This is a genomic window from Streptomyces sp. NPDC025273, assembly GCF_040638585.1.
Taxonomy (GTDB): Bacteria; Actinomycetota; Actinomycetes; order Streptomycetales; family Streptomycetaceae; genus Streptomyces; species Streptomyces cinereorectus.
Genome location: NZ_JBEZYP010000021.1, coordinates 57,672 through 104,122, shown reverse-complemented (window position 1 = coordinate 104,122; position 46,451 = coordinate 57,672). Strand labels below are relative to the sequence as shown.

General features: G+C 72.5%; 26 protein-coding genes and 1 pseudogene (1 of these 27 only partly in view). 18 read left to right on the top strand and 9 right to left on the bottom strand.

The genetic code is table 11. The features are described 5' to 3' along the window. Positions 1 to 151: 151 nt before the first annotated feature. The 5 genes and pseudogenes from AB0F38_RS27450 to eccCa all read right to left on the bottom strand — a co-directional run bounded on the left by AB0F38_RS27450 (position 152) and on the right by eccCa (position 9,569). Positions 152 to 1,270: a PASTA domain-containing protein gene (locus AB0F38_RS27450; RefSeq protein ID WP_361898754.1), complete on the bottom strand. Its 1,119-nt coding sequence runs from the start codon at positions 1,268 to 1,270 to the stop codon at positions 152 to 154. Positions 1,271 to 1,346: 76 nt separating this feature from the next. After that, positions 1,347 to 2,243, bottom strand: a complete 897-nt coding sequence (locus tag AB0F38_RS27445; protein ID WP_361898751.1) for a hypothetical protein — start codon at positions 2,241 to 2,243, stop codon at positions 1,347 to 1,349. A gap of 13 nt (positions 2,244 to 2,256) precedes the next feature. Further along, positions 2,257 to 2,849 (bottom strand): annotated as a pseudogene (locus AB0F38_RS27440) (DEAD/DEAH box helicase); the annotation flags it as partial. Positions 2,850 to 3,219: 370 nt separating this feature from the next. Beyond that, complete coding sequence (locus AB0F38_RS27435) at positions 3,220 to 5,562, bottom strand: hypothetical protein (protein WP_361898748.1); 2,343 nt, start codon at positions 5,560 to 5,562, stop codon at positions 3,220 to 3,222. Next, positions 5,559 to 9,569 carry a type VII secretion protein EccCa gene (gene eccCa, locus AB0F38_RS27430; RefSeq protein WP_361898763.1) on the bottom strand — a complete coding sequence of 1,337 codons (4,011 nt, stop codon included), beginning with the start codon at positions 9,567 to 9,569 and terminating at the stop codon, positions 5,559 to 5,561. The genes AB0F38_RS27435 and eccCa overlap by 4 nt, the downstream gene beginning before the upstream one ends. Before the next feature lie 330 nt (positions 9,570 to 9,899). On the opposite strand from eccCa, the gene AB0F38_RS27425 reads away from it, so the two are divergent. The 18 genes from AB0F38_RS27425 to AB0F38_RS27340 all read left to right on the top strand — a co-directional run bounded on the left by AB0F38_RS27425 (position 9,900) and on the right by AB0F38_RS27340 (position 43,198). Then, positions 9,900 to 10,280, top strand: coding sequence for a hypothetical protein (locus AB0F38_RS27425; RefSeq protein WP_361898745.1), 381 nt, complete (start codon positions 9,900 to 9,902; stop codon positions 10,278 to 10,280). A gap of 82 nt (positions 10,281 to 10,362) precedes the next feature. Next, the gene (gene eccD, locus AB0F38_RS27420; RefSeq protein ID WP_361898742.1) at positions 10,363 to 11,742 is read left to right on the top strand and encodes a type VII secretion integral membrane protein EccD; all 1,380 of its coding nucleotides are present in this window, start codon (positions 10,363 to 10,365) and stop codon (positions 11,740 to 11,742) included. Between the two features lie 57 nt (positions 11,743 to 11,799). Next, positions 11,800 to 13,320 carry a type VII secretion protein EccB gene (gene eccB / locus AB0F38_RS27415; protein WP_361898740.1) on the top strand — a complete coding sequence of 507 codons (1,521 nt, stop codon included), beginning with the start codon at positions 11,800 to 11,802 and terminating at the stop codon, positions 13,318 to 13,320. 54 nt (positions 13,321 to 13,374) lie between these two features. Then, positions 13,375 to 13,713 (top strand): hypothetical protein, encoded by a 339-nt coding sequence (locus AB0F38_RS27410; protein ID WP_361898737.1) that lies wholly within the window; start codon positions 13,375 to 13,377, stop codon positions 13,711 to 13,713. A gap of 62 nt (positions 13,714 to 13,775) precedes the next feature. Then, complete coding sequence (locus AB0F38_RS27405) at positions 13,776 to 14,072, top strand: WXG100 family type VII secretion target (protein WP_361898734.1); 297 nt, start codon at positions 13,776 to 13,778, stop codon at positions 14,070 to 14,072. A 149-nt stretch (positions 14,073 to 14,221) separates the two neighbouring features. After that, positions 14,222 to 14,659 carry a hypothetical protein gene (locus tag AB0F38_RS27400; protein ID WP_361898731.1) on the top strand — a complete coding sequence of 146 codons (438 nt, stop codon included), beginning with the start codon at positions 14,222 to 14,224 and terminating at the stop codon, positions 14,657 to 14,659. A gap of 33 nt (positions 14,660 to 14,692) precedes the next feature. Then, complete coding sequence (locus AB0F38_RS27395) at positions 14,693 to 16,960, top strand: hypothetical protein (protein WP_361898728.1); 2,268 nt, start codon at positions 14,693 to 14,695, stop codon at positions 16,958 to 16,960. 53 nt (positions 16,961 to 17,013) lie between these two features. After that, positions 17,014 to 17,580: a YbaB/EbfC family nucleoid-associated protein gene (locus AB0F38_RS27390; protein ID WP_361898725.1), complete on the top strand. Its 567-nt coding sequence runs from the start codon at positions 17,014 to 17,016 to the stop codon at positions 17,578 to 17,580. After that, entirely contained in the window at positions 17,573 to 17,881 is a 309-nt protein-coding gene (locus tag AB0F38_RS27385) for a hypothetical protein (protein WP_361898722.1), read from the top strand. Before AB0F38_RS27390 ends, AB0F38_RS27385 begins: the two co-directional genes overlap by 8 nt. A gap of 137 nt (positions 17,882 to 18,018) precedes the next feature. Beyond that, a complete protein-coding gene (locus tag AB0F38_RS27380) occupies positions 18,019 to 32,001 on the top strand; it encodes a hypothetical protein (protein ID WP_361898719.1) in 13,983 nt (4,660 codons plus the stop codon). 103 nt (positions 32,002 to 32,104) lie between these two features. Then, a complete protein-coding gene (locus AB0F38_RS27375) occupies positions 32,105 to 32,539 on the top strand; it encodes a hypothetical protein (protein WP_361898716.1) in 435 nt (144 codons plus the stop codon). 82 nt (positions 32,540 to 32,621) lie between these two features. Beyond that, positions 32,622 to 33,968 (top strand): hypothetical protein, encoded by a 1,347-nt coding sequence (locus AB0F38_RS27370; RefSeq protein WP_361898713.1) that lies wholly within the window; start codon positions 32,622 to 32,624, stop codon positions 33,966 to 33,968. A gap of 93 nt (positions 33,969 to 34,061) precedes the next feature. Next, the gene (locus AB0F38_RS27365; RefSeq protein WP_361898710.1) at positions 34,062 to 37,475 is read left to right on the top strand and encodes a right-handed parallel beta-helix repeat-containing protein; all 3,414 of its coding nucleotides are present in this window, start codon (positions 34,062 to 34,064) and stop codon (positions 37,473 to 37,475) included. Further along, positions 37,472 to 38,803 carry a S8 family serine peptidase gene (locus tag AB0F38_RS27360; RefSeq protein WP_361898707.1) on the top strand — a complete coding sequence of 444 codons (1,332 nt, stop codon included), beginning with the start codon at positions 37,472 to 37,474 and terminating at the stop codon, positions 38,801 to 38,803. Before AB0F38_RS27365 ends, AB0F38_RS27360 begins: the two co-directional genes overlap by 4 nt. A 427-nt stretch (positions 38,804 to 39,230) precedes the next feature. Next, positions 39,231 to 39,827 carry a sigma-70 family RNA polymerase sigma factor gene (locus AB0F38_RS27355; protein WP_361898704.1) on the top strand — a complete coding sequence of 199 codons (597 nt, stop codon included), beginning with the start codon at positions 39,231 to 39,233 and terminating at the stop codon, positions 39,825 to 39,827. 76 nt (positions 39,828 to 39,903) lie between these two features. Beyond that, on the top strand, positions 39,904 to 41,109 hold the full coding sequence (locus AB0F38_RS27350) for a MinD/ParA family protein (RefSeq protein ID WP_361898702.1): 1,206 nt from the start codon (positions 39,904 to 39,906) through the stop codon (positions 41,107 to 41,109). A 45-nt stretch (positions 41,110 to 41,154) separates the two neighbouring features. Further along, positions 41,155 to 41,691 (top strand): hypothetical protein, encoded by a 537-nt coding sequence (locus tag AB0F38_RS27345; protein ID WP_361898699.1) that lies wholly within the window; start codon positions 41,155 to 41,157, stop codon positions 41,689 to 41,691. A gap of 202 nt (positions 41,692 to 41,893) precedes the next feature. Next, complete coding sequence (locus AB0F38_RS27340; RefSeq protein WP_361898696.1) at positions 41,894 to 43,198, top strand: YncE family protein; 1,305 nt, start codon at positions 41,894 to 41,896, stop codon at positions 43,196 to 43,198. A 188-nt stretch (positions 43,199 to 43,386) separates the two neighbouring features. On the opposite strand, the gene rocD is transcribed toward AB0F38_RS27340, so the two are convergent. From rocD to AB0F38_RS27320, 4 genes are all read right to left on the bottom strand, one after another. Then, complete coding sequence (gene rocD / locus AB0F38_RS27335; protein WP_361898693.1) at positions 43,387 to 44,640, bottom strand: ornithine--oxo-acid transaminase; 1,254 nt, start codon at positions 44,638 to 44,640, stop codon at positions 43,387 to 43,389. Next, positions 44,637 to 45,431, bottom strand: a complete 795-nt coding sequence (ddaH, locus tag AB0F38_RS27330; protein ID WP_361898760.1) for a dimethylargininase — start codon at positions 45,429 to 45,431, stop codon at positions 44,637 to 44,639. The genes rocD and ddaH overlap by 4 nt, the downstream gene beginning before the upstream one ends. 173 nt (positions 45,432 to 45,604) lie before the next feature. Next, positions 45,605 to 46,132, bottom strand: a complete 528-nt coding sequence (locus tag AB0F38_RS27325) for an Lrp/AsnC family transcriptional regulator (RefSeq protein WP_361898690.1) — start codon at positions 46,130 to 46,132, stop codon at positions 45,605 to 45,607. Positions 46,133 to 46,329: 197 nt separating this feature from the next. Beyond that, a protein-coding gene (locus tag AB0F38_RS27320; RefSeq protein WP_361898687.1) for an ATP-binding protein crosses the window boundary here: on the bottom strand, positions 46,330 to 46,451 show its final stretch. Its footprint extends 253 nt past the window's final position; 122 of the gene's 375 nt are visible here — the last part of the coding sequence; the start codon falls outside the window, past its right edge; its stop codon occupies positions 46,330 to 46,332.

Below are 46,451 nucleotides of genomic sequence, written 5' to 3'. Positions count from 1 at the left end.
GACGGTTTGTGTGCGGGCCGCCCCCCCCCCCCCCGCGCCCCCCCCCCCCCCCACCGCATGTATACCCATGCTCGCCCAGTGCCCCCGGGCGGTGAGGGGTTCTGCCGTGCACGGCACGCAGACCCGTGAGGACGAGCCTGGTCTGTACGGGTCAGGAGCTGTGCCAGCGGTTGTGGCCGTCGGAGCCAGGGCCGCAGACCATGGGGGTGCCGGCCTTGGTGACGCCGGTCGCTCCGGGCGGGGAGCAGAACGAGCCGGGATGGACCGTGCCGACGCTGCCGCCGGAGGAACCGCCGGAGGAGGACGAACCGCCACCGCCGGAGGTGGAAGAACTGCCGCCGGTCGAACCGCCGTCTCCCGTAGTGCCGTTGTCGTCCTCGTAGTCGGGGTCGTTGGCGGGGATTATGTAGGTCGTGTCCTTCGCCGACGGGCAGCGCTGCACGAGGTCGGCTTCGGTCCACCGGCCCAGGTCGAGACGGACAGTGGTGGTGGAGGTGACCTTGTTTCCTTCGTCCGGGGACTGGAAGCACACCCGCCAGTCGTCGCCGTCCTCGGCGGCTTCCTCTGCGGTCGGAGTGTCGACGTCGAGGTAGACGTCGTCGAGCTCGACGCGGTCCAGGTCGATACCCGCTTGTTCCAGGTCCTCGACGGCCGTGTCGTAGGTTGCGCCGACGACATCCGGCATCTTCGGCCACGGGAGCGGGGCGCCATCCTTTTGGGGGCATGGCTCGTCCTGCCTGACGGCTGCGAAGTCAACGGTCATCGCAGTCGTATCGGCCTTCTGGAGGCACACAGTCCAACCGGACCGCACGATGATCGCGCGCTCCTCGTCGGCCGCGTCGTGGTGGCCTGTGGTGTAGCCGTCGGAGCGCGCTTTCTCCTCCGCGTCGTTCAGCAGTTGACCGGTGTAGTCAGCGGCCTTGATGGCCTTGGAGACGGTCGGGGACGGCGAGGTGGCTGCGGGGCTTGCGCTGGCCTTGCTCCCTGGTTTGGCGTCGGTCTTTCCTGTCCCGCTGTTGTCGAGCTGTCCGCCCAGGCCCGCGCCGATCGTCAGCAGTATCAAGGCTCCGAACGTCGCACCGAGCTTGGTGAACCAGCGCCATGGAGGTAACGCCCACACGGCCGCGATGGCGGCGATCATCACGAGGAATCCCAGGCCGAAGCTGAACGCGCCGAGCAGGGCGACCAGTGCGAGGGCGCCGAGCGCGGCTGGTGTCGTCTTCCACCACGGTCGGGGTGGGGTGAGGCGTGGCGCGTTGTACGGGTTCACGTGGCGCTTAACTCCTGGAGCGAGGATTCGGGTACGGGTGGTCCACTCGGGACCTCGGCCGGGCCGGAACGGCTTGTCAGGCGGAATGCCTGGAGCCCTGGCCCGGGGGCGGGGTGAGGGTGGAGCGGTAGGTGCCGGACTCGTCCTCGGTGAGCGGGGTCTCCAGGGTCAGGCCGGCTGCGGCCATGCGGTCGTACTCAGCGAGGATGAGGCGTTTGGTGCGGTACTCACCGTGCGCCTTGGTGTCGTTGTCGCGGGTGACGTTGAAGGTGTCGAGGATGTATGCGGTGTCGTCGCGGGTGATGCCGTAGAGGTGGAAGAAGAGAGCGTCCAGTTCGGCACGTATGACGGCACGGCGGTCGGGGTCCCAGCGGAAGGGGGCACCGGAGTCGCCGAGGTCGAGGGCGAAGGGGCGCATGTCGTGGGTGGGGTACGTGAGTTGGAGGAGTCGAGGAAGGGCCATGCCCGAGTGAGGGGTGAGCTGTTCTGGCGATGGCATTGGGAGCTGCCGAACGATGAAGTAGCTCATCGAGGTGCCGCCTACGGACTGGCGAGTGGCGTAGTCCATGACAAATGATGACCACGCTGCCCCCATTAGGGCCGCCTGCGAGGACAGCGCTAGCAGGAACTTGTGGCCAAATCCGTGGGCCGGAGCGGCTGCCGCGATCATTGTCCGTTCGTCGCTTGCTCGGCAGATGTCACGCCAGCCGAAGACCCACTGCCGATCCCAGCCCTTCGCCGCCAAGCGACTGCGGACGCCGGACTCCATGATGGGCTGGCCGTTCTTGTCCACTTCTCCGGTAGGAACGTCCTGTTCCGGCACCCAGTAGCGCGGCAGCGGCATGGCGGAGGCATCCTGATGCTGGTCCACGGTGAGGCGAGGGAGTGTGCCCACGGCGAGTTGCTTCTCCGTGGCGTCCTCGTACGTGGAGAAGCGATGGTCGTAGTGGTGCAGCATCTTCGCCTCAAACAACGGCAGCAGGCGCCCGACGCTGCTCGTCGGACTCCTGACCGGTGTAGCGGGCGAAGGTGACCGGCTCGCCCCCGTCCCGAACCCGTGGCGCAGGTACTTCTCCAGCTCCCCCAGCTGCGAGTTGGCCAGGGCGTTCATCGGGTAGACCACGATCGCGCGGACCCGACCGCCCCCGCCGGCGCCGGCTGCCTGACGTTCCTTCAGGACGCGGTCCACGATCGGGACGATGTACGCCAGGGACTTACCGGAACCGGTGCCGGTGGTCAGGACGTAGGAGTCGTCCACCTGTGCGGCCTCGATCGCCTGCCGCTGATGGAGGTGGAAGGTCAGCGGACGGCCGTCCGGGCGCCGCGCGTTCTCCTTCTTTCCCGCCTGGAAGATCTCCGCACACCGGGGGTGCAGCAGGCCGTCCCGCACCAGGTCGGTGACCTGGCCGCCGTCGGCGAAGAACGGGTTCAGCGACAGCCACGGGTCGGGCCACTGCGACTTCGCCGCCAGGTCGCCGGCGACGAAGCCTTCGATCCGGGCGTCCCGGATCACCGTCGCGCTCTTGGTGAAGTCCTCGTACTCCTTGATCAGATCGGCGTGGATGCCGAAGACGTCCATCGTCTCGGGCAGGCGCGGCTCCCTGCGCGGCGCGGGCGCGGCCGGTGTGCGCTCGGGGAGCAGGGAACGCAGCCGCGCCACCGGGTCCATCACCCGCCAGTGCGGGGCCAGCAGGGCAGCGGTGTCGTCCGGCGCGAGCGCGAGCGGGACCAGGGCGGCGTCCCTGTAGCCTGTTTACAATGTCAACGGAGTGGTGCGCTGTAAATCACTTGAAGGGTCGAGTCTATGGCCACACCCGCGAACGTCCAGATCAGAAAGGACGACTCGGCCGCCTGGGCCGCGTTGGCCGAGCGTGTGGAGATCGTCGGCACAAAGGACGGCACCGTCGATGTCGATCACGCAGGCCGGCTGGTCGGTCGGGGCCGCGGGTTCAGTCCAGGCCCGCTCCCGGGGCCACGTGGAAGCGCGTCGCGTCCGGGAGGGGGCGGCGGTCGTGGGGTTCCAGCATGTCCCTGCGCTCGAACCACTCGGTCAGGCGGGTACGGGCCTGCTCGTCGCGTTTCCGGAAGCGGTCGTCCGCCACGTCGGTCTCCGCGGGGGAGATCTCGCGGAGCAGGACGCGGATCGGCGCCGCGTCGTCCTCCGACAGACGGAGGGCCAGGACGGAGAAGGCCGTGCCCGGGGGGAACACCACCTCCGGTTCGTCGTCCGTCCCGAGGAAGACGGACGTCCGGCGGCCGATGGTGGACCAGATCCCGAACTCGACCGCGCCCTCCAGCTCCGCGTCGCACGCCGGGACGGTCGCCACCGCCGCGGGCTCGACGAGGACCGTGCCCGGCACGTACCGGTCCAGCGGCACCCGCTCCGCCGGAGCCGCGAGCATGACCGCCCCGTAGTGCCCCGGCAGGCGGCGCAGGCCCGATTCCAGGCAGCGCAGCAGCGGGGTGAAGGGGCCGGGGGCGGCGGCACGCGCGGCCTCGGCCAGTCCCGCGCGGGATCCCAGGTCGGGGGCGTTTGCCTGGTACAGCGCGATGGCGACCATGTCGGGCTTGAGGCCGTCCTGGGCCAGGGACCGCAGCGACGGCAGCCGGGAGGCCAGCAGCTCCGCCTTGCTGGCGAGGATGTGGTATTTCTCGCCCAGGAGTTCCCGGAGGGCCGCGCGTTCGTCCGGGTTGCTGCGGCCGCCCGGTGCCGGCGAGAGATGGGGCATCGGTGGGGTGGCGGGAGCCTCCCGTACCGGGGGCTCCGGTTCCTCTGGAGCCGGAGCCGGAGCCGGAGCCGGAGCCTGAGCCGAAGTCGGGGGCGGGATCGGGGCCGGGGCCGAAGCCGTGTCGGTCGGTTCGCTCGCGGTCGGGGGCGGGACCGGTCCGGTACGGGGTTCGGGGGAGGGCTCGGGCGTCGGCGCCGGGTGGGGGTTCGTGGAGCCCAGCCAGTGCAGGTTCAGCTCCTCCGCCCAGGAACGGGGCTGCTCCTCGTCGTACGCGTCGCCGTGGAGCAGCAGTCCGTAGGGTTCCGTCGCGCCCAGGTCCGGCAGCGCGGCTAGCACCCCGGGCAGCGCCCGCCGGACCTCGGGGCCGACGGGCCGTTCCCCGTCGCCCACCATCAGGACCGGGCGGGCCGGGTCGGGGCGCACCGTACGGGGGCGGGCGTCCGGCACCCGGTCCGCCGGGCGTAGCCAGAGCCCCGCCGGGACGAGTTCGAGGACCCAGCCCTCCGGGTCCGCGCAGGCGTACACGGCCGGGGCCGTCGCCTCCGGGCCGGACGGCCGCAGCCACGCGGACGGCACCACGCGGTGGTGTCCGGGCGAGGCGGCGAGTTCCAGCAGGAGGGGCTGCCAGGTGGGCGCGCCCCGTCCGTCGAGAAACGTGGTGGCGTGGTCGTCCGCCGTCCGTACGGGGAGGCCGATCGCCGCCCGTACCGTACGGTCGAAGCGGTCCGCCAGGGCCCCCGCCATGGTCACGAGGTCGGACGGGTCGGCCCACGGCGCGGTCAGCAGGAGGTGCCGCGCGTCCGCCGCGTCCTCCGGCACCCGGTCCAGGAGCTCGGCGGCGGGCAGCGTGGGGCGGGCCGGTGATCCGACGCCCAGGAGGAAGGTCTCCGGGCCGACGCCGATCAGCGGATCGACCGCCTCGGGCGGTCCTCCGAGCCAGACTCCGCCCGGAACGGTACGGATGTCCTTCGCCGACTCCTCCGCCGGCGTCGCTCCGTATGTGTGCGCGCCGCCCTGGGACTCCGCCACTACGGGGACGGGCGGCGCGGGGGGCGGGAGCGGTTCCTCCGCCTCCGGTTCCTCTTCTGCCCGCTCCTCCGGCTCCTCCCGCGCCTGTGGTTCCTCCGGGGGCCACCCCGGGCCCAGTTCGTACGGCTCCTCCCCTGGTTCCGCCAGCCACCAGGTGCCCGGTTCCGCGAGTCGCAGCGTGCCGTCCGGTTCGACGCTGACCGTGCCGTCCGGGGCGACCACCGTGAAGTCCGCCGTCGTGGCGACCGCCTGCAGTGGGCGGCCGCCGCCGGGGCCCTGTGCGGCGAGGCCCGAGGCGGCGAGGACCAGGCGGGTCGCGCCGCGCTCCCCGGCGAGGGCCACCAGGTCCGGCAGTGCGCGGCGGAGGACCGGTGCCGCGTCCGGCGCCGCGGCCAGCACCAGAAGCGCGCCGGGCAGCGGGGGCAGCCCGCTCAGGACGGGCGTCAGGGTGGCGGCCGTCTCCTCGGAGGCGATCACCAGGTGCGGGCCGACGGGGTGCGTGCCCGATCCGGTGGCGGGGGCGCGGAAGGTCATCCAGGGTGTCCGTTCTGCGGGGTCCGGCCGTCGGGGTCGAGCAGCGGGGTCTGGAGCTGCACCGTGCGGCGGCGGGTGATGTGCAGCGCGCGTCCGGTGGGCAGCACCTTCGGCTTCGTGCCGCCGAAGAGGTAGCCCTCGGTGGACGGGCAGGAGAGCAGCACGGCAGGGGTGTTGACGTCCTGGAGCTTGCGCAGGAGCGGGTCGGACAGACCGCGGCCGGCGCCGTTGGCGGAGCGGGCGACGACGATGTGCAGGCCGATCTCCGCGCCCTGGGCGAGATGGTCGAGGACGGCGCCGAAGGGGTGGGCCTGCATCGAGCCGTTGACCAGGTCGTAGTCGTCGACGAGCACGAAGAGCTCCGGGCCGCTCCACCAGTCGCGCAGCCGCAGCCGGTCCGGGGTGATGTCGGCGGCCGGGACGCGGTTGGCGATCGCCTTGCCCGCGCCGGTGATCATCTGGCGCAGAGGGTCCGCGGAGACCGCGTAGCCGAGGCGGTACTCCTCGGGCACGGTCTCGTACATCTCGCGGCGGAAGTCGACCAGCATCAGGCGGCCCTGGTCGGGGGTGTAGGCGCGCATGATCTGGGCGGCGATGTGCTTGAGCAGGTTGCTCTTGCCGGTCTCGCTGTCGCCGACGACGATCAGGTGCGGGTCCTGGGAGAAGTCGTGCCACAGCGGCTGGACGTCGTTCTCCTCCAGACCGAGCGGGATCCGCAGGGAGCCGTGGGGCTCGGGGAGGTCGGCGGCGTCGAGGACGAGGGGAAGCATGCGGACCTCGGGCGCGCGCGGGCCGGTCCAGTGGTCGGCGACGATGTCGACCAGGTCGGCGACGCCCTCGCTGAGATCGTGGACGGTGCCGATGCCGTCCATGCGGGGCAGCGCGCACAGAAAGTGCATCTGGTCGGCGGTGAGTCCGCGGCCGGGGATCTTGGGGACCTTGGCCGCTGCCCGCATGTTGACGACCGAGTCGACGGCATCGCCCAGGCGCAGTTCGAAGCGGGTCTGGAGCTGGTCGCGGAGGGCGCCGGTGATCTCGCCCCAGCGGGTGGTGCCGACGAGCAGGTGGACGCCGTAGCCGAGACCGCGCTGGGAGATGAGGGTGAGGGGCTGGACCAGGTCCATGAACTCCTGGCGCAGGGTGTTCCAGCCGTCGATGACCAGGAACACGTCTCCGTGCGGGTCCTCGGGGAGTTCGCCTGCCGCCTTCCTGCGGCGGAAGGCGGCGACGGAGTCGATGCCGAGTTCGGCGAAGTACTTCTCGCGGCGGGTGATGACCGCGTTGACCTCGGCGACGGTCCGGACGACCCGGTCGGGGTCGTGCCTGCCGGTGACCCCGCCGACGTGCGGCAGACCACGCAGGCTCGACAGGGCGCCGCCGCCGAAGTCCAGACAGTAGAACTGCACTTCGGCCGGGGTGTGGGTGAGGGCGAGGGAGGTCATCAGGGTGCGGATGAGGGTCGACTTGCCGGACTGCGGGGCGCCGGCGACGCCGATGTGGCCGTCGGCACCGCCCAGGTCGGCCACGAGCAGGTCGCGGACCTGCTGGAAGGGCCTGTCGACGACGCCGACGGGGACCTTGAGCGTGCCGCGCGTCCCGCTCTCGGCGGTGAAGCCGTGCTCGGGGTCGGGTCCGATCGGGGGCAGCAGTTCGTCCAGGGTCGGCGGCACGTCGAGGGGCGCCAGCCACACCTGGTACGCGGGGGGTCCGGCGTCGGCCAGGCGTTCGGCGGCGATGTCGAGGAGCGTCCCGGTCGCCTCGGCCGCCGTCTCCTCCTCCGGGTCGGGGGCGGCGGGCAGCACCCGCGGGGCCACGTACTCGGTGCGGAGGGCGACGACCTGGCCCTCGATGACCGAACGGCGGCCGGCCTGGCGGCGCTTGGGCCGGTAGGTGCCGGAGACGTAGGCGGCCTTGAAGCGGCTGAGGGTGGAGATGTCGCTGCGCAGGTAGCCGTTTCCGGGCTGGGAGGGGAGCTGGTAGGCGTCGGTGACGCCCAGGACGCCGCGGGACTCCATGGCGGAGAAGGTGCGTAGGCCGATCCGGTACGACAGGTGGGACTCCAGCTGGTGCACGCGTCCTTCGTCGAGGCGCTGAGAGGCGAGCAGCAGGTGGACGCCCAGGGAACGGCCGAGGCGGCCGATCATGACGAACAGGTCCATGAAGTCGCGGTGGGCCGCGAGCAGTTCGGAGAACTCGTCGACGACGACGAAGAGGGTGGGCAGCGGGTCCAGCGGGGTGCCGTCGGCACGGGCGGTCTCGTACTCCAGGAGGGAGGCGTAGTTCCCGGCGGCGCGCAGCAGTTCCTGGCGGCGGATCATCTCGCCGTGCAGCGCGTCGCGCATGCGGTCCACCAGGTCTGCCTCGTCCGCGAGGTTGGTGATGACCGCGGAGGTGTGGGGCAGGCCGTCCAGGCCGAGGAAAGTGGCGCCGCCCTTGAAGTCGACGAGGACGAAGTTGAGGATCTCCGAGGAGTGGGTCAGGGCCAGGGCGAGGACGAGGGTGCGCAGCAGCTCGGACTTGCCGGAGCCGGTGGCGCCGATCAGCATGCCGTGCGGGCCCATGCCGCCCTGGGCGGATTCCTTGATGTCGAGGTCGATGGGGGAGCCGTCGGGGCCGAGACCGAGGGGGACCCGGAGCTTGTTGGACTGGTTGCGCCGCGCCCACTGCTCCTTGACGTCGAAACGGTGCAGGTCGGGGATGCCGAGCAGGCCGGCCAGGTCGAAGTCGGTCTCCAGGGGTTCGCCCGCCTCGAAGCTGTCGCCGAGGCGGTACGGGGCCATGGCGGCGGCCAGCCGGGTGGCGGCGACGGGCGTCAGGCCGTCGGGGACGCCGAGCGGGGTGCTCCGGTCCTTGAGGTTGCGGTCGGCGCCGACCATCTCCAGGGCGTCAGGGCCGTCGGGGGTGCCGGTGATCCGCAGCCGGAGCGTGAGCCGGCCGTGCTTCCACTTCAGGGTGGAGCCGACGTCGACGATAGTGGCGTTGCGGTAGCCGCCGAGCGCGGCCCGGTGAGGTGAGGTGAAGACGGCACCGTCGAGCACGACGATCGTGTAGGGCTCGTCGCGGCTGGGCGTGGCGTCGGGCTCGTAGGGCGGCCGGGCACCGAATTTCTCGCCGAGCAGTTGTTCCAGTTCGCCTATGGTGCCGGCGACGAGCCGCAGCGGTCCGGCGCCGTCGGTCTCCTGGGGGTGCAGCGCGTGCGGGAGCCACTTGGTCCACTCCCAGTGGGCGCGCCGCTCGGGCGCGGCAACGACCGCGACGCGCAGCTCGTCGGGGGCGTGGAAAGTGGTGATCTGGGCGAGTATCGCGCGGACCAGGGCGCGGGACCGGTCGTCGTCGGGGTTCGTCCCGGTCGCGCCCTCGGGCCGGGCGGCGCCCTCGGTGGGGTCGGCGGAATCGTCGTCGGTGCGGATCAGCACGTGGGCGAAGCCGCGCAGGTGGATGGCGACGGGCTGGTCGGCGATGGAGCCGTACGCGTGGATGAAGCGGCGCAGCGCGTGGGCGCTGAGCGGTTCGAGGTCCTCGACCGGTTTGGTGGAGAGCGGGGCGAGGCGCACCGCGAGGCGCTGGGAGCCCAGCGCGATCCGTACGTCGCTGAAGTCGGGGTGGGAGGAGCGTCGTTCCCACAGGCGCGAGGTCCGCACCAGGTAGGGCAGTTCGGCCGGGTCGGGGTGGCGCCAGGCCAGGGCCTCCTGCTGGCGGAGGATCTCCTTGCGCACCTGCCGCCGCATCTGCGCCAGGTAGCGCAGGTAGTCGCGGCGCTCGCCGGTCAGTTCCTGCTTGCGGTCGGCGTTGCCGCGCATGATCTGGGTGACGATCATGCCGATGGCGGACACGGCCATGGTGCCCATGGCGATGTACGTCATCATGCCCCCGTTGGGGCGCAGGAAGATGAAGACCATGGAGAGCGAGGACAGCGCCATGGGCACCATCGTGATGATGGTGCCCATGCCGTTCTGCTTCTCGGGCAGGCCGGGGGGCTCCTGGAGCTGGATCTCGCCGTCGGGCATCTCGGGGCCCGGCCGCCGCGGCGGGCGGTTGACTTGCACCACGCTCAACGAACAACGCTCCTCACGCCTGGCTTCCGCCTGGCGGCCGACTCTGTGCGGTTTCCTCGTCAGTCGGGAACGGACGGGTGGTGCGGGACGGTTCAATCCGTTCGTACGGTGACTCCGGATGAACGCCGGATGAACCCGGACGGCGGGGAGGCGCGTTGACCTCTGCGGCAAGGAGGCAACGGCGGTGGGGCGTGCGCCCGTGCGGATGCGCGGCGCGTCGCCGGGGTGGGAGAGACGGTGCGCGCCCGCCCGGTGGGGCGGTCTCGAGGGGGGGAGAGAGCGTTGGACGAGGACGGGGACGACGAGGTGTACGAGGTACAGGCGTTGCTGCGCGCGTGGCTGCCGGGCGTCGCCCCGGAGGACGGGGACCCGCTCGACGGGGCCGTGACCGGGCTGGACGTGCCGGAGGCCACGGCGTCCGAGGTGGTGGACGCGCTCGCCCGGCTGCTCGGGACCGCTTCCCCGGCCGAAGTACCGGAGCCGGGGGCGCGGCTGATCGCGCGCGTGTTCCTGATCGACGAGCATCCGTCGGCGGCCGGCTGGAGCGAGGGCGAGCGGCGGTCGGTGACCGAGCTGGCAGCCGTGCTCGTGGCGCGGCACGGCGAGGAGGGCGTCGAGGCGCTCGCCCGGCAGCTGCGGGGCGATCCGCGCGGGGGCGGCTGAACCCGCCGCCGGGGCTTTTCCGTTCCTCTGTCCGCCGAGGGCCTTCCTGCCCCGGCTGGACAGCGGGAAGGACACGCAGGAAGTGAGTGGTAGCGCGGTGGCGGGGCTGTGCCGGTTGAGGTTCCACGGGCCGCACAGGGTGGTCGAGCTCTCCGTACCGGCCGATGTCCCCCTGGCGGACCTGTTCCCGACCATCGTCAGGTACTCCGGTGACGACCTGGACGAGAAGGCCGTCGAGGCGGGCGGCTGGGTGCTCCAGCGGCTCGGCGGGAATCCGCTGGACGAGGAGCGGACGGCGGAGGCCCTGGGGCTGCGCGACGGCGAGTGCCTCTACCTGCGGATGCGTCGCGAGGCGATGCCGGAGGTGCACTTCGACGACATCATCGACGGCGTCGCGGCCGGCCTGGAGCGGCGCGGCGACGGTTGGCATCCCGCCCTCACCCACCACCTGGCGCTCGGGCTGGCGCTGCTCTCGCTGGCGGGCGGTTTCGTCCTCCTGGCCCTCTCCGGCGGCCTCGGGCCGCTGCGGGTGGTCGCGGCGGCCTGCGCCGGAGTCCTTCTGATCCTCGGCGCGGGCAGCGCCGCACGGGCGGTGGGCGACGCGGGGGCCGGTACCGCGCTCGGCGCGGCGGCGGTGCCCTACCTGGCGCTGGCCGGTGCGCTGCTGCCGGCCGGGGACAGCGACCTGACGGCAGCCCGGCTGCTCGCGGGCGGTTCGGCGGCGGCGGGCGCGTCGGTCCTGGCGCTGGCGTCCGTGGCCTGTTCGGCACCCCTGTTCCTCGGGCTGCTCGTGACCTCGGTCGCCGCGTCGGCGGCGGGGGCGCTCGTCCTGGCGGGGCTCTCGGCCTCGGAGACGGCGGGGGCGCTGGCCGTGCTCGTGGTGACGTTCGGGGCGTTCCTGCCCGGCTTCGCCTTCCGGCTGTCGGGACTGCGGCTGCCCGCGCTGCCGCGCAGGGCCGAAGAGCTGCAGGAGGACATCGAGTCCTACCCGGCGCAGGGGGTCGTGGACCGCAGCGCCGTGGCCGACGGCTATCTGACCGCTTTCCATGTGGTGACCGGCGCCCTGTGCGCGGCCTGCCTCACGCTGATGGCGTCCGCGCTCGGCTGGGCCCCGGTGGCGCTGGCGGCCGTGCTGTCGCTGCTGCTGATCCTGCACGTCCGCGAGGTCGGTTCCCGGTGGCAGCGGCTGGCCCTGATCCTGCCGGGCGTGTACGGGCTCGCCCTGCTCACGACCGGGTGGGCGCTCTCGCTTGGCCCGACGGGCCGGCTGGGCCTGCTGACGGGTCTGCTGGCGGCCGCCGCGGCGCTCGCGATCTTCTCGTGGACGGTGCCGGGACGGCGGCTGCTGCCGTACTGGGGGCGGGCCGCCGACCTGCTGCACAGCGCGCTGGCGCTGAGCCTGATCCCGCTGGCACTGACCGAGGCCGGGGTGTTCGCGTGGGTGCGCGGGCTCACCGGCTGAGCGGCCCGCCCGGAAACACCCCCCAACCCCGCCGTACCTTTCCCACCAGGAGTTCACATGCAGTCCAGACGCGACCAGGTGCAGGCCCACCTGTTCGTGATGAGCAGGCTCGGGGCCGGGATGCTGCGGGGCGAGCCCGACGCGCTGGACCTCCCGACCCGGCGGACCACCCGAGGGGTGCGCACCGGACTGTTTATCGCCGTGATCATCGCCCTGGTCATGGGACTGTACGGGGCGATCAAGCCGGGCGGCGCGACGGGCTGGGCCAAGCCGGGGACCCTGGTGGTGGTCAAGGAGACGGGTGCCCGGTACCTGTTCGTCGGCGGGGAGCTGCGGCCGGTGCTCAACCAGGCCAGTGCCCGGCTGGTGGCCGGGGAGAAGATGACCGTCACGCAGGTCGGTCTGAACTCGCTGGGGACGGTGCCGCGCGGCGGGCCGGTGGGGATCGTGGGCGCGCCGGACGGGCTCCCGGCCGCGTCCGCGCTGGCCCGGGGCGACTGGCTGGTGTGCGGTCTGGTGGCGGCCACGGCGACGGGGCGGCCCGGCCCGGTGGTCTCGGTGGCCGTCGGTCCGGCGGGCACAGGCCGGGCGCTGGGCCCCGGACAGGGGGTTCTGGTGACCGCCTCGGACGGCACCGGCCACGTGCTGTGGCAGGGGCGGCGGCTACGGCTCGGCGCGGGTGCCGGGACGGCACTCGGCTACCGCACGGCCACCCCCTTCCCGGTGGCGTCGGCCTACCTCAACTCCCTTCCCGCCGGGCCCGATCTGGCCCTTCCGGAGATCGCGGGGCGGGGCAGGCCCGGCCCCGCCCTGGCCGGACGGGAGACCCGGATCGGCCAGCTCTTCACGGGCCCGGGCGGCGAGCCGTACGTCCTGACCCAAAAGGGCCTGGCGCCGCTCGACCGCACCCGGTTCGAGCTGCTGCGCGGCGACCCGCGCACACAGCGGGAGGCGTACGCGGGAGCGCCGGCGGTCGCCGTGGCGGTGGGTGCCGCCGATCTGGCCGCCCACCCGGCGCCTGCCGGGATCCTGCCGGACGCGGGCCTTCCGGCGACGCCGCCGGAGCTGGTGGAGCCGGGCGCCGGACAGGGCGTGTGCACGGCGGTACAGCCTTCGGCGGAGGGCGGCCCCGGCACCCTGGTGACCGTGGCCGACGCGGCGAGGGTCACGGGCCGGCCGGTGACGCCCCAGCCGGGCGTGACGGCGGCGTGCGGCGCGGCGGACCTGGTCTCCGTGCGGCCCGGCGGCGGCGCGCTGGTGCGGGCGCTGTCCGGTGCGGGCGCGGCCGGGACGACGTATCTGGTCGCGGACAACGGCGTGAAGTACCCGCTGCCGACGCCGGAGTCCGCGAAGGCCCTCGGCTACGCGGGCGCGGCGGCGGTGGGGGTGCCCGCGACGCTGCTGACCATGCTGCCGTCGGGGCCGGCCCTGGACCCGGCGGCGCTGGCCGCGGCGGGGGTGGTCGACGCGACCGCGGGCGTGCCCGCCCCGGTCTGCCCCGGAGCGGAGCCGCAGGACGCGAAGAGTGTGAAGGGCGCGACAGCCGGCGCCGCGACGACGGTGAACCCCACGCCGTGAACGGCCCGTTCCCCCTGCCGGGAACCCACCGACCGTACGATCGAAGGAGATCAGGTGACCGAAATTCCCGGCGACAACCTCAAGGTTTCGTCAGCGGTACTCACCCAGACCCTCAACGAACTGGAGGGGCACCTCCAGACAATGGAGCGGGCCTACACCCAGTCCGAGGACATCGCGCAGCAGGTCGCGCAGAGCATGCGGTCCACCGCCGGCACCAAGTTCATCGCGAAGATCGAGAACTGGCAGCGCGGCTACCGCACGGTGATGGCCGAGTACCGGGACCTCCTGGACGCCGTCGGCACCACCAGCAAGGTCATGACGGACACCGCCGGCGAGGCGGAGGCCAACATGGACCTGTGGAGCGGCGACGTCTACGACGTCCTCAGCAAGTGACCCCGGGGGCCCTCTCCCCTTCCCCTCCCCCCTCTTCTCCCTCTCCTCTGTAAGGAACGCGCATGAGCGAAATGGACATGGACATCAAGCACGGCGCGCTCGAGGACGCCAATGCCCAGATGAAGCAGGTCGCCGCCACCATGAACTCGGCCCTGGACACCATCGTGCAGCGCCTCGACGCCATCCGGTCCGAGTTCAGCGGTGAGGCTGCCAAGGAGTTCGCGGAGTTCAAGCAGGCCGTCAACAACCTGGACTCCAGCCTGTCGCAGCAGTTCGACCAGGGCGCGAACCTGCTGGCGGACGCCCACGGCATCATCCGCAACGGCGACCGCAAGAGCGCCTATCTGTTCCAGCGCTGAGCCCCGCCCCGGAACCCGGCCCGCCGCACTCGACGGCGCGCCGGGTTCCGTCGTTCCCGGACGGGGCTGAACCCGGGGGCGCGGGACTTCCGTTCTCCGTGCCGACGGCCCGTACGACGTACGCCCGCGACTTCGGCAGGAGAGCACTGATGGGAACCCCGACCGACAGCGAACCGAACGACGAGACGGTCACATCGATCACCGACGACGTGCTGCGCGACTACGCGTGGAAGTTCGACACGCTCCTCAAGGACTTCCAGGACCCGTCCGTGATGGCGCTCCTCTCCTGGGAGAAGGGCGTCGGCAACAGCAAGCTCCTGCCGGGGAACGTCAAGGAGATGGTGAGTGCCCTGTCCGTGCAGGACGGGTTCGCGTCGCTGTGCAAGGAGCTGAACAGCGCGCTGGAAGCGTTCCGCGAGATCGCCAAGTCGGCGAACCTCGACCTGATGTTCGTCAAGGAGACCTTCCAGAACTCCGATGACGAGTCCGTCGACGTCGCCGAGATGTGGGAGATCCTCAACGACATCCAGCAGAACTCCGGCTCGGGCAGTGGCTCGGGCGCCGGCTCCTCCTCGACCGGCAACTAGGCCGTCTCCTCCGGAAGGGATTCCCGCCCACCCATGGCAACCTTCACCTGGGAACAGGCCATCAAGGTCCTTCTCCCCGACACCAACTCGCTGACTAACCGCGAGGCGGTGACCGTCGAGAAGTGGCGGTCCTCGGACACCGCCCACATCGAGATCGTGAGCGGCGACGGCAAGGGCTTCTCCGAGAAGTTCGACGTCTCCCACATCATCCCCCTCACGGAGAACGACTACTCGAGCGGCGCGTACTCGTGCGTGATCGGGTTCAACCTGGACTGGCAGAACGTCCTGGACAGCCCTCAGTCCAAGTTCAACCTGTTCCACAGCGATGCCCACAAGGTCCTGACGGAACTGGTGGTCTCGCAGACACGCAACTCGGGAGCCGTCAGTTTCGCCTCCTTCGACGCCGCGGCGGAGGTGGTCCACGGTGCCCACGCCTGGCTGGCGAAGTGGGTCCCGATCATCAAGCGCTGGGAGGAGAACGTCGACGCCGACGAGAGCGAGTGGAAGGGCAGCGCGGCCGGAGCCTTCAGGAAGTTCCTCGACGTCATCTCCACGGAGATGAGCAAGGTCCAGCTCGACCTCGCCCAGCCCCAGCCCCAGAAGGGCGCCACCGGCTATCCGGACACGTTCGACTTCTCCCAGAAGAGCGGCTACGAGACGCTCATCACCAACGCCAAGCAGCAGCTCAACGAATCCCTCTACCAGATGTACCTCGCCCTTGAGCTGTGGTGGTGGCCGTCGGGCGCGGTGGAGATGAACCGGAGCACCAGCCCGGTGTGGCGCATGCGTGACGCGCTCGCGGAGGTCATGTCGGGCGCCAAGTGCACCTTCACGTGGAAGGCGCAGAGCGGCGGCGGCGAGAACGCCCCGACCATCTACTACCCCGTGGACCCGAAGGTCGTCGACAACGGCGGCTCCGACGTCAGCCAGAAGTTCTGGCTCGACGGCATCGAGCTCGCGGCCAAGAAGAAGTGGCTGGCGAACCTGCAGCCGCTCGACACCGCGGCACAGACATACATGGGCAAGGTGGATACGGCGTACCTCGCTCTCGGAGGAGCGCTGCGCGAGGGCATCTACCAGCCCCGTCTCCAGATGCCCACCGGCGGCGGTGCGGGCGGTCCGACCCCCGAGACTCCCCCCGGGGGCAGCGGGTCCGGCTCGGGCGGCGGTCCCGGAGGAGACATCGGCGGCATCGGAGAGGGCGGTTCGGGCGGCGGCGTCGGCGGGGGAAGTGGAGGCGGCGCGGGGGGCGGCATCGGCGGCGCGGGGAGCGGTGGTATCGGCGGCGGCACGGGGAGCGGCGGAAGCGGCACGGGCGGTCCGAAGACCGGGCTTCCCGACAGCCTCCCCGGCTCAGGGACCGGTGGCGGGCCGGGGTCCCCGCCGCCGACGAGCCTGCCCGGGTCCGGCTCGTCGGGCGGCGGCGCCCCGCTGCTCGACAAGAACGGCAAGCCCGTCGCGGGCGTGGACGGCACGCCCGTCGTACTGCCGCCGGGCTCCCGCATCGGCAAGGACGGCAAGGTCTACGACGCGAACGGCAAGCCGGTCCTGGGCTCGGACGGCAAGCAGATCGTCGCCCCGCCAGGCGCCAAGGTGGGACAGCAGCCCGCCCCCGAGGAGACGCCGGGCAGGGGACTGCCGGGGGCCGGCCTCGACCAGATCCGGCTCCCCGAAGGTGCGAAGGTCCTCCCGGACGGCACCGTGGCGGACGCCAAGGGCAAGCCGCTGCTCGACTCCAACGGCAACCCGTACGCGCTGCCCAAGGGGGCCACGCTCAAGGACGGCATCGTCGTCGACGCGAGCGGTAAGCCCCTCAGCCGCGCCTACCAGCTGCTGACGAACGCGGAGCACGCCCTCAACTCCCGCCCCGCACCGCACACCACGACCAGCGGTGGTCCGGGCGGCACCCACAGCAGCTTGCTGGACCAGCTCGGAAGCGGAAGTGGCGGCTCGGGGAACGGCTCCAAGAGCTTCACCGGCACCGCGACCGGCGGCACCACCACGTTCGGCGACAGGGCGGCGCGATCCGTCGGCCTGTCCCCGCCCGGCACCGGCGCCACCACCTCGGCCGGCGGGGACACCGGCAGCGGACAGCCGTCCGGCGGGACCGGCACCGGGAGCGGTACGGGCAGCGGCACGCAGACCGCACAGCACCCGATGATGCCGCCGATGAACCCCGGCGCGGCCGGCGGCGGCCAGCCCAACCAGGGCAAGGACCGGCAACGCACCACCTGGCTCACCGAGGACGAGGACACCTGGGGCACCGACACCGGCTCCGTCAGCGGGGTCATCGGCCGCTGACCCCCCGCCCGCCCACGACACACCGCTCTCATCTCCCTCACGAAAGGCTGCCCATGGCCATCGACTTCGACGGCATCCTCAAGGACGCGATGTCGGCCCTGCACGACCAGCGGGACAAGATGCTCGCGGCCAAGCGCGAACTGGACGCGGCGACCGCGTCCGTCACCTCCAAGGACCACATGGTGTCGGTGACCGTCGGCCCCCAGGGCCAGGTGGTCTCGATGACCTTCCACACCAAGGCGTACCAGTCGATGGCGCCGGCCGAACTGGCCGCCGCCCTCGTCACCGTCCTGAACGAGGCCCGCGCCGCGATGGGCAGCCAGGTCATCGAACACATCAAGGGATTCCAGGACTTCGGCGGACACCTGCGCAGCGTGACGGGGCTCGCCGGCACCCCCGTCGAAATGGACGAACTCCTCAAGCCGCTAAGGGCGATGGCCCCGTCCTTCGACCTGGAGGAAACCCTGGGCGAGGTGAAGGCGGCCAAGCAGGAGGAGTTCGGAGCCGAGGAGGACACGACGGCCGGCCGTGCCTGCGAACAGAGGTCACAGCAGGAGGAGTTCGCCGCCGCGGCCGAGAGCCGCATCCCCACCGGAAAGCAGGAGGAGTTCAGTGGCTGACGATCTGAAGGTCCTGAGCGACCTCAAGAACAAGTTCGCCCACTACGACGACTACCAGCGCTGCCTCACCGATCTCAACCGGGCGATCGTCGAGATCAACCGGATCAACAAGGAGTCCGCGGGCCAGGACGACATCGGCAAGGCGTACCACCAGCAGGTCGACCGGCCCACCGAGAACCTGACCGAGACCCTGGAGTACGTCAACAAGCGGCTCGGCATGGTCGTGGACGCCGGGAACCAGACGTCCGACATCATGGCCAATTCGGACGAGGAGGCCGGATCCCGGTCGGACGGCTTCTGAGGCCCGGTGGCTTCTGAGGCCGCCCGGCCCGGCCGCCCGGCCCACGTTCGCGCGGTCACGCCCCCGCTGAACCGGGCGGACGGTCGTCCCCGTTCCTCCGGGCACAGCCGTCCGCCCGATCAGAGGACCTCCACACCATGGCCATCAACCCGCCGGAAGGGATCGCCGACTTCCTCGCCTTCGTGTCGGGCATGGAGTGGCCGGAGGCTGACGAGGACCTCATGCGGCGGGTGTCGGAGCACTACGGTGCCGTCGCGCGGGACCTGGAGACAGTGTCCGGATACGTCATCGAGCTCATCCCGATCGTCAAGAACGACTTCGACGGCGAGGCGGCCGACTCGTTCCTGATGGCCATGAAAGACCTGGCGGGCCAGACGGCGGGCGCGAACCAGCTGGAGCAGACGGCGGAGCTGTCCCGTCAGCTGTCCGAGGTGGCACTGAAGGTCGCCAACCAGGTCGAGTACACGAAGATCATGGCGATCCTCCAGCTCGTGCAGTTGCTGGCCGAGATCCTGTTCGCCACGCTCTTCTCCGCCTTCACTTTCGGCTCGGTCTGGGGCCCGGTGTCGGCGCTGTTCGCAGCGACGCGCGAGGGTCTCCACCAGCTCTTCCGGTGGCTGCTCCAGACGATCATCAGCCAGACCTTCATCGGCATCGTCGGCGGCGTCTTCCAGGACACGGTGATCCAGCTCTACCAGCTCGGCGCGGGCCACACCACGAGCTGGAACACGGAGTCGCTGATCGACTCCATCAGGCAGGGCGCGCTGAGCGGTGTGGTCGCCGGTCCGCTGGAGATTTTTTCCCACTACGGCGGCAAGCTGCTCGGCAGGGTCCTCGGCGGCAAGACGCCCGGCTCGATCATCAGCAAGCGGATCGACGACGTGCTGAACAAGGTCGACGACAAGCTGGACCACATCACGCCGAACCCGAAGCCCGACATCCCGACGGGCGGGGCGGGGCCGAAGTCCAAGCTGGACGACATCGCGTCGAAGTCGGACAAGGAGCTGCCCCCGACGCCGCCCGACAAGGCGCCGAACGACGTGACGCCGCCCCCGGCCCCGCCGAAGACCGTCACCGAGGGCACCATGCCGGCGCCCGTGCCCGCGCCCAGCAAGGCGAAGCCGGAGGCGCCGGGCGGTTCCACGGCCAAGGACAAGCCGAACGCGCCCGCGACGGGCACGAAGACCAGGGCCGAGGAAACGCCCACCGCAGGGGCGAAGACCGGGGCGCAGGAGACACCGACCCCCGGCGGGAAGGGGATCCCCGGCGCGGACAGGACGGAGATCCCGAACACCGGCAGGGCCGAGACGCCCACGGGCAAGCCGGACACCGTCGGGGGCAAGGACGCTCCCGGCGCGGGCAGGCCCGACGCCGGGGACGCGTCGGCGGGCGGGAAGGCCGCCAAATCCTCCGACTCCTCGGCGGCCGGCCGCACCGCGGGCGACGTCGAGACCCCGCTGGACGACCTCCTCCCCACCAAGGAGGCCCGGTCGGCCTTCGCCAAGGACGTCGGCGAACTCCTCGGTGGTGTCAGCCGCAATCTGGAGACCGGGTTCCTGCGGCACGGTGAGGGCACCATCGCGGACTCGTTCACCAAGAAGATGGGTGACGTCTTCTCCGAGCACCTCGGACAGGCGGGTGCCAGGGAGGCGGGCGAGGCGTTCGGCGAGATGCTGACCCGCAAGTGGGTCCGGCTCGGGGCGGACCACACCGAGCTGCCCGAACTCCTCACCAAGGCGATGGGCGACTTCGGCCAGTTGGCGCCGCTCAAGAACCTCGCCGACTCGATGCCGAACCTGTTCGCCCGCTCCGAGCACAGCAACGCCCTGGCCCGCATCTTCAAGCAGGAGAACCCGCTCCAGGGCAGCCCTATGTACCAGCTCGGCGGAGCCGTCGCCTCGCTCCTCAACGAGGGTACGAACGAGATGCTGAGCGAGGGCTTCTACAACATGATCTTCGGTGACGGAACGTTCGAGGTCAGCGGCGGCCCGTTCGCCTCCGGCGTGGCCATGGGCGCGCTGAGCCACGGCCTGCACCGCGCGTTCGAGCCGATCACGGTCAGGTACCAGAACTGGGTCCTCAGCCACCAGCACGCCGACAACCCGGCCGACAGCAAGTACTTCGGACTGCTGCACCCCATCAACATCGCCTCGTTCGTGTCGAACATGACGGGCAACCCGGCGCCGTGGCCGGTTCCCCGCCCCACCTCCGAGCTGCAGGAGACGAGTTTCCTGCGCGACATGAAGGACATGGTGGAGTGGGTCTTCTCCCACCCCGTCACCGGCACCCCCTTTTTCACCGATCTGCCCCAGCGATCTGACGTCACGGTCGAGAGCGGCGGCGCCTTCACGCCGCTCGACCTGGACCTGGGCCCGTCGTTCGGTGACGAGATTGCCAGGGACCCGCTGTTCCGGAGCGAGTCGGACGACGACGCGCTCACGAACGACGGCGGGACGGAGGAGGGCGACGAGGGCTCGGGCACGGTCGCCAAGTCGTCCCGGGCCACCGTCTCGTCGGACCTCTCAGCCCTGCTGGGCGACGACACGGAGGGCCCGGTCCCGGACCTGACGGACCAGGACCGGCCCGCGACCCGCCCCGTGACCCAGGGCGGTGGCGACCGTTTCAGCACGCCCGTGCCGCAGGAGACCGGGTCCCCGGCGCGTACGGAGGTGCCCGCGCAGGCCGAGGCGGCGCCGAGCCCCCGGCCCCACCCGCTCCAGGCCGAGAAGGACAGGGCCGCCGCCGAGGGACTCGACTACCTCCTCCCCTACGACAGCGCGTACGACGACACCACGTCCTCCGACGACGCCATGACCCCGGTCGGCGACGGCGACAGCGGCGACCACGCCGCCGACGACGGTGACCGCGCGGGCGACGGCACCGCCCCGCCGCCCGGCGGAGCTGTCCGGGACATTCCCTCCGGCATCGCCGTCGGCGTCCTGACCCCCGCCCAGGCCGCCGTCCTCCGGTCGCTCCCGCAGCGCTCCGGTGTCTTCGTCGTCGGCATGCACACCGACCCCCGCACCCCGCACGACCCGGGCGCCGTCCTCAAGGCCCTCACCGACGCCCACGACGGGGGCCGGCTCGACGGCATCACCGAGATCCGGTTCACTGCCTGCGGCCTTGCCTCCCCGGTCCACGAGAGCACTGTCAGGACCGTCATGAGCGGCCTGTGGAAGCACCGTGCCGTGACGGGCACCACGACCCCTGATCCGCTCATGGCCCGCGCCGCCGACGCCCCTGTCTGGTACGTGCCCACGACGGGCGGTCACCTGCTCACGGCCCAGCACGTCGGGCTCACGCCCGACGGGAAGATCGCCGTCGTCGACGAGGGCGCCTGGCACGTGTACGGCGACAGCGGTGACCGGGACCACACGCCCGTCCGTACGACCCCCGACGCCGACGACCTCCCCGACGACGCGGTCCGTTTCCTCTTCCGCACACCCGCGGTGGACGCGGAGCACCCGGACGCCGTCACGTTCGGCCGGGACAAAGATCTTCCGGTCGCTCTGTCCCGCCACCTGCCGCGGGAGCGGTGGACGGCCCTGCTGTCCGATCCCGCGGCGACGGACCTGCTCGCCGAAGTGACGGAGACCCGGCGCTCCCCGGACGACGCCTGGCACACGATGGACGCGGGGACCTACCTGGAACTGCAGAATCAGCTGCTCGGGGAGAAGGGGAACGGCTTCTCGGACGAGACCGTCGAGAACGCCTTCTCGGTCTACCCGCCCGAACTCTCCGCCGACGGGGCCGAACGCCTGGAAGCCGTCGTGAACCTGGTCCGGGAACTCCACGCCGACACGGAGGAGGGGCCGCTGACGCCGGCCGTCCAGATCCTGCTGCAGCGCCTGCTCCTGGACCAGGGCTTCCCCCCGGCCCGGCTGCCCGACGCGGCTCGCACCACCACGCTCTGGAAGGAGAACGAGACGGGCTTCCTCGCGGCCGAACTGACCCTCGGCATGGCCGACGTCACGGGCGCCCGGAACACCCCCCTCACCGGCGAGCTCACGGGCGCACCGGCGGCGACGCCGTCCGACGAGGCCCTGTCAGAACTGCTCCAGGACCCGGACGAGAGCCGGAAGGCCCTGCTCCGCGAGCTGCTGGACGGCGCGCACCTCCCGGACAGTCCCTGGCACACCCTGGACGGCGAGGCGTACCTCGCCCTGCGCTCCCGGGTCGAAGGCAGCCCGCTCGGCGATCCTGGCACGCAGGTGCGGGAGACCCTCCACCGCGTCTTCGAGGAGTACGGGGAGGCCCTGAAGAGGGCCACCACCCGTGTGGACCAGCTGAAGGCCGTCGCCGACACGGTCCTGACGCTGCACGCGACCGGTGGCCTCACCGGGTCGCCGGAGAGCGCGCTGACCGCCCACTCCCGCTTCCTGGTCCCACGCATGCTCCTGGACCTCGGCATCACCCCGGTGCCCCTGCCGGCCAAGCTGCACGCCAAGCCGGCCTGGCAGGCGCCCAGGAACGCCAAGATGAGGAACACCCGCATCCTGACCTTCGCGACCTCCGTGGCTCGTGCCGTCACGGACGCCCACCCCTCCTGGTCCCGCCCGCTCACCTTCGCCCCCGCGGAGGACGACGCGCCCGGCGTCACGCCGTCGGGCGACCGGGCGACCGACACCGGCACCGGCACCGGTGCCCCCGCGTCCTCCAGCGCGCCCGTCGCCACGCATGCCCCCGCGCCGCAGACCAGCCCCGCTCGCGACGGGGACGGGGACGGGGACGCGCCCGAACCGACGGACTGGCGGGCGGAGCTGGACGCCCTCGGCACGCGCACGCGGGAGGAGACCACCGCCTTTCTGGTGCTCCCGGAGCCCGCGCCCGCGCTGGTGGGCCGGGCGGACCGGCTCCTGCGCACCGACGACCGGCCGTACACCACCCTCACCAAGGACCTCCCTCCCGGTACGGAGCACTGGCTGGTGGTGCAGGTCCCCGCCGGGCACGCCGTCGACACGGGGGAGGGACGTCTGCTGGTCGGCAAGGACCGGCTGGCGGCGGTGACGCTCACCGGCCCGGCCGACACGATCGGCTCCCTCCAGGATCTCGAACGGGGCCTGCGGCCCCCGGGCAGCCCGGAACAGCCCCTGCCGCTCGCCGTGCTGAGCCGTGTAGGGCAGGCGCTGTACGCCAACCCGGACCACGATGAGCACCACACCGTCGTCCGGACGGCGGTCCGTGTGGCGTACGCGGAGGCGTCGCGTGACGCCGAGCGTGCCCTCGGCGAGTACCTCACCCGTCGGGAGGACGTCCAGCGGCAGGTGCGGGACCTGGTGAGGGCGGCCTGGGACAAACTGTCGGCCGACGAGCGCCGCAGGCTCGGCACCGCGCAGAACGCCGGCAGCGGGTCCGTCGGCGACGACCTGACGACGCTGGAGGAGGTCGTCGAGAACGGGAACATCCGCGAGCGGATGTACCTGCTCGTCACCGGGGTCCACGGCCCCGTCAGGGAGCGGCTGGGGTTGGAGAAGCCCAAACCGGAGATCCTCACGCGCGAGCGGAGCGCGGACAGCGTGCCGGAGGCCCAGAGGATCCAGCAGGACGCCGACGTCGTCCAGAACATCAAGCGGGAACAGGAGCGGTTGCGGGCGCAGGAGGCGGACAACCCCGGCCTGGAGGCGCTGCTGCGCGCCCAGGAGCACCGCAGGCGCACCGAGTTGCGGCCCGAGGAGGTTGTTCCGCCGCTCAGCGAGCGCGAGCGCGGCCACGCGCTGGAGGAAGGCCGGCTGACGTGGGAACCGGGCGAGCGGCACCGGCAGATCGCCCTGCGGACCAAGAGCCAGGTGACGGCTGAGGCGACCGGAGGTCTGATGAGCGCGGGCACGTCCAACACGACGTACTTCACGCTGACGGTCGTCCACGCCATGGCCAAGAAGTGGAATGTCCCCGTCGACTTCCAGCTGGTGCGGCTCGCCCTGATGGCGGACATGCTCCCGATCGGCCACCACACCTTCCATGAGGTCATGACCGCGTCCGAGGCGTTCGAGCGGGACGTGCTGGCCAGGCAGCCGCGGCCTGCCGGCGCCCCGCCGTACGCCGATGTCCTGTCGTACACCGACGACTGGGGAAGGTTCCGCTCGCTCGCGCCACTGACCGAGAACACGCTGCGGGAGGCCATGCCCGGTGGGAGGTTCCCGGACGAAGTCGCGCTGGGGCTCGAAGCCCACGAGCGGACGCCTGACGTGCTTGCCTCGCCGCCGCCGGTGCGGCGCACTCTCCGCGCGCTCCCCGACAGTGAGCTGAAGGCGCTCCTGGACAGGACGCCCGGTCTGACCGACCGTGCGGCCGGGCTGCTGCGAGAGGCGCTCGGCGACGGTGGGAACACCAGCCGCGACTGGCGGCGACTGAACGCCGACTCCTACCTGGACCTGCGCGAGCGCGTCACCCGGCCGGACGACGCCGTCCAGGACCCGCAGACCGGCGTGTGGGGCGAACTCGACTCCATCATGGAGCGCTGGTACGGCCTGGAGCAGGACGTCCCCCCGCCCGACCCCCAGCGGCAGAGCCTCGACTCCGCCTTCGACGACTACTACGCCGCCCTGGCCGGCGACCCGGGCGACCGAACCCGTCTGACGGCCCTGGCCGAGCTCCTCCTGAGGCTCCGGGAGGCCGAGAGCCCTCCGTCGTCGGACACTGATGTCCCCACCGCCCTCGGGGTCGTGGCCCAGCGCCTCCTGGTGGATCAGGGCTATCCGCCCGCGCTGTGGGGCGAGGCCGTCGGTGCCCCGGACTTCTGGCCGAACGACGCTCCCTCGCTGGTGCGGAAGCTGGAAGCGGCCATCGGCGAGTTCACCCACCACCGGCCCGTGCGGCAGACCCCCACCGGCATCGCCGTCGGCCCCATGAACGCCGCCCAGTCCAGGGTGCTCGGTTCCCTGCCGCCGAACAGTGGTGTCTTCGTCGTCGGCATGCACACCGACCCCCGCACCCCGCACGACCCGGACGTGCTCCTCAAGGCCCTCACCGACGCCCACGACGGGGGCCGGCTCGACGGCATCACGGAGATCCGGTTCACCGCTTGCGGCCTTGCTTCCCCGGTCCACGAGAGCACTGTCGGGACCGTCATGAGCGGTCTGTGGAAGCACCGTGCCGTGACGGGCACGACGACCCCTGATCCGCTCATGGCCCGCGCTGCCGACGCCCCTGTCTGGTACGTGCCCACGACGGGCGGTCACCTGCTCACGGCCCAGCACGTCGGGCTCACCCTCGACGGGAAGATCGCCGTCGTCGACGAGGGCGCCTGGCACGTGTACGGCGACAGCGGTGACCGCGACCACACGCCCGTCCGTACGACCCCCGACGCCGACGACCTCCCCGACGACGCGGTCCGTTTCCTCTTCCGCACACCCGCGGTGGACGCGGAGCACCCGGACGCCGTCACGTTCGGCCAGGACCGGCAGACGCCGTTCGACAACGGCGAGGGCTCCTCGTCGTCACAGCGGCAACAGACCCCCCTCGCCTCCTCCTCGGAGACCTCCACTCCTCCGGCCCCCCGTGCTCCCTGGTACGTCGACGGCGGCAAGGCGCTCGGCGACGGGCGCGTCCTGTCCGTGTCCGGTCCCGCCCAGGTGACCGAGGCCCTGCACGAAGCCAGGACCGATCTGACGAAGGCCGGGGTGGACGCGGAGACGGCCGCCAAGGTCATGAAGCGGCTGACCCCGGTGCTCTCCAGCACCGACCCCGGCGCCTGGAACGACTTCCTGCGCGACGGGACGGTCTTCCACGCCAACGGCAGGGTCGTGGTCGTGACCGCCCGGCCGGACGGCCTCACGCACCACACGGCCCAGCCCAAGGAGCAGTTGGCCCCCTACGCCTCGCGCAACCAGGCCGTCACCAACCGCGCGGTGTCCGCCGGCGGCAACCTCTCGGCGGCTGGCGGCGTGGACGCCGTGGTGAAACTGGCGAACATGACGGACGTGACGGGGACCATCCCGTCCGTCAAGGTCCAGGCGGGCACCACGTACGCCGCGTCCCGGACCGCCACGGCGGACACCCAGGGCGCCGGGCGCACCGTGCTCAAGGAGATGCACGAGTTCGACGGGGGCGTGCGCGTCGAGGTGCACGTGCTCGACAAGGACACCACGCGCGAGCGCGAGGCGGAGTTCGCCTTCCCCCGGCGGCTGCGGCTCGCCCTCCCCGAAGGGACCGGCGCCTCGGGCGACGCCACGACCTGGAAGGTCGTGGCCCCCGAAGCGCTCAAGTCCGTGCTCTCCACGGTCAACGCGATCGCGCCGGGCCCCCTGCTGACCGGCCTCGCCTCGGCCATGGGCAGGGCGGGGTTCACCCCGGACGTCACCGCGGCGTTCGTCTCGAAGGTCGCCACGGACTTCTTCAACGAGAAGGCGCTCAAGGACGGCAACCAGTGGTGGAGCACCGGGAGCCTGACCTCCGGGGTGTTCGCCGCGGGCGGGTTCCCGAAGAAGTCGCTCTCGGGGCACTTCCTGGTCGGCGCCGAGCTGACCGGCCTCAGGCGCATGGACCTGACCAGCGGGAGACTGCGGGTGCGGGAGGACTTCTCCGACGCGTTCGGCGTGAAGTCGAGCAGCAGGTTCGGCGACAAGTCGGGCCTCACGGTGGGCGTGTCCTTCCTGACGAACCCCGACGGCCCCGTGGTCGTTCCGAGCGTGGAGCTGGCCGTCAACGCGGCGCGCTCGCACAACTTCGACGTGGGCGGCTCGGACAAGACCAAGGTGAAGCTCACGCACACCGAGGAGGAGCAGGTCGAGTACCACGCGACCGCCCGCTTCCGCGTGAAGTTCATGTCGTCCTCGAAGCGGACGGCGCTGTCGTTCGACTCGGCGCTGGACCTCGCCGTGGGCGTGCCCCGTTCCCAGGCCGAGGCCTTCGAGGCCGGGCTGCTCGGCCCCGGGCGGACGGAGTTGGTTCCGGACCCGCCGCGCCCGGACACCCCCGGGACCCCGCCCCCGTCGCGCTTTCGGGCCGTGGGACAGGCCGTGCGCAGGCTGCTGCGGCTCGCCCGCCAGGAACCCTCGGCGAATTTCGACGTCGACGCGGCCCGACCGTTCCCGAGCCGCGGGATGCCGGACCCCGCAGGTCTGCTGGAGATCGCCGGGCGACACCCGATCGAGATCGCGCCCTCGAACGGCACGCTCCCCGACGGGGCCGTGTGGACGAGCCTGCGCGACCACCCACGGGTGGTGGTCGTCCCCGCTACGGCGGTCTACTCGCTCGCGGGCGCGACCGCGCCCGAAGCGGCCTTCCGCTACCACGTGAACGCCCTCGGGGAGGTCACCGCGGCACAGCGCCTGCGCACGTCCACATTCACCGAGCTCTTCGGCCCGCTGGAGCCCGGGGACACCGGCATCGCGCGGCTCACCGAGCTCAGCGCCGACCGGCCCTGGCTCGGCTTCACGGTGCGCGACGACGCGGGAATTCTGCTCCGCATCCCCGCCCCCCCTCGCGCGGGCGCCCTGTCGCTGACCGTCCGCAAGGGCGACGGCGGAGAGCTCGACGTCCAGAGCGCTCTGCGCCACCCGGTCGAGCAGACCGTCCGCGACCTCGCCGCCACCGACGCCGCGGCGGAGCAGCCGGCGCAGGTGCTCACCGACATCATGAGCGAACTGGAGGACCTCGCCGTCCGCCAACGTCCGTTGGAGGTAAGGATCGACGAGAGGTACGAGGGGTTCGACACGCTCACCGGCCGGCTCGCCGGCCACCCCCACCTGCTCTTCCGGGAGGACACCGACCCCCGGCGGCCGGCCGCGTACATGATGAGGGTGGACGGGAACGGCGCCTTGTCCGGCCCCTTCCGCCGACGGGACTTCGGGAGCGATCCCCTCGAACCGCCCGCCCTCGCCTCGCGCACCGGACTCGGCCCCGGTGTGGTCGGCGAACTCCCCGGCTCGCAGAAGGTGCTGGAGACCGCGCTCGACTGGCTCGACCGGCACCTGGAGCGGACCGGCCTGAAGAAGCGGCTGAACGAGGTGGAGTACGCGCAGTTCCACCGGGAGCTCACGGCCGCCTTCGGCGCGACCGGCATGCGGGCCCGCTTCCCCAAGCTCCTCGGCTCCGGCGTCCCGCTCGTCCTGAAGGCGGGCGGTCAGGAGCTCCGGCTGCACCTGCGCTCCGAACTGCTCGACCTGCGGGGCGCGCCCGTGAAGAGCGACCTGTCGCTGACCCGCTCGGTGACGCGGAGCGCCAACCAGACCGTCGGCGTCGGCGACCAGGTGTCCGTCTCGGCCACCGTCGGCGGCACCCTGCGGTTCGACACCCGCGAGGGGCAGCGGGCCGAGCCCGGGGGCAAGATCGGCCTCGGTGGTACGCCCTCCCACGTCAAGGACTCCGTGGCCGCCACCCTCAAGGCATCCCGCGAACAGGAGACCAGCGGACAGCACACCGTGTTCACCTACACGGCCGTCCATCACCTGACCGCCACGGTCCACGACTTCAGGGGCAACCAGGTGTCGGGGTCGTCGCTGCGTGTCGAGGGCGAGGACGTGTCCGCCGTGGTGCGCGTCGGTGACGACCACCTCGCCAACGACTCGACCTCCCACCGACTGGCCACCGGCACCGTGACGGAGTTCTCCCGGAGCGACGACCCGAGCTGGCTCGGCGCGTCCGACCCCCGGGAGTTCGTCCTTCCCCGCGACGGCCTCGGCGGCATCCACCCCGAATTCCTCAGCACCCGACTGCTCACCGGTTCCGTGGTCACGCTGGTAGCCGGGCACGGCGGCGCGAGGACGCCGAAGCCGGCGGACGAGGAGTTCGACCGGCACTCCGGAGACGCGGTCGGCGCCTGGCGCCGGGGCCTCACCCCGGAGCTCGAGGAGGCGCTGACCCCGAACTTCCTCCAGTCCCGGTTCGAGCAGCTCACGAGCCCGGACGGCGCGGTGTTCCCGCTGCCGCCGGACTCCTCCGGCCACGCGCAGGCCCTCGTGGTCCGGCTGCGGCTGGGCAGGCCCGAGCACGAGGGGACCGGTACGGGGACCAGCCTGACGTACACAGCGGAGACCGGCACCAAGTCCAGTACGAGCAGGACCCGTTCGTTCACCTACGTCGGCGGCCTCAGCATCGGTGGTTACGCCTCCCTGGCCGGGAAGTCGGTCGCCGCGACCGTGTCCGCGGAAGCCACCCGGACACGCACGAAGGCGCGGACCGTAGCCTCGGCCGGCACGGGGACGTCGACGGCCACGTACAAGGGCACGAGCCACCATTACCGCGCCGACGCCTACTACGAGATCATCCACCACACCTGGCAGCCCGACGGCCGCTTCTCGACCACCCCGTCGGACCACTCCACGGGGAAGCTGTATGTGAAGGTGGACGGCGGCGTGGAGCTGACGGTCCCCGACCACCACGCCCGCGTCCTGGAGATGCCAGGCACCGGCCCGCGGCCCGCCGTGTCCCACGGGCCCCGCTCGTACGTCGACGCCGACCTGGCGAAGGCCGTCTCGCACGTGGAGAAGCTCGGCGCGGACGATGTGCTGACCGAGATCAAGAACCTGTTCGGCACACTGAAGGGCATTCCCGACCACCTGGGCGGGGAAGCCCCCACGGACTTCTCCCGCGCTCTGGAGACCGTGTTCTCCCCGGAGGCCCTGCGCGCCGACTTCGCCGCACTCAGCACCACTTCGGTACACCAGGTGATCAAGCTGCGGCAGCCCGGGGGCGGCGCCCGGATGATCGGCATCCAGGTCACCGCCGAGGTCGGGGAACCCCGGTACGAGGGCCCCCGCCACCAGGTGACGCTCGCCATGGGCGCCACCGCCACGCGGTCGGCCGCGTCCGCGTCCGGGGTGTCGGACAAGGGAGGCGGGCAACTCTCGCTCACCCTCAGGGCGACCGACGCGAACGGCCTGTCACGCGGCGGCGCCAAGATCGGCGCCGGGGCGGACACGTCCGCCGGCCGCACCGAGACCGTCACCACCTCCGAACGCGACCAGCACAGCTTCGAGGTGACCGGCACGGCACAGGAGTTCAGCCACCCGGTCTCGTACACGGTGAAGATCTTCGACGCCTCCGAACCGCACCAGCTGATACGACTGGCGGGGGCCGCGCTCAACTCCCCGGCCCAGCTGATCGACCGGGCCACGGACGGCCGGGCCGGACGGTGGTTCGCCGAGCAGTGGGGCGGCGAGTGGGAGAAGGTCTTCCCCTCGGGCCACAAGCCCGCGGGGACGAGGACGATCGCAGACCGCGAGGTCCGGCTGCTGGTGCCCGACCACCTGACCCGCCCGGGCGCGACGGCCCCCGCCCCGGCCGAACCGGTCGGCCGCGTCCGCCCGAAGGGCCCCACGGCCGTGACTCCGGAGGTCCAGAGGCTGACCGAGGACCTGGCCCCGTCGGTGCGGGCCCTCTCGCTGCCCGGACTCGGCGCGGTCGTGAAGTGGCTGCCGACAGCGGCGGCCCTCCCACAGCGGGTCACGGAGAACGACACCGGGACGCACACCCGCGAGGACCTCGCCCCGGCGACCCTGGCGGGTCTGCGGACCGACCTGCTGACGACCGAACGGAACCTGCGCGCCAACATCCGGCAGCTGCTCGGCGGCGGCTACACGGTGCCCGTGGCGGGAGGGGAGGAGGTCACCGTGCGGATGGTCGTCCGCCGGGCCCGGCACCTCGCCTCCGCGGAGTTCGATTCGAACGCGGAGACAGAGGTACGGGAGCGGGAGACCGAACGGGAACAGGAGAGGACCACGCTCGCCTGGTCCGGCTCGATCACCCCGGACGGCCCCGTGGCCACCACGGATTCCGGCACGCCGGCGGGCCCCGGCGTCGCCGGCGTCACCACGCACCTGGGCGTGCCCGTGGCCATCGGAGGCGAGCAGGGCACCAGCCTCAGCACGAGCCGGAGCGAGACCGTCGACGAACGGGCCAAGAAGCAGCGGACCCAGCATTACTACACGTCCGATGTCACCTGGGTCCTCACGGGCAGCCGGAGGACCACGGTCGAGATCGAGGTCGACGGCGGTCTGATCGGGCTGCTGCACGACGACCTGATCGACGGGCTGGCCGGCCGGCACGACGATCTGTTCCAGCCAAAGCCGGCACCGCAGGACGAGGGCGCGACCGAGCACCGGGACCAGGGCGACGGCGAGGGCGAGGACCGGAACGAGAATCAGGACCGGAACCAGGACGGGGCGAAGTCCGCACCGGAGGCGACCCGGCCGTCCGTCGTCGTCACCCCGCCCACCGGCATCGGCACCGGCCTGTCCGCCGTTCCCGGCGACGCGTCCGTCCCGCTCGGTCCCACCCGGCCCGCCCCTCCCGCCACGCCCCCCGGACCCGTGCCCGGCGTGACGATCACCCCGCCCGCCGACACCCCCCTCGTGCCGCCCGTCCCCGTCCTCCGGGTCACCGAATACGAAGCGGTGGGGACGGTCCCGCGTGCGCGCCGGACCGGGGGCGCGCGCGTGGAGGTGCTCGCGGAGGGGGCCGATCCGATCGTGCTCGCCCTGACCGGCCCGCCGAAGGACGCTGCCTCCTTCCCCGCCTACCGGCCCGTGCGGCCGGTCGGGCCGGCGGAGGAACGGCCCGCGCTCCAGGTGTCCGACGACCGCCGGTTCGCGGTGCCGGAGCAGAGAGGCGGGGCCCGGGAGTTCTACGCCACGTCGGACGCCGTCGCCGAGGCGCGGTCCCGGCTGCTCCCCGCCGCCGGGACGCGGCTGGAGGCCGACCCGGAGTCCTACGTCCGCTTCACCCTGAACGGCGTGGAGCACACCCTTCTCCGGGTCACCGTGCGGGGCGGCGGCCCCGGCCCCGTGCCCCTGGTACTCGCGGGTGACGCCGGGGGGCAGCACATCACGCTCCAGGGTGACCCCCGGCCCGACCGGCGGGGCGCCGACATGCGGCGCGCCGTGGACACGAACCTCGACCACTACGGGCCGGAGCTGGAAGCGGTCGCGGAGAAACTGGAGTACGCCGACCCAGGGCGGGCGGAGCCCCGCACGGTGCTGGCACGTGCCCTCGCGGACCTGCGCCGGGCGCGGGAGGAGGGGCGTGACCCCGCCGCCCTGGAGCGGGCCGAGGCCGAGGCGGTGCGGGCCTTCGGGGCCGCGGCCGGCGACGAGTACGGGGCCCCGGAGGACGACTGGCACCTGCGCCTCGGCCGGCCGCCCGTCGCCGTCGCCCTGCCGCCCCTGGACTGGTCGTTCTGAATCCGCCCGCGCCCGGTCTGAACCGTGCCCGGCGTTCCGTACGTTCCTCCGGGAGCGTACGGCCGCCGGGCCGCCCCGACCCGCCCCAGGACAGGACCCCGTCATGACCGACCCCGAGCCCCAGCCGGAGTTCCGGCTCGCCTCCGTCTTCGACCACGCGGACCCGGTGACGGGTCCGGGCTTCGCCACGGACCACCCGGTGGTCGAGGGCCCGGAGCTGCGCACCCTGCTGCTGGAGCGGCTGGCCGCCGGCACGCCCGTGCTCTCGACGCCGGCGCTGATGGACGACGTGCTGGACCCCTCCCGGGTCGCGGAGGTTCCGCTCACCTTCCGCACGGACGGGCGGTGGGTGTGGATGGACACCGTCACGTACTACCTGGAGCGCTACGCGCTCGCCCCGGATCCCGAGCTGCTCGCGTATCTGAGCGACCCCTGCTACGCGGCCCCGGGCCCCCTGGGGCAGGACGTAGTCGAGCGGGCCGCCGCCTTCGTCCTGACCCCGGCGCCGGAGGGAACGGAGGTCCATCCGCTGGGCTGACCGGGGGTGGTGAACCACGGAGCGCCGCCGGTCCGTTCGTACGTGCGCGGAGGGTTCGCGACGAACGAGGGGACCGAGGGGAATGACGGTGGACGACAACGAGGTACGGGCCGGGGACGCCACCGGGCAGGCCGCGGCGGCCATCAGCCTGCCGGCGGTCGCCTGGCAGCAGGCCGGCGAGGGACCGGACGGGGAGCCGGAGGGCAAGCCGGGCGAAGGTGCCGTGGCTCCGGGGCCGGCCCCGGAGCCCGCCGCCGAGCCGGAGCCCTCGGCCGTGCCCTCCGGCGCCGCCCCGGCCGTGCCCGCCGCCGACGGTGAGGAGGGGACCGACGCCGGAACCGACCCCGACGGCGAGGACGCACCGGAGAGCGCACCCGGGAGCGGTACGCAGGCGGCCTCCGACGCGGACGGCCTCGCGGCGGAGGCCGCCGCACCGGCGGCCCGGGGCGAGTCCCGGCCCGCCCGACGGCTCTCCAAGCCGATGATCGCGGCGGCTGCCACCTCGGGCGTGGTCCTGATGGGCGTGCCGCTGCTGCTCTCGCAGCTCGGCGGCGGCGGCGGTTCCGGGCCGGGTCCCGTGCCGCCGCACCCCAGCGGGTACAACCAGGCCGACGGTCCCGGCGGCTTCGTACCGCGGGCCGACGCGCCAGGGTCCACGGCCGGCGACGGGAAGGACCCCCTGTCCAAGGGCGTCGCCGGCAACGGCGCCGGCGTGGGCGTGGATGTACCCGCCGGTCAGCAGCCCACCTCCTCCCGGGCACCCGGCACCGGCCGGGGCGCCGCTCCCGTCGGTGCCGGGCGGGCTTCGGGCCCGACCTCCGCCGCCGGCGGCTCCGCGCCCGCCACGCCCCGGGAGACGGCCGGCATCCCGCAGAAGCCGGCCGGCCAGGCGCCCCCGGCGAAGCAGCAGTACTCGGCCGTGGCAGGGCCGGACTGTGCGGGCGCGGGCGCGGCTTTCACGTACAGCGGCTGGTACAGCGACGGCAAGGAGGGCTGGCAGAAGTACGGCTCCGGCGGCTACGTCGGCAGCGGCTGCAACGGCGGATTCCTCTCGCTGCCGATGTCCGGGAAGGCGGGCTCGGACTCCGGGAAAGCGCTGCGCTGGACCTTCCGCACCGGCGCCGTCACCTCCGGCACCTGCCAGGTCTCGGTGCACATCCCCAACAACACCGACACCAAGGCGGTCGGCGGCAAACCGTCGTACTACACGGTGCACGCGGGGGCCACGGGCAGCGACCCGATCCTGCGGTCCTTCAACGTCGACCAGCAGTCCCTGCGGGGCCAGTGGGTGAACGCGGGCAGCGTCCGCGTCACCGGCGGCGTGCTGACGGTGAAGCTCCACGACCGGGGACTCGACTGGTCGGGGTCGCAGAGGACCTACGCCCACCACGCGGGCGACGCCGCCCGCGTGGTGTGCAACTCCGCCTGAGGCGGCCCGGCCGCCCCCGGCCGCCGGCCCGCTCCTGAGGCCCACGCTCCTGAGGCCCGTCTCCGAGGCCCACCACGAAGGGAACATCCACGCATGTCGCGCCATGTGCTGACCGTGAGCGCCGAGGCGCAGAGCGACCGCCCGTCCGCCGGCGGCCCCTACCGCACGATCGGGGCGGCCCTGGACGCCGCGCCCGGCGGGGCGGTGATCTCCGTGCGTCCGGGCCGGTACGAGGAGAACCTGGTCATCACCAAGATGGTGACGATCACCGCCGAGGACCCGCACGGGACCGTGCGGATCGTGCCGCCCCGGGGGACGGTGGTGCAGGTGGCGGCCGAGGCCGTACAGCTGACGGGTCTGGTGCTCCAGGGGCTGGACGACGAGCTGCCTGCCGTGGACGTGCCGCGCGGGCAGGCGGCGCTTCAGGACTGCGAGGTGGTCGGCAACTCCTGGACTGCCGTGCTCACCCGCCGGCAGGGTTCGCTGGCGATGCGGGGCTGCCGGGTCACCAACCCCGGCGGCGCGGGGATCGTGGAGACGTCCACCGGCACTAGCGTGATCGACGGCTGCCTCGTGGAGCACGTGGGCACCTCGGCGGTGGTCATCGGCGAGCGGGCCAACCCGACCTTCCGCAACTGCGTGCTGCGCGACGCCCGGGGCAACGGGGTGTGCGCCAACGGCGAGGGCCGGGGACTGATCGAGGACTGCGAGATCTCGGTCACCGACAAGCCCGCCATCGCCCTGGAGCAGAACAGCGCCACCCGCGTGGTGCGGACCTCGGTGCGGGACTGCCTGCTGGGCGTGTACATCAGCTCCAAGGAGCGGGTGGTCCTGGAGGAGTGCTCGGTGTCCGCCACGAAGGTGCACGGCATCGCGCTGGCCGAGGGCACCGACCCGCTGTTGAGCCGCTGCCGGGTCTCCCGGACGCAGGGCAACGGGATCCACGTGACGGGGCGTTCGCGCGGCGCCTTCGAGGAGTGCGAGGTCACCGCGACCGAGGGCACCGGCATCTGGGTGGAGGAGTCCTCGGGTCCCTTGTTCAAGCGGTGCTCGGTGCGGGACGCGAAGGAGGCCGGGGTCCAGCTGACCGGGGACAGCGTGCCCGACTTCGACCGGCTGGAGGTGCGCGGCGGCGCCGCGGCGGGGGTGCGCGTGCTGGAGGGCGCGAACCCGATGCTGCGGCGGCTGAACGTGTCGGACGTGGCCGGGGCCGGGGTAGAGGTGACCCGGGGCGGCCGGGGCCGCGTGGAGGGTTCGGAGATCTCCGCCACCGGGCAGGCAGGGGTGCGGATCGCCGACGGCGGCGACGCGTACGTCGGCACCACCACGGTCCGGGAGACCGGCGCGGCCGGCGTGTCGGTCGGCGGGGGCGGGGTGGCCACGCTGCGGGACTGCGAGGTCGCCGACTCACCGCAGGAGGGCGTGCTCGTCGAGGACGGCGGGGAGCTGACCGCGGCCCGCACCCGGGCGCGGGCCTGCCGGAGGTACGGCTTCCGGGTCGCGGACGGCGGACGGGCCGCGCTGAACCGGTGCGAGGCGGTGGACAACACCGGCGACGGCATCCGCGTCGACTCCACGGAGGCGGTACGGGTGCACGACTGCGCGGTCTCCGGGAACGGGGGGTCGGGGCTGCGCCAGCTCAAGCCGTCGGCGCGGCTCGCGGTGGAGAACCTGACGAGCGCGGAGAACGGCCTGCCGGACTCGTACGGGGAGACGACCGCGGCGTCCGGCGGGCGGGAGGCGACGGCGGACGGACCGCGAGGGCAGGAGGACCGCGAGGGCACGCCGGGCGGTTCCTCCGGCGGGGGTGCGGAGGCGGCGGCGCCCGCTGCGTCGCGCAAGCCGGACGGGCCGCTGGAGGCGCTGAACGTGCTGGTCGGCCTGGACGGGGTCAAGGAGCAGGTCACCACCCTGGTCAACCTGAACAAGCTGGCCAGGCGCCGGGAACTGGCGGGGATGCCCGCGCTGCCGATGAGCCGCCACCTGATCTTCGCGGGGCCGCCCGGCACCGGCAAGACGACGGTGGCCCGGCTCTACGGCTCGATCCTCGCCGAGCTGGACGTGCTGCCGTCGGGGCACCTCGTGGAGGTGGCTCGGGCGGACCTGGTGGCGTCGATCATCGGCGGGACGGCGATCAAGACGACGGAGGTGTTCCAGCAGGCGCTGGGCGGAGTGCTGTTCATCGACGAGGCGTACACGCTGTCGCAGGGGACCGGCGGCAGCGGGCCGGACTTCGGCCGGGAGGCCATCGACACGCTGGTGAAGCTGATGGAGGACCACCGTGACGAGGTCGTGGTCATCGTGGCCGGGTACTCGCAGGAGATGCGGGGCTTCCTCGACTCCAACCCGGGTCTGGCGTCCCGGTTCAGCCGCACGGTGGAGTTCGAGAACTACGGGGACGACGAGCTGACCACGATTGTGGAGATGTCCGCCGCCTCGCACGGCTACCAGCTCGCCGACGGCACCCGCGAGGCGCTGACGCTGCACTTCGAGACCATGCCGAAGGGCGCCGACTTCGGCAACGGCCGGGCCGCGCGCAAGGTCTTCGAGGAGATGGTGGACCGGCAGGCGTCCCGGCTGGCCGCGCTGCCCGAGATCGGCAACACCGATCTGGCGCTGCTCAAGCCGCAGGACGTGGGGGCGATGGCCGCGGCTGCGGCGTCGGGCGAGCCGGTGGAGCGCAGGACGGAACTCCTCGACGAGCTGCGGGCGATGATCGGCCTGCCCGCCGCCAAGGAACAGGTCGAGGACTTGGTCAATCTGATCAAGCAGGTCAACCGGCGCAAGGAGGCCGGGCTCCCGACGGCCACGATCAGCCACCATGTGGTGTTCTCCGGCCCGCCCGGCACCGGTAAGACGACGGTGGCCCGGCTGTACGGGCAGCTGCTCGCCGAGCTCGGCGTGCTGCCGGGCGGCCAGCTGGTGGAGACGGCGCGGGCCGACCTGGTGGGCCGGTTCGTGGGCCACACCGCGCAGTTGACGAAGGACGCCTTCGACCGGGCGCGCGGCGGCGTGCTGTTCATCGACGAGGCGTACACACTGACACCGCGCGGCGGCACGGGCAACGACTTCGGGCAGGAGGCGGTGGACACCCTCATGAAGCTGATGGAGGACCACCGCGACGAGGTCGTGGTGATCGTCGCCGGGTACGCCGACGAGATGCAGGGCTTCCTGGACTCCAACCCGGGTCTGGCCTCCCGCTTCTCCCGCTCGGTCGTCTTCGAGCACTACACCGACGAGGAACTGGTGCGGATCGTCGGTGCGTTGTCCGACAAGGTCGGTTACGTGTGCCCGGCCGAGACCCTGTCGGCGCTCGGCGAGCTGTTCGCGACGGTGCCGCGCGACCGGAACTTCGGCAACGGCCGCTTCGCCCGCCAGGTCCTGGAGACGATGATCACCCGGCAGGCCGGCCGGCTCAGCAGGCTCGACGTCGACGACGTGGCCGAGCTGAGCCTGCTGTTGCCGCAGGACGTGCCCAGGGACCGGGTGCCGGACGGTGTCGCGTGAGCCGGGGTGCGCGGGGCGGGGCGGCGGTCCTCGCTGCGGCCCTGCTGTGCGGGACCCTGACCCTGCTGCCGGGGAGCGCGGCGGCCGTACCCGGCCCGGACGGTCCGACCGGCTCCCCGGGGGCCGGGGCGGCGGGCACGGATCCCGCCTCGCTGCCCGTCATCACGCAGCGGCTCTCCGACGACACCTGCCGCAAGGCGTCGGACCGGGAGGTCGACGGACTGCCGTGGCCCCAGGCCCTGCTGCGCCCGGAGGCGGTCTGGCCGCTGTCCGAGGGGGCCGGGGTGACGGTGGCCGTGGTGGGTTCGGGGGTGGACGACACCGCCGGGCTGCTGGGTGACCGGCTGAAGCGGACGCAGCGCCGGTTCGACGCCGGCCCGGCCGCGGACTGCGCCGGTCACGGCACCTTCACGGCCGGTCTGATCGCGGCGGCCCGCACCCCGGGGGCGGGCTTCGCGGGGATCGCGCCCCGGGCACGGATCCTCGACGTCCCGGTCACCGACCGCCGGGGGGACACCACCCCCGAGCTCCTCGCCCAGGGAATCCGGGCGGCGGTCGGCGGCGGTGCCCGGGTGATCGCCGTGGTGGCGGTGACGGGTTCGGACAGCCCGGCGCTGAGGAGCGCCGTGCGGTACGCGGTCGCCGAGGACGCGGTCGTGATCACACCGGTCGCACCGGACGGGGCGACGGACGTGGCGTACCCGGCGGCTCACCCGCAGGCGGTGTCGGTGGCGGCGACCGGCCCCGGCGGGAAGGCGTCCGGGCAGACCTTCGAGGGCCGGGTGGACCTGACGGCGCCAGGAGAGGCTGTGACGGGCCACGGGCCCGGCGGCCGGGGCAGTTTCACGGCCTCCGGGCCGAGTTACGCGACCGCGCTGGTGGCCGGGACGGCGGCCCTCGTCCTGGGCCGCCGTCCGGAGCTGAGTGCCCAGGCCCTGGTCCACCGGCTCCGTTCCACCACGTCGGGACCGGGTGAACCGGTGCCGGACCGGGTGCGGGGGTACGGCTCCGTCGACCCGATCGCCGCCGTCACGGCCGTGCTCCCCGAGGAGCGGCGCGGCTCGGCGGCCCCGGGCGGGCGGGCGGCGACGCCCCCCGGGGTGGCGATGCCGTCCGGGCCGAGGCAGTCCGCCGCCGGGCTCGCCTGGTGGGTGGCGGCCGGTTCCCTGGCGGTGCTGGTGGGGGCGGCGGGGGCCGCCGCCGTGGTGCCGCGAGGCCGCCGACGGCAGTGGCGGCCGGGCAGTTACCGTGCTCCGGAAGCGGCGGGGGGAGCGACCCGGACCCGGTCTGAGCTCGACTCTGCCGGGGATCTCGGAGTTTCGCGGTGAGGCAGCACGGTCAACGGGCGGCTCGGGTCGCTCCGATGACCGATCCAGCTGTCGAGGTACCCGTTGTCCCTTCGCCCCCGTTCCGGTGAGCGAGTCCCGCCTCCGACCGCACGGATTGCGCCGGCGGGCAACCCGGACGGCACGACGGCGATACGGGTGCACGGCGGATCGGCACCGGATCCTCCGGCCGAGGTCCTGGCGCACCCTGGGCAGTTCCGTAACTCCCAGGCCCCCGACGGAGTCAAGCCGGCGGCGCGTTACCGGATGAGCCCCGATCACACCCGGGCGTCAGTAGAACGTCAGCAATGCGTTAGCCGAGGTCGCTATCGTCCCCGAGCAGTCCGACGTGCCCGGAGCCGTCGGCCGATCGATGCCGCCGTCCGCCGCCCCGAGGTCGTCGACGCGCGGTGGGGGAGGAACGACCGGCGTGGATACGCACGAACACGGCGCCGACAGAATGCTCTGCGAGGGAACGGGACCGGGCGTCCGCGCGGAGGCACGGCGGCGCCCCACCATGGACAACGACACCCTGGCGGAGCTCCACCGGCTGCACGCCTCCGCCCTGTTGCGCGCACTGCTTCGCCTGACCAGCGGAGACCGGGGCAAGGCCGAGGACATGCTCCAGGAGACGTTCCTGCGCGCCTGGCAGAACCCGCAGGCGCTGACCCGGGGCCCCGACCACGGCCGCCCCTGGCTCTTCACCGTCGCCCGCCGGATCGCCATCGACCAGTTCCGGGCGCAGTCCGCCCGGGCGAAGGAGCTGGGCGACGAGACGCCGGAGGACCGCGCGGCCCCGGGCGACCCGTACGAGGAGATCGTGATCGCGCACGCCGTCGACGACGCGCTCGCCGAACTGCCCGAACACCACAGGGAGGTGCTGGTGGAACTGCACCTCAACGACCGCTCGACCGTGGACGCGGCCGCGGTGCTCGGGATCCCGCCGGGCACCGTCAAGTCCCGCAACTTCTACGCGGTACGGGCGCTGCGCCCCGTCCTGGACCGGCACGGTCTTGCCCCGGCCTGACCGCCCGGTCCGCGTCGTCTGAACCGGCCGCGCCCGCCGGGCCGTTCCACAGGGTGACCGACGAGAGGGGGCCGAGGTGGTCATCGTCGTAGCCAGGAACGACATGGACGCGCCCGAGCACTGGACGGACGCGCCCGACTACAGCCCCGAGCACTGGCGCGCGAGGCGGAGCGAAGTCCCGCCGGAGACAACGCCGGACACACGGGTCGGGGCGCCGCCCGAACCTGCCGCCGAAGCCGTACCGGCGGAGCCCGCGCCTGTGGAGCCCCTGCCCACCGACCCGGCCCCGGCCCCGGCGGAGCCCGTACCGGCTGCGGTGCCTCCGGAGCCGGCTCGGGAGCACCCGCCGGAGACCGGGACGGGGACCGAGGGGGAAGCGGAGGCCGCGGACCCGCTCCCACCGGTCCCGGCCGGCCCGGCGGAGCCCGTGGCGGACGCGCGCTCGGCACGGCGTGCTCCTCGTCCGCTCTTCCGGATCGGGCGACGCGGGGTGCCGGGCGGTGTCCCCGACGCCCTCCGGGTCCCGCTGTTGCGCAGCCACCGGATCGCGGTGATCGGCCTGAGCGGCGGGGCGGGGAAGACGACCACCGCCCTGGCGCTCGGCGCGGTGCTGGCTCGGGAACGGGCCGACCGGGTCGTCGCCGTGGACGCGAGCCCCGACTCGGGCGCCCTGGGCCGCCGGGTGCAGCGGCAGTCCGCCGCCACCGTGCGCGACCTGGTGACCGCGCTTCCCCGGCTGCGCACCTACATGGACATCCGGGCGTTCACCTCGCAGACCCCCAGCGGCCTGGAGGTCGTGGCGCAGGATCCGGACCCGGCGGACCCGCGGACGTTCGGCGAGCGGGACTACCGGCAGGTCGTCGGCCTGCTCAGCGGCCAGTACCCGATCGTCCTCACCGACTCCGGGACCGGCATGCCGCACGACATCCTGCGTGCGGTCCTGGAGCTGTCGGACCAACTGGTCGTCGCAGCCACGCCGGGCATGGACGGCATGAGCGGCGCCCGTCTCGTCTTCGACCGGCTGACCGCCCTCGGCCATGAGGAGAAGGCGCGCCAGGCGGTGACGGTCGTATCCGGCGTGCGGTCGTCCTCGGGGCGGCTGGTCCGGACGGACGAGGCCGTGGCCCACTTCCGCCGGTGCTGCCGGGCCGTGGTGACCGTCCCGTACGACCCCCATCTGGCCCGGGGCGGCGAGGCCGACCCGGCGTGGATGCGGGGCCGGACCCGAGCCGCCTACTACGAACTGGCGGCGCTCGTCGCCCAGAACTTCCCCCGCGGCTGACGCCGCCCTTCCCCCGCCCGCACCCGAGAACACTGGAGAGCACCCATGGCCTGGTACGAGGGCCCCTGCCGGATCACTGTCACCGGTCTCGACGCCGACTGGCCGCAGCGCGCGGTGGTCATCGTGTCCGGCGCGGGCGGGGCGCGGATCGAGGTCCCCGGCGAGGTGGGGACGGTCCGGCACGTGGACGCGCCGAGCTGGCACCTGGAGGTGGAGCACCTGCACGAGGGCCGGTGGCGACCCAACGTCCGCGCGGTCAGGAGCCGCTGGGAGACGGTGGGCGGCGTCCGTACGCAGACGATCACCAGCAAGGACGTGGACTGGCCGGGGGGCAACCGGCACGAGCGCAATCTGGTGCTGCGCCTGGAGCGGGTCGGCGAGGAGGCCGAGCGTCCGCGTGAGACGGTCCGGGAGGCGCCGGTCCGGTCGGTCACGCAGTCGACGGCGGACACCGCCGCCCGCCGTGCCGCCGCCGGCCCCGCCTCCGTCTCCACCCGGTCCTCCTCAAGCGGCTCCGCCTTCGGCGCCCCGCCGGCGACCTCCGGGGGCGCGACGTCGACGAGCAGCAGCAGCCCCTGGTAGGGCCGCCCGCTCGAACTCGCGGGCCAGCGCCGTCAGGCGAGCCTGCCCGTGGTGCACCGCCGGGAACGCTCGATGGTCACACGTCGAGGAATCTCGGACGCACTCTGTTCAAGTCCCCCTCTCCTGGTTACGTTACCTCCAGTAACAGATGCGGGCCTGCCTGACGGCGCGCCGCCTGCCCACCCCTGCCTCTGGAGTCCCCGTGACGCGTTCCCCTGCCCGTCGTCCTCACCGCCGGCGCACTCTCGGCGCGGCCGCCCTCGTCGCCGCGGGACTGACCGCGGGCGCGCTGCCCACCGTCCCCGGCCCGGCCGCCGCGAGCGAGACCCCGACGCAGGTCCGGGAAGCCACCTCGGGGGAGCTCAAGGAGGTGTTCTTCGTCGGTAACAACTGGGAGGGCACCGCCGACGTCATCAACTCCCGTGGCGACTACGCCAAGATCGGCCGGATCGACATGATCCCCGACAAGAAGGAGCGCCTGCGGGAGATCTACCTCAACCCCGTCAAGCTCGCCTTCTTCCTCGGTATCCGGCTCGGCCCGGGCGAGGGCCACGACCAGTACGTCGACGACATGTACACCACGAAGGACGGCAAGTCCGTCGTCGCCTCCCGGCCGAGCTTCGCCGACGTGGTCTCCATCGACGTGGAGAGCGGCGAGATCAACTGGCGTTTCCCGGTGTCCGGTTTCCGTTCCGACCACATGGCGGTCTCCCCCGACGGCACCCAGGTCGCCGTCTCCTCCTCCATCTCCAACACCGTGCACGTCCTCGACATGGCGACGGGCAAGGAGGCGGGCAGCTTCAAGACGGGCGACAAACCGCACGAGAACGTGTACACCGACGGCGGCAAGTACCTCTGGAACATGGCCATCGGCGAGGTCAACACCGACATGGACGCGCCCTGGCAGGACTTCACCAAGGGCGACCGCCGCATCACCGTCGCCGACGCGAAGACCTTCGAGGTCAAGAAGATCATCGACATGCGCGAGCGGCTCGACGCCTTCGGCCGCAAGGACCTGTCCGACGCGCTGCGCCCCGTCGCCTTCACGCCCGACGAGTCGAAGATGTACTTCCAGGTCTCCTTCTTCAACGGCTTCGTCGAGTACGACGTGCACAACGACACGATCACCCGAGTGAAGACGCTGCCGAAGAACCCGGACACCAGCGACGAACGCACCACCTACGTCAACGACTCCCGTCACCACGGCATGTCCATGAGCCCCCGGGGCGACAAGCTCTGCATCGCCGGGACCATGGACGACTACGTCACCGTCGTGAACCGCGAGACGCTTCAGGAGGGCCCGCTCGTCACCGCCTCCAAGCCGTACTGGGCCACCGTCAGCGGAGACGGCAAGCACTGCGTGGTGTCCGAGAGCGGCACCGACCAGGTGACGGCGATCGACTTCGCCACCGGCGAGAAGGTCACCTCGATCCCCGTGGGCGACCATCCGCAGCGGGTCCGCCTCGGCCACGTCCCCACGGACTGGACCGGCCCGACCACAGGCTGAGACTCACCGGACCCCGGGTCTCACGCCGACCCGGCCCGTTCAGCGGCGGATGCCGTGCCGGCGGAAGTCGTCGGCGAACGCGGCCGGTTGTACAGAGCCGCGGCGGCCGGCGGCCCGCCCGACCGGGCCACCCCGCGGTGGCGAGGTGGCCCGGTCACGCGGCAGCGGAGCCGTCGGTCGGGTGCCGGCTACGCCAGGACCTTCTTCAGGGTTGCGAGCGCGGACTCCAGTTCCTCCTGCGTGATGGTGAGCGGCGGCGCCAGCCGGATCGTGGATCCATGGGTGTCCTTGACCAGTACGCCTTCGGCGAGGAGCCGTTCGCTGATCTGCCGCCCCGTGCCGAGCGCGGGATCGATGTCCACACCCGCCCAGAGCCCACGGACCCGGTAGGAGGTGACGCCGGCGCCGCCGAGCGCGGCCAGGCCCCGGTCCAGTACGTCGCCGAGCTCGGCGGCCCGCCGCTGGAACTCGCCGGTCGCCAGCAGGTCGACGACCGCCGAACCGACCGCCGCCGACAGCGGGTTGCCGCCGAACGTGGAGCCGTGCTCACCGGGCCGCAGCACGGAGAGCACCTCGCGGCGGGCGACCACCGCGGAGACCGGAACGATGCCGCCGCCCAGGGCCTTGCCCAGGAGCAGGATGTCCGGCACCACCGACTCGTGGTCGATGGCCAGCGTCCGCCCCGTACGTCCCAGACCCGACTGGATCTCGTCTGCGATGAAGAGGCACCCCGCGCGCCGGGTCAGTTCGCGGACACCGGCCAGGTAGCCCTCGTCGGGGACGAGAACGCCCGCTTCGCCCTGGACGGGCTCGATCAGCACGGCCGCCGTCGTCTCGTCCACGGCCGCTTCCAGCGCGGCGAGGTCGTTGTACGGGACGACACGGAAGCCCGGCGTGAAGGGCCCGAAACCGGCGCGTGCCGTCTCGTCCGTCGAGAAGCTCACGATGGTCGTCGTGCGACCGTGGAAGTTGCCGTCGGCGACGATGATCGTGGCCCGGTCCGGTGCGACGCGCTTGACCTCGTACGCCCACTTGCGGGCCACCTTGACCGCGCTCTCCACGGCCTCGGCGCCGGTGTTCATCGGCAGCACCATGTCGAGGCCGGTCAGCGCGGCCAGGCGCTCGGCGAAGCCGGCCAGCCGGTCGTTGTGGAAGGCGCGCGAGGTGAGAGTGAGCTGGTCGAGCTGGCGGTGCGCCGCTTCGATGAGTGCCGGGTGGCGGTGCCCGAAGTTGAGCGCCGAGTAGCCGGCCAGCATGTCGAGATACCGGCGGCCCTCGACGTCCTGGACCCAGACGCCTTCCGCGCGGGCGACGACCACGGGCAGCGGGTGGTAGTTGTGCGCGAGCACCGGGGCCTCGGCGCGGATCAGCCGCGCCGACGAACGCGTCTCGGACGCGGACCCGGATGGGGACGAGCGGACAGGGGTGGCGGGACCGGTCATGATCGGATCTCCTGGGTGCAGCACTTGATGCCTCCGCCCGCCTTGCGGAACTCCGAGAGGTCGACGGGGACGGGGACGTATCCACGGTGGGCGAGCTGAGCGACGAGGCCGATGGCCTGCGGGGCGACGAAGACGTGGCGGCCGTCGGAGACCGAGTTGAGGCCGAACGCGAGGGCGTCCTCCTCGGTGGCGATCACCGCGCGCGGGTAGAGCCGCCGGAGGACCTCGATGCTGCCGGGGGAGAACGCCTCCGGGTAGTAGGCGATGTCCCCGTCCTCCGAGTCTCCCCCCTCCTCGCCGAGGAAGAACAGCGCGGTGTCCAGGTGGTAGAAGCGGGGATCAACCAGATCCAGGCTGATCACCGGCCTGCCGAAGAAGTCCTGCACCTCGCGGTGGGCGGCCCTGTGCGTACGGAAGCCGGTCCCCGCCAGCACGAAGCGGCCGGCCGGTACCAGGTCTCCCTCGCCCTCGCAGACCGACTCGGGCTGGTGGACGTCGAACCCGGCCGACTTGAACCAGGTCCGGTACGCCGAAGACTCCGGCCGTCGCTCGGGCGCGTGGAAGGAGGAGCCGAGGACCCGGCCGTCCACGACCACGGCGGCGTTCGCCGCGAAGACCATGTCGGGCAGGCCCTCCACCGGAGGGACCGTCTCCACCGTGTGGCCGTGCTCGCGGTACGTGTGAACGAGAGTCGACCACTGATCACGGGCGAGCGTGAGATCGACCGGATCGTCGGTGTTCATCCACGGGTTGATGGCGTAGCGCACATCGAAATAGCGAGGCTCGCACATGACGTAGCGCCGGGGGCGGCTACGGATGTGCGAGGCAGGTCCTACGCGCACAGAGGGTCCCTCCGCTTTCTGCGGTGACGATGGGGGGTGGTTCCACCGTAGAAAGACGCCGGTAGGCGCGACAAGAACGGAGAACTGCGTGCATACGCAGGATCGCTGCGTGGATCGTCCCGTCAGAGCGTGATCGCTGCGTCACCCGGAAAACCGTCGGCGTGGGTGCCCGGCGCGGACTCACTGGCCCCCGCCTCCGGGCTCTCCGGCAGCAGGTGGGACAGCACCATGTAACTGATCGTCTTGCGGACGAAGGGTTCGTTGCGGATCCGCTCCAGAACCTCCTCGAAATGACCGACGTCGGTGGCCCTGACGTGCAGCAGCGCGTCTGCTGCCCCGGTCACCGTCATGGCCGCCGCGATCTCCGGGTACTTGCGGGCCACCTCGGCGAGACGCCGGGGCGGTGCCGCGCTGTCGCAGTACACCTCGATGTACGCCTCCGTACGCCAGCCGAGCGCGGCGGGCCGGACGGAGGCCCTGAAGCCCGTGATCACATCGTCCTTGCGCAGCCGGTCCACCCGGCGTTTGACGGCGGTGGCCGACAGGCCGACGGCCGTACCGATCTCGGCGAAACTCGCACGGGCGTTCTCGATCAGCATCGCGACGATCTTCCGGTCGAGCTCGTCGAACGGTGTGGGTCTGGCGGTCACGGTGGGCGATTCACTCCTCGTGCTGTCCCGGGCGGGGGCCGGTAGATTGCGTGGTGCTCGGTCATGCCACTCGCGCCGCACCGCCGAGCGGGCGAGCGGAGAGGCCGAGTACAGACATGTCCATCCCCCGATGGTGGCACCCGCCTTCACACCGACCGGTTGCGCCGGGCCGGAATCGACGCGCCGCCCAGCCCCGTTCACACGGCGACGACGGCGCGGACCACAGTGCCCTCGGCGGAGCGCCGCACCGACGTGTCCACGGAGTACGCGTCGACCAGGGAGAGGCCGCGGCCGAACGCCGCGTCCATGTCCGCCCCCT

Coding starts and splice junctions, on each gene's coding strand:
- AB0F38_RS27435 (WP_361898748.1), bottom strand. CDS start 5,562: ATGACCTTCCGCGCCCCCGCCACCGGATCGGGCACGCACCCCGTCGGC.
- eccCa (WP_361898763.1), bottom strand. CDS start 9,569: ATGCCCGACGGCGAGATCCAGCTCCAGGAGCCCCCCGGCCTGCCCGAG.
- eccB (WP_361898740.1), top strand. CDS start 11,800: ATGCAGTCCAGACGCGACCAGGTGCAGGCCCACCTGTTCGTGATGAGC.
- AB0F38_RS27405 (WP_361898734.1), top strand. CDS start 13,776: ATGAGCGAAATGGACATGGACATCAAGCACGGCGCGCTCGAGGACGCC.
- AB0F38_RS27400 (WP_361898731.1), top strand. CDS start 14,222: ATGGGAACCCCGACCGACAGCGAACCGAACGACGAGACGGTCACATCG.
- AB0F38_RS27395 (WP_361898728.1), top strand. CDS start 14,693: ATGGCAACCTTCACCTGGGAACAGGCCATCAAGGTCCTTCTCCCCGAC.
- AB0F38_RS27390 (WP_361898725.1), top strand. CDS start 17,014: ATGGCCATCGACTTCGACGGCATCCTCAAGGACGCGATGTCGGCCCTG.
- AB0F38_RS27380 (WP_361898719.1), top strand. CDS start 18,019: ATGGCCATCAACCCGCCGGAAGGGATCGCCGACTTCCTCGCCTTCGTG.
- AB0F38_RS27375 (WP_361898716.1), top strand. CDS start 32,105: ATGACCGACCCCGAGCCCCAGCCGGAGTTCCGGCTCGCCTCCGTCTTC.
- AB0F38_RS27370 (WP_361898713.1), top strand. CDS start 32,622: ATGACGGTGGACGACAACGAGGTACGGGCCGGGGACGCCACCGGGCAG.
- AB0F38_RS27365 (WP_361898710.1), top strand. CDS start 34,062: ATGTCGCGCCATGTGCTGACCGTGAGCGCCGAGGCGCAGAGCGACCGC.
- AB0F38_RS27345 (WP_361898699.1), top strand. CDS start 41,155: ATGGCCTGGTACGAGGGCCCCTGCCGGATCACTGTCACCGGTCTCGAC.
- rocD (WP_361898693.1), bottom strand. CDS start 44,640: ATGACCGGTCCCGCCACCCCTGTCCGCTCGTCCCCATCCGGGTCCGCG.
- ddaH (WP_361898760.1), bottom strand. CDS start 45,431: ATGTGCGAGCCTCGCTATTTCGATGTGCGCTACGCCATCAACCCGTGG.